A 57,671-nucleotide genomic window follows, 5' to 3' on the forward strand; every position below is an offset into this window, starting at 1 on the left:
GCGAATCGGCAAGTGTGCGTTGGGAAGTCGCTGCGGATGAGGGGTTCGGTTCGGTTGCGGCTGCTGGGAACGTCACGGCGACAGCGGATTCCGATCACACGGTGAAGGTGGATGTGTCGGGGCTCGCGCCGGGCACGGTCTACTTCTATCGGTTCTCCGCGCTCGGGGAGACGTCCGCGACTGCCCGGACCCGGACCGCGCCGGCGATCTCCGATTCACCGGAGCGCCTGCGCTTGGGCATCGTGTCCTGCGCGAACTGGGAAGCCGGCTACTTCGGCGCCTACCGGCATCTGGCCGCGCGCACCGATCTCGATGCCATCGTGCACCTGGGCGACTACATCTACGAGTACGGCCGCGGCAAGTACGGCGGGCGCAATGGCACGGTGCGGCCGCACGAGCCGGCGAACGAAACGGTAAGTCTGGCCGACTACCGAATTCGCCACGCGCAGTACAAGACCGACCCGGATCTGCTGAATCTGCATGCCCGCCAACCGTTCATCTGCACCTGGGACGACCACGAGTCCGCCGACAACTCCTGGTCCGGCGGCGCGAACAATCACGATCCGGCCACCGAGGGCGACTGGCAGGATCGCCGCGCCGCGTCCGCGCAGGCGTACCTGGAGTGGATGCCGGTGCGCGCGAAGGGCTCTGGCGCGGATGTGCAGATCTATCGCCGACTCCGCTTCGGCACCCTCGCCGAACTGTCCATGCTGGACCTGCGCAGCTACCGCGACCAAGAGGCGAAGCCTGGCGCGGGCTGGCGCGAGGCGGACAACCCGGCGCGCACCATCACCGGCAAGGCTCAAATGGATTGGCTCACTGCCGGATTGACCTCCGCGCCGGTGCGCTGGAAGCTGGTCGGCAACTCGGTGATGATCGCGCCGCTGGTCTTCCCGCCGCTCGAACCGGCCACCACCGCGGCGATCACCGCCGCCCTCGGCGTGCCGCAATCCGGCCTCACGGTCAACGGCGATCAGTGGGACGGCTACACCGCCGACCGCCAGCGCCTGTTCCGCGCGATCACCGAGCAGCAGGTCTCCGACGTGGTGTTCCTGACCGGCGACATCCACTCCTCCTGGGCCGCCGACCTGCCCGTCGACGCCGCGAACTACCCGGCAGGCGTCACCGCCGGCGCCGAGTTCGTCGTCCCGTCCATCACCTCGACCAGCATCGGCGACCTCTTGAAGCTGAACTCGGCACCGATCGCCGAGTCGATCAAGGGCATCAACCGACACCTCCGCTACGTCGAACTCGATTCACACGGCTACGGCGTCCTCGAGGTCACCCCCGAGCAGACCCAGATGGACTGGTTCTACCTGATCGACGTGACAGACCCGAATTCCGCTGTCCGCCACGCCACTTCACTCGCCGTCCGCTCCGGCGGCCGCCTCGAACCCCGCCCGACACCGGTGAGCTGAGAAGCGACGTCCGAGCGAGCCGGCACCCTCGAGTCATGCCCAGTATCCACAACCTGATGCAGTATCCGGGCCGCCTCATACCGCCTTCGGCACCATCGAACTGACAGCGCACTCGGACGGCCGACTACCCGAGGCATCGCCCAATACCGTTGAACCGAAGCAGCATTCAAGCAGAGTGGGCACACCGAGCCATACCGGCACCGATCAATGCGCGCTGCATTCACATGAGCCGAGCCCGAGCCACGCCGGCACCGACACCGGCCAACGGACAACGGACAACGGACACAGCATTCGCCCACGCCGAGCCCACGCCGGCACCGCAATCACCCGAGCCGGGCACCCAGCGATCAGCGTTGGGCCGGAACATCTTTGACCGAACGCTCTGAGTCCGACGCGCCGACCGGCTGGCATCGGCGAGTTGCCGGTACCGATCGCGATCAGGGCGGTTGTGCCGCAGATCGGACGCTCCGGCCTTACTCCAGATGCCTGGCAAAGAACCGCCACACTGACACCGATCAACGGACACAGGATCTACGCAAGCCGAGCACCTCGAGCCACGCTGAGACCAGTTAACGGACACACGTTCACGCAAGCCAGGCACCCAAGCTCCGGTGGCACCGGCTAACGGATGCAGCGTTCACGCCAGCCGGGACCAAGCCACGCCGAAACCGATCAACGGACGCAGCGCTGACGCGGGCCGGACACCCAAGCAACGCCAAGACCGGCAAAGGACGCGACGTTCACGCGAACCGGGCACTTCGAACCACGCCCGGCCCCCGTGAACCGACGGGCCAGTTACGACCCGCCGCCCCCGCAGCCGCCACCTCCACCGCCGCAACCGCCGCCTCCGCCGCAGCCACCGCCGCCGCAGCCGTGACCTCCGTGGCCATGGCCGCCATCGCCGCCGCCGCCCATCATCCCGATGCTGCCCACGGCCCAGCCGCCGTTTCCGTGCGAGCGGCGCTTCTTGCGGCTCCGCGGACTGCTGATCTGCGCGGTCAGTACGCCGCCGGACTGCCGAGCGCGAGTCATCCGGTCGACGTCCTTACGAAGCGTCCGTCGATGGAGAACGAACGCCGCCAGCACCGCAGCGACGATAACGACCGCGATGATTACCGGTAGCACAACACTCATCGTGACCACCCCTCTCCAGCCCCGTGGTCTGAACTCTTCAGCGTACTGGCGACCATCGCCGGACCCCTGCCCCCGATTACAGGGTCCCGTTGTTTTTCCGGCGCAGCCGCACACCTTCTGACAAACGCACGCGTGTCAGTGCGGCAAGTCGGTGTGCGAGGGATCAAAAAATGTGCGGCGGCAAGGTAGTTGAACGCAGAACCATCAGCGCCAACCATCAGCCCAACTGAAATACCTTCAGCCCACCTGAAATCACGCTGCTGCATTTTCCACCCACCACGAACACCGCAGCAGACAAAAACTTTCAGGAAACGTCAAGCGAACGAATTCCACCCACCGGCGAATTCTATTCCGACCAGCGCTCTTCCAGCATCGCCGACACATCCTCGGCAAAGTCCCCGACGATGTCATCGCCGGTGCACCGAGCATCCTCGGCCAACGCCGCCCACCGATTGATCAGCGCCTCCGACCGAGGCACCGACAACCCGTGCTCCCGCGCCGCGGCGATGCGCGCGTGGTCCGCGGGCAGGAACCAGTAGGTGGACAACCAGACCCAGATCAGCCGGGCCTCGAGGATCCGCTCGGACATCACCTCGTCATCGGCCAGCGCCGGCCACACGCCCACGACCTCGGAGCGCCACGCCTCGACCATCTGCCTGGCCCGTTCCCGAGACAGCTCGAAGTCGCACAGGCAGCCGGGGAACGACACCAGCGCATACGCGATGTCCAGGGTGGCGTCACGGAACCCACCCCACTCGTAGTCGAGGAACCGCGCGCCTTCCTCGTTGAGAATGACGTTGTCGGGGCACAGATCCGACGGACTGAACGCCCGGAACCGTCCGGCAGAGAACAGCCGGTTACCGCGCACGATCCGTTCGGCGATCTCGCCGGGCACCTCGATGCCGAGCTCGCGCTGCAACAGTCCGGGCACCTCGGCGATCGCGGATTCGGCCTGCTGAGCGATGCCGTCCACCCGATGCACCACATCGACGCGCCGCAGCAGCGCAACGAAATCCGCCTCGCGGCCGACCGTCGCGGCATGCATCCGGCCGAGCGCCTGCGCGAACGCCATCATGCCGTTGCGCGTGGCGGGCTCGGCGCCGGACTGCAACATCTGGGTGAGCAGCGAGTTCTCGCCGAGGTCGCTGAGGATCAGCAAACGCTCGGGCAGGCTGTGCGCGATCAGGTACGCACCGGGCCGCTGTTCGCGGCTCAACGCGGTGGTGAACTGATACGACACCGCTTCACGAAGGAACGCGGAGTCGATGCTGGCGACTCCGGGTGCGAGACCGCCCGTGGTGCGGTCATGCGAGTGTCCGCGAACTTGTTTCACGATCAAGGTCCGCGGCAACGAGAAGGCGTTTTCCGCAACACGCACACGGAGAACCGTCGTTCTACCACTACCGCTGAGTTCGATCGGATCGCTCAGCTTTACCGGAGCACCCATTCGCTTTGTGAGCAACTGTTGCGCTGCGGACACGACTTCGGCGGCGCGTTCGGCCAATAGTGCGGTCATCGCCCTTCAAGTTACTCGCATCAGGTCACTTCTAGCGAGCGGATACACAACCTTTCCGCGTCGTTCGGCGTGTCTCCCTCGAGGTTACGGGATGCGCGGCCGTTGCTTGACACGATTGCACCCGTCAGGTTTTCTCATCGTCAACTGCTCTGCGCCACACCGCAAACCAGTTGAGTGGAAAGGTCTATGGCATGACCGGCACACCGCCTCCCCCGCCCCACGAATCAGCTGGCGACGCTCCCGACCGCGGAGACGACGAACGCCACCCGGCGCGGCCAGGCCAGCACGAGAGTCACACTCCACAACCTCCGGACACGGGCGCCGGGCAGGGCCGCCACGAGATGGCCGGTTCGGCGGGATACCCGCAGTTCGAGGGTCCGGGTGCGGCGCAGTACGGCAACGAGCCGGTCGAGCCGCCGCCTCCGGTAGCACCCTCACAGCAATCGGGGCAGCCGGGTTCCGCAGCGCAGCCGGGACATTCGCCGCAGCCAGGTTCTGCGGCCCAGCCCAGCTATTCGCCGCAGCCCGGCTCCGCACCCCCGCCCGGTTACTCGCCGCAGCCCGGCTCTGCACCTCAACCTGGTTCCGCGGCCCAACCCGGCTACTCGCCGCAGCCCGGCTCCGCACCTCCGCCCGGCTACTCGCCGCAGCCTGGCTCCGCGGCCCAACCTGGTTACTCGCCTCAACCAGGTTCCACGGCACAGCCCGGTTATTCGGCGCAGCCCGGGTCGCCCGCCCAGCCCGACTACGCCGGCCAGCCAGGCTCTGCCGCCCAACCCGGGTACTCCACTCCGCCCAGTTACGGCCCACCAGGAACAGGCCCCGCCACAACCGGCGGTATGCCGCAAGGCACCATGCCCCCGGAATCGATGCCGCCACAAGGAAACATGCCGTACGGTTCGGTTCCGCCCCAAGGCTCACCGCAGTACACCGAACCTGGACAACCGACCTACGGCTACCAGCAAGCCGCCACCGCCCCCGGCACCCTCGATGTCGGTCAAGCGCTCAGTTACGGGTGGGAGAAGTTCCGCCGCAACCCCGGACCGTGGATGGGCGTGATCGCCGCCGGCCTGGTCATCTACCTCGGATTCGTGCTCGTCGTGCAACTCACCGACCCGACGACGATGCTCCCGCTGCTGCTGATCTTCCTCGCCGTACTGGCCGCCGTGTGGTTGCTCCAGGCCGCGATGGTCCGCGGCGCGCTGTACGAAACCGACGGCAACAAACCGCATTTCGGTTCGTACTTCCGTTTCGTGAACGCGGGCAATGTGCTGATCACCGCCTTGCTCGCGTTCGTCCTGACCTTCCTCGGGGCGGCCGTCTGCATCCTGCCCGGACTGGTCATCGGCATCCTGTGCATGTTCTCGCTGCACTTCGTCGTCGATCAGAACGAAGGTCCGTTCGAGGCGCTCAAATCCAGCGCGACCCTGGTGGTCACGAACGTGTGGCCGGTCCTGTTGCTCGCGCTCGCTGTCCTTTTCGTCACTTTTGTCGGAGCCCTGCTGTGCGGACTCGGCCTGCTGGTCGCCGGACCGGTCGCGGTCATGGCGGTCACCTACGCCTACCGCACCCTGACCGGAGGACCAGTCTCGTCGATCTGATTTGTCCTATTTGTCCGCGAGCGAACGCATTCCGATCCACCGCTTGAACCGCGACACCGGCCCGGCCTCGCTGCCCGCGCGAGGCCGGAGTTCGAGCACGATCACCCCGGCCACGATGATCCCGGCCAGGTTCACCGCGAGCTGACCCGCGGACATGAACGCGATATGCCACTGCCCCAAAGTGGCCGCGACAACGGCGAATCCGGCCGCGGGCACGGTCGTCACCGAGATGAACACCCCGATCAGCGCCGCCGACTTCGCCGTGACGACCGAAAGCATGCCCGCAGCCCCCGCCAGCAGGGCGACGACCAGCGAGAACGGGCCGACCTCATAGATGAAGTCGACATTCTTGACGCTCTCCACCCCGTTCAACGTGATCCAGCCGAACTGCTCCCACACCAGCGTCGCCGCCAGCGTGATCAACATGGCCACCGGGAACCCGACGGCCAGCGCGATCGCCGACCGCCGCGCGAGCCGAAAGTCCCGGCGCACCAACCCGACCGCGAACGCGGCCAGCGGACCGAACTCCGGACCGACGACCATCGCGCCGACGATGGTCACTGGCGAATCCGTGGCAACACCGACGGCGGCCAGTAGACACGCGATCGCGAGAAAGGCGAGGAAGCTGGAATTGAGCGTCGACTCCTCGTGCACCTGCTCGAGCAGTTCGTCCCACACCACCGCGTCGGTCGGGTCGCCGGGCGCCGCCTCGACCGCCCGGTCCCCCGCCTCGGACAGCACCGTCTCGACCGGTCCGAGGGTGATGCCGCCGGTCTTGCAGATGCCGAGCGCGGTCACCTGCTCGAGTATCTCGTTGGCCGCCTCACGCGCGACGTCGGCTTGGATCAGATCACCGGCGGGCGCCAGCGCGACGCCGCGAGCCAGGGTCACATGCGTGGCCCCTGGGTTCGCGGCGAGCACGGCCAGCACCGCGCCGGTCGTGTCCGGCGGGCTGATCATGCGCAGATGCAGCAACGGATCCCCTCGTGGTCAGTGCCGCCCGGCGCGGGTCGACGGATCGGAACTGTCCGAAAGGTACCGTTCGTCCGGCTATTCGGCCGGCTTCGCCTCGCCCTTGTCGTCCTTCGACGCCGGCTTCGGGTACAGGCCGGCCTCCTTGCGCTGCTGCTCGGTGATCGGCGCGGGCGCGTCGGTCAGCGGGTCGACGCCGCCGCCGGTCTTCGGGAACGCGATCACCTCGCGGATCGAGTCCAGCCCGGCCAGCAGCGCGACGATCCGGTCCCAGCCGAACGCGATGCCGCCGTGCGGCGGTGCGCCGAAAGCGAAGGCGTCCAACAGGAATCCGAACTTCTCCTGCGCCTCCTCCTGGCTGATCCCCATCACCTTGAACACGCGTTCCTGCACGTCGCGGCGGTGGATACGGATGCTGCCGCCGCCGATCTCGTTGCCGTTGCAGACGATGTCGTAGGCGTAGGCGAGCGCCGAACCCGGGTCGGTGTCGAACGTGTCGACCGACTCCGGCTTCGGTGAGGTGAACGCGTGGTGCACCGCCGTCCACGCCGAATGACCAAGCGCCACATCGCCGCTCGCGGTCGCCTCGGCGGCGGGCTCGAACATCGGCGCGTCCACGATCCACACGAACGACCACGCGTTCTCATCGATCAGGCCGACCTTGCGGGCGATCTCGGCGCGCGCGGCACCGAGCAGCCCGCGCTGCGCCTTCGCCGGACCGGCCGCGAAGAACACGCAGTCGCCCGGCACCGCGCCCACGTGCTTGGCCAGCCCGTCGCGCTCGGCGTCGCTCAGGTTCTTGGCGACCGGGCCGCCCAGCGTGCCGTCCTCTTGGATCAGCACATAGGCCAGACCCTTGGCGCCACGCTGCTTGGCCCACTCCTGCCAGGCGTCGAGCTGGCGCCGCGGCTGGCTCGCGCCGCCCGGCATAACGACCGCGCCGACGTACTCGGCCTGGAACACCCGGAACGGGGTGTCCTTGAAGTACTCCGCGCACTCGGTGATCTCGATGCCGAAGCGCAGGTCCGGCTTGTCGGAACCGAAGCGGCGCATGGCTTCCGCGTAGGTCATGTGCGGGATCGGGGTCGGGATGTCGTAGCCGATCAGCTTCCACAGCCCGGTCAGGATCTGCTCCGCGAGCAGGATCACATCGTCCTGGCGGACGAAGCTCATCTCGATGTCGAGCTGGGTGAACTCCGGCTGGCGGTCCGCGCGGAAGTCCTCGTCGCGGTAGCAGCGCGCGATCTGGTAGTAGCGCTCGATGCCGCCGACCATCAGCAGCTGCTTGAACAGCTGCGGGCTCTGCGGCAGCGCGTAGAAGCTGCCGGGCTGCAAGCGGGCGGGCACCAGGAAGTCGCGGGCGCCCTCCGGGGTCGAGCGGGTCAGCGTCGGCGTCTCCACCTCGACGAACTCATGGTTGGCCAGCACCGTGCGGGCCGCGGCGTTCGCCTTCGACCGCAGCCGGATCGCGTGCGCCGGGCCCTCGCGGCGCAGGTCCAGGTAGCGGTACTTCAGCCGGGCCTCTTCGCCGGGCTGCTCGTCCAGCTGGAACGGCAGCGGCGCGCTCTCGTTCAGCACCTCGAGCTCGGTGACGTTCACCTCGATGGTGCCGGTCGGCAGATCCGGGTTCTCGTTGCCGTCCGGTCGCAGCTCCACCACGCCGGTGACCCGCACGCAGTACTCCGCGCGCAGCCGGTGCGCCTGCTCGGCCGGCTCGCCCTCGCGGAACACCGCCTGCGACACTCCCGACGCGTCGCGCAGATCGATGAAGATCACGCCACCGTGGTCACGCCGCCTGGCCACCCATCCGGTGAGGGTCACGGTCTGACCGGCATGCTCGCTTCGCAGCGAACCAGCCAAGTGGGTGCGCAGCACAAGGTTCCTTTCGACGACTCCGGCACCGGCGCGATATGACCAGGTGCGGTCCCATCGTAGTGAGACACATCCACCGAGTGGAAACCGATGTCGCCACACCCGTGCGAAGCTGTAGCGGCGGGGTATGTCCGAGCCGTAGCGACAATCAGAAAGCGACGACGATGACCTTCAACGAGGGCATGCAGATCGACCCGGATGCGGTCAGTTCCGGTGGCGGTCCCGGCAGGGGTGGAAAGATCGCGTTGGGCGGCGGAGCGGGCGGACTCATCGTGCTCGTGCTGGCCTTACTGCTCGGCGGCGACCCCGGCTCCCTGCTCGGCGATCTCACCGGTAGCGAAGACCAGCAGCAGACCCAAGCCACCGAGGGCACCCCCACCCACTGCAAGACCGGCGCGGACGCCAACAAGTACGCCGACTGCCGTGTGGCGCTCACCACGCAGAGCCTCAACTCGGTCTGGTCGGGCGAGTTCAACAAGCAGACCGGACGCCAGTACGCCCAACCCAGCGTGCGGTTGTTCTCCGGCGCCATCTCGACCGCGTGCGGCAACGCGACCAGCGACATCGGGCCGTTCTACTGCCCGCCCGACCGAACCGGCTACTTCGACGTCACCTTCTTCCAGGAATTGGTGGACCGATTCGGTTCCAGCGGTGGCCCGCTGGCACAGGAGTACGTGGTCGCCCACGAGATCGGCCATCACATCCAGAACCTGCTCGGCGATATCGGTCGCGCACAACGTGATCCGCGCGGTCCCGAGTCCGGCGCCGTGCGCACCGAACTGCAAGCCGACTGTTACGCCGGCATCTGGGCCCACTTCGCCGACAAGACGCCCTCCCCCGGCGGCGGCCAGCCGTTCCTGAAGCCGTTGTCCGAGAACGACATCCGCGACGCCCTCTCCGCCGCCTCCGCGGTCGGCGACGACCGCATCCAGAAAGCGTCGCAAGGCCGGGTGAATCCAGAAGCCTGGACCCACGGTTCCTCCGAGCAACGACAGAAATGGTTCCTCACCGGCTACCAAACCGGCCAGGTCAAGGCCTGCGACACCTACTCCGCCCAGAACCTCGACGCCCCACCCGCCCTGCGGCGCTGAACCCCGCTGCCGCACTGCGCTAGTCGGGCACGCCAGTCCGGATCGCACCACGCTGTTCGGCGGCGACCATCGCGGTCGTCATCGAACCGCGCCATAATCGACATGACCGCGCGCCGAACCTATCCCGGGTTCGGCGCGCTGCCATGAGATTCGGCGAATCGCTGGTGCCGCAGTGGGCACGGATAGCAGGAGAGTGGATTGATGCGGCGAACGAAAACGGCACTGCTGGTTGCCATTTTGGCGGTCATGGTTAGCGGAGGTACCGCGAGCGCCGATCCGGCCGATCAACCGACCGCGCACGGGCCGGTTTCCTCGCCGATCGCGTTGCTGACGCTGACCACCATTCCGAATGGGTGGCAGACGCGGGTGGATCTGCGGCCGCAGTTGGAGGTGTCCGGGGACGGGCATGCGGTGAAGCTGCCCGATGCTGTTGCCGCGGAACGGAATCCGGAGAACCTGCCGAAGCGGATCAATGGTCATATTCCGCCCGAGGTGCTGGCCGCCGCGCTGACCGAGACCAGGGCGCTCGCCACCGTCGATTTCGGCATGCCCACCATCACCGACCAGGGCAGCCAGATCATCGACCTCATGCCGCAGTCCGCCGAGGAAGACGCCCACCTGGTCGTCTACGCCCCCGAATCCACCGAGGGCCTCGCCCCGGAACAACTGGCCGCCCGCAAACGCTTCACCGACCTCTACCGCAAACTCCTCGACGCATTCGTCCAGGACCTCTGACGCCCGCGCACCACACGCCAGAACCATCGAGTCGAGTCATATGGTGGCTGTCGAAGATCAACTAGCGACCATATGACTCGCCTCGATGAATGCTCCACTGCCGCAGCAATACTCGTCGGCTGCGGACCGCAGGTTGCCGGCAAATGCGGACGACAGCAGCCGCACGCCTCCCGGCGCCCCGCACACCGACACACCGACACACCGACACACCGACACACCGCCCTAACACGCGTGCGGATACCAAAATGGGTGCGGCTGTGGACAGCAGAAGCCCGCCGCAGCGCAGATTCGATCCACAGGGCGGGCTCGCGTGCGCAGCACAGCGGTTCGCGCGGCACCGGCGCGTGGTGGCCCAGGGTCGCGCTGAGCACCACCCCGACCGCCGCACACCTTCTGACACCCCGCACACCAACACGCCGCACCAACACGCGTGCGGATGTCAAAAGGTGTGCGGCTCCGAACAACAGACACCCTGCCCATAACTCTCGTTGCGAACCGAACCCGGCACCGAAGCGACCGCCATGCGGCGCATCTGATCGCCTGGCACGAATGAAATCGCTGACCACTTCGTGCGCAGCCCAACGATCATGCGCGGCACGGCAGGCCGAGCACGGCACCGCCCGTGGTGACGGGCCTCCTTCTGCACTAGCAGCCGCACACCTTCTGATTTCCCGCACACCGACTCGCCGCCCTAACACGCGTGCGGATGTCAAAAGGTGTGCAGCTGCACACAGCAAACATCCCGACTCATGAAACCCTCCTCGCCCGAACCGCATCCGACATCAAAGCGACCCGCATGCCGCCCACCTGACTACCCGAACGCAGAAACACGCTGACGAATTCGCAGGCAGCCCAATAATTCATGCGCAGCCCCGTAGGCCGAGCGCGCACTACCCATGGTGGCGAACTGGCTCTGCACCGACCGCCGCACACCTCCTGACACCCCGCACACCAACACGCCGCACCAACACGCGTGCGGATGTCAAAGGGTGTGCTGCTCCGAACAGCAGATGGCCCGGCCGCTGCGAACATTCGATGCACAGACCGAGCTCGTGTGCACAGCAGAGCAGTTCGCGCGCGGCGCCAGCTCGCGGTAACGCAGGGTCGCGCTGAGCACCGCACCAGCAGCCGCACACCTTCTGATTTCCCGCACACCGACTCGCCGCCCTAACACGCGTGCGGATGTCAAAAGGTGTGCAGCTGCACACAGCAAACATCCCGACTCGTGAAACCCTCCTCGCCCGAACCGCATCCGACATCGAAGCAACCCGCATGCCGCGCACCTGACTACCCGGAACGCAGAAACACGCTGACGAATTCGCAGGCAGCCCAATGATTCACACGCTCCCCGGAGGCCGAGCGCGCACTACCCATGGTGGCGAACTGGCTCCGCACCGACCGCCGCACACCTCCTGACACCCCGCACACCAACACGCCGCACCAACACGCGTGCGGATGTCAAAAGGTGTGCGGCGACAAACAGCAGAAAGCCCGGCCCGAGCGAACTTCGCTGCTCGGGCCGGGCTCGCTGAACGACCTTCTAGAACTGGTCCTGTTCGTAGTCGGAGCTGACGATCTCGTCGGAGTGCGTGGCGCCGATGACGTCCGGGGTGGACTCGCCGAGGGGGCCGGTGAGGTCGTCGTTGCCGGTGGCGCTTTGGTAGGGCTGCACGGTGCGGGAGTGCTCGTCTTCGTTGCGGCCCTGAGCGCCTGCGGCACCTGCGCCGCCGCCCATGAAGCTGTTGCCTGCGCCGGCACCCGCGGTGGTGGTGCTCGGCGTACCGGCGCCGGGGCCGAAGGCGGTGCTGCCGGGGACGCCGCTGATCGGGCGGACCGGCATGCTGGTGCCGGGCAGGGCGGTCGTCTTGGGCACCGACGGGATGCTCGGGGTGCCGGTACCGGTACGGCTCGGACTTCCCGTGCCGGTCCGGCTCGGGCTGCCGGGCACACCGACGGGACTGCCGTGGTTGGTCGTGCTCGGGCTGCCGGTGTTGTGCGCCGACGCCGTGGTGGTCGAGTTCGGCGACGCGGTGGTCGACGAGTTGAGGCCCGCGGCCTGGGTCGCGGTGTCCTGCGCGGTCGACTGGGCCTGCTCCAGGATCGGCTGGCCGACGTTCTGCGCCAGCGCCTGCGCGACCTCCTGCGGCGCGGGTCCGCCACCGGGCGCGACCAGCTGCTGCACCATGCCGCTCAGCTCGCCGGTCTTGCCGGCCAGATCACCGCGGGTGGCGTTGACGATGCCGACGGCCTGACCGAGGTGCTCGGTCGCCGAGGCCATCAGCGTGGCCTGGGCGGGCGGGGTCAGGATCACCGGCGCCATCGCGGTCGCCTGGGTGGCGAACGACGATGCGACGGTGAGCAATTGCGCGTTGCCCTGCTGCACCACCGCGGCGGCCTTCTGAGTGAGGTCGGAGATATCGATACCGCGCTTGCTGGTTTCCTGGCCTTCGACATTGTTCTGCTGGCTGGTGGCCTGCGCGTTGCGCGCGGCCTGGCTCTGCCACAGCTGCTCGACGGTGGTCATGCTGCCCTTGCCCACCTGCATGGCCATGTCGATGATCTTGGACGACGAACTCAGGATGGCCGTCGGGTCGAGCGCGCCGATGACGCCGGTGCCGAAGCTGCTGAGCAGATCGAGGATCGGCTTCATCAGCAGGTCGACGCCGGGCAGCGCGGGCACCGAAATGCCCTGCATGAGCGCCGCGACCGGATCGGCGGGCAGCGCGGGCAACGAGGTCGGGATCGCGGCCTGGGCCTGACTGACCGCGGCGGCGACCGAGCTCGGCGCCGAGCCGACGGCTCCGTTCAGCACGCCGGTCGCCTGGTCGAGCGCCTGGTTCACCGGCGCCGCGACATGTTGCAGCGCGGAGTGCGTATCGCCCAGCAGCGCCGAAACATCGGACGGAACCCCGGAGATGCTCTGCGCGTCCGGCGACGGATTGCCGTTCAGACCAGGCAGGCCCCCCGGCGCGCCCATCGCGTTGTGCTGGTCCTCGCTGAGCCGCTTGGACAGCACGAAGTCCGGCGGCTCGATCGGCGGCAGATCCTCGGGCACCTGCCCGAGCGGCACGTCGAGCACCGCCGAGTTCTGCGTCGCGTCGAGCACGGCCTGCTGGCCGATCGCCACGTTCTGATCGGCGGAGTGCGCCATCGCCATTTCCTCGGGCGCGATCACCCCGGTGTCGAGCGGCTTCATACGGCGCCGCCGATCTGGTTGCCGATGGCGTTGAGCGCGCCCGCGCTGGACCAGTCGGTCGCGTCGTACGCCGCGGCGGCGCTGAACGCCGACTCGGAAAGCTTGTTGTACTTGGCCGAAAGATCGTTGATGTCCTTGGCCTGCAGCACCTGTGCCGCGGCGAACATCGCCAGGTAATCGGCCCCGATCAAGCCGAACACCGGCACGAGTGCCGAGACGTTCTTGACCGCGTCGAAATTACCTGCCCCCGCAAGATCACCGGCGATGCCCGCGTTCGTGGCGGCGAACGCCCGGACCGCGTCGGTCTCTACCGAGAGATCACTCATCGAGTTGCCCCCCAAATCGTCGTGCACATCAGTGTCGTTGAACTTCTTCGTCGTCACCGTCTGCCCATTGCCGAACGGCATGACCGCTACGGATGGGCTCAATATAGCGGACGGTACCGGCAACTTTCGAGCCCAGCGCGACGTTCACAGAGGGAATACCGAGGTTGGCAGGGGGAATAGAAAGGAACTGGAACGTGTTGCAAATTAGAACAAGTTCTATATTCTCGATGCCATGAAGGTCGCAGTGACCGGCGCAGCCGGCTACCTTGGCACGAATCTGCTCCGCCTGCTCGTCGCGCGCGGCCACGAAGTCACCGCCATAGATCGGGTCGTGCCGCCGACGGCCGCCGAGCCGAACGTCACCTGGGTGAGCGGAAACGTGCTCGATCCGGCGTCGATGCGCGCCGCGCTCGACGGTGCCGAGATCGTGTATCACCTGGTCGCGCTGATCACCCTCGCCGAAAAGCACGACCTGGCCTGGAAGGTGAACACCGAGGGCGTCCGGGTGGTCGCCGAGGCCGCGCTCGAGGTCGGCGCGCGGCGCATGGTGCACGCCAGCTCGATCCACGCGTTCAACCAGTACACCTGCGGCGGCAATATCGATGAGAGCGCCCCGCGCTCGACCGATTCCGCGCTCCCCGTCTACGACCGCTCCAAGTGGGCGGGCGAGATCGAGCTGCGCAAGGTGATCGACCAGGGCCTGGACGCGGTGCTCTGCAACCCCACCGGCGTGTTCGGCCCCCTCGACTACAGCAGGCCGCTCTCGCGCATCAACCGCACGCTGAAAGACGCCGCGCAGGGCCGGATTCCGGCGATGATCGGCGGCGGCTTCGACCTCGTCGACGTGCGCGACGTCGCCCAGGGCCTGATCCTGGCCGCCGAACGCGGCCGCACCGGCGAGAACTACCTGCTCGGCGGCGAGATGATCTCGATGCTCGAACTCTGCCGACTCGCTGCCAATCACGGCGGCAAGCGCGGCCCGCGATTCTCCATCTCCCCCAAGCTCGTGGCCGGCGTGATCCCGGTCCTCGCGCCGATCGGCAAGCTGCTCAAGTCCGACATTGTCTCCAAAGCCGCACTGGGCGCACTGATTTCGGCCCCTGTAGTGGATCACGGCAAGGCCGAGCGCGAACTCGACTACCGCCCGCGCCCCACCGACGAAACCGTCCGCGACCTGGTCGCCTTCTTCGCCGACCCGACCCCCGCCACTCCGGACACCCGGCAGATCGCCTGACCTTCTGACCAGCACCCGACGCGGCTAGCCAAGTTTGCCTAGCCGCCTCTCGGGTGCTACTTTTTCACCAGCTAGCCAAATTTGGCTAGCCGAGAGTGAGAGGTTGGGCAAGATGGCAGGCGAAGTGATGACGCCGATACTGCCGTGCGATTCGATCGACGAGGTCGCCGAGTTCTATCGGATGCTCGGCTTCGAACAGACCTACTACCAGATGCGCCCGAACCCGTATCTGGCGATGCGCCGCGAGGACATCAACCTGCATTTCGGTGGCATCCCGGGGTTCGACCCGGCCAAATCCTATGGAACATGCCTGGTGGCCGTCCCCGATACCGGCGCGCTGTTCGCCTCGTTCGCCGAGGGAATGCGCGCGGTGCACGGCAAGCTGCTGGTCAAGGGCACGCCCCGGATCACCCGGCCGCGTAAGCGAAAGAACGCGGACAACCTGGCCGGCTTCGTGGTGGTCGATCCCGGCGGCAACTGGATTCGATTCTTCCCCCAGACGCCGGTACCGCCCGAGGCGGAATCGGACCGCGGCAGGCTCCGCAAGTCCCTCGACAACGCGGTCGTGATGGCCGATTCACACGGCGACAATGCCCAGGGTGCCAAGATTCTGGATGGCAGTCTGGCACGCGAGTCGCACAGCGCGACGACGATCGACCTCGTCGACGCGCTCACCTACCGCGCCGAACTGGCCCTACGCATGAACGACCCCGAACTCGCCCGCCGACTACTCGACCGCATCGGCGCGATCCCGCTGACCCAGGCCGACCGCGACGCGCTGACCGACGCCATGTCCAATGTCGAAGAACTACAACGCATCATCACCGACTGAAAGGACCCTATGTCCGCGGTTCGCCTACTGGTACTCGGCGCCGTCCGCCGCCACGACCGGGCGCACGGTTACCAGGTACGCGCAGACCTGGAGTCCTGGGGCGCCCACGAATGGGCAGGCGTGAAGTCCGGCTCCGTCTACCACGCGCTCAAAGCCATGGCCGGCGAAGGACTCCTGCTCGCCCACGAGACCACCCCGAGCTCCACCGGCGGACCGCCACGCATCGAATACGAGACCACCGACGACGGCGACCAAGCCTACTTCGCCCTGCTCCGCTCCGCCCTCTCGCAGCGCGACCCGCGAATGGACATCCTCGCCGCCGCCGTCGGCCTCATCGACGATCTCCCCCGCGCCGAAGCCATCGACCTGCTCCGGCAACGCGCCCACGCCATGGAGGTGTGGCGAGCAGCCGTCACCGTCGACCTCCCACCCGGCACCGACCTGGACACCTGGGGCCCGGTCGGCGAGGTCCTCGGCCTGTGGCTGCACACCGCGGATACCCGCGCCGAGTGGACCCTGCGCCTGCTACGCCGCCTCGAAGCAGGCGCCTTCGAGATGGCCGACGACAAACCCTGACCGTCAAAATTTATCCGTTACCTTCGGTAGCATTAACTGCCGCGATGTGACACGCTGCAAGAGCAATGTCGCATAGCACGGGAGGTGCATGGTCAATGACGACCGATATCTCTGCTCACCAGGCCGGCGAGCCGGGTCGAATCACCGAATTCCGCCGGGCCGGACTGACTTTCCCGGTTCGTGATGCCGGGCCGATCACCGGTGAGCCGGTGCTGCTGCTGCACGGCTGGCCGCAGGATTCACGCAGCTGGACCCAGGTGGCGGACCTGTTGAATCAGGCCGGATACCGAACCTTCGCACCGGATCTGCGCGGCGCGAGCACCACCGCCGCACCCCGCTGGCGCTGGTCGTACCGGCTCGATGCGCTGGCCGCCGACGTGCTGTCGATGATCGACCAGATCGGGCGGCCGACGCATCTGGTCGGCCACGACTGGGGCGCGGTCGCCGCATGGACCGCGGCGATCACCGGACACGACCGGGTGCGGTCGCTGTCGGCGCTGTCCGTGCCGCATCCCGGCGCCTTCGCCCGATCGATGGTGACGAGCAGGCAGGCACTGGCGTCTTGGTACATGTACTTCTTCCAACTCCCCGTGATCCCCGAACTGGTGGTGCGCACCGGCCTGTTTCCCCGCCTGCTGCGGCACACCGGCCAGTCCGCCGAAGTCGCCCAACGCGACAGCGCTCGGGTACACGACCGAGTGATCGCCCGCGGCGGCCTGAACTGGTATCGCGGGATGCTGTTCTCCTCGTCCCGGATGTTGCGCGGCCGGGTCACCGCGCCGGTACTCCAGGTGTGGAGTGACGGCGATACCGCGGTTCTCGCCAAGGCACACACACTCACCCGCCGCTATGCCGACGGCCCGTTCCGGCTCGAGGTACTGCCCGGCGTGTCGCACTGGATCCCCGAGGAAGCACCCGAACCGGTGAGCCGGCTCCTCGTCGAGCATTTCGCGGCCGGCGGCAGCGGCGCACGAGCGTCTTGACGATCGGCAAACTTACTTTGCCGCGCCCGCAAACCCCGGGCACAGTGACCGTATGAGCAATGAGTTCGACACCGTGCTGGCCGCCGTGGGGCCACGACTACGCCGGTTGAGACGCAGCAGCGGAACCACACTGACCGCCCTGTCACAGACCACCGCCATTCCGATCAGCACGCTGTCGCGGCTCGAATCCGGGCAGCGCAACCCCGGCCTCGGCCTGCTACTGCGGCTGGCGAAGGCCTATCGGATGCCGCTCGACGAACTTGTCGGCGCCCCGGCCAGCGGCGATCCCCGGGTCTACCCACAACCGTTCAGCCGCAACGGAATGACCGTCATCCCGCTGGCCCGCAACCCCGGCGGACTCCAGGTGTTCAAGCAGGTCCTGCCTGCCGGGCCGAACGATCTCGAGCCCGAACCCCGCTCCCACGACGGATACCACTGGCTCTACGTCCTCAACGGCCGGCTCCGTGCGGTACTCGGCGACCAAGACCTGATCCTCAACGCGGGTGAAGTCGCCGAATTCGACACCGAACTGCCGCACTGGTTCGGCAACGCCGACACCAAGCCGGTCGAATTCCTCAGCATCCTCGGCCCTCAGGGAAAGCGCCTGCGCACCCGCGCCCGCTACCGAACCACCTGACGTGCCTGGGGCAGCCATCCCCCGACCGCGTGGCGTTTTCTTGTCAGCAGGCGTCGTTTTCGCCACTGGTGCCGCCCACGGTGATTGCCGAAGAATCGCTGATGTCCCGAGAATGAGGAGATCAGCATGACCGAGCCGGAAACCACTGCCGCAATCGAAGAAATGCTCCAGGACTATTTCGACGTGCTCTACACGCAGAACATGGATTTGTTCGACCGGGTATTCCACCCGTCGGCCGTGCTCTACTCCGCCCAGGACGGCGCGGTCGTGGTCCGTCCGCGCGAGGAGTACCGCGAGCTGATGCGGGCTCGCCGATCACCGGAACAGAACCGCGCGCCGCGCAACGATGTCGTACTCGCCATCGATACGCTTTCGCCGGAAATGGCCATGGCCAAGGTGCGGCTGCGGCTCAACGACAACATCATGGTCGATTACCTGAACCTGCTCCTGGTCGAAGCGCATTGGATGATCGTGGCCAAGCTCTATCACCGCGAGGAAACCGTCCTGGACGTGCGGTAACGCAAGGAGATTAGCCTTGACCCATGCTGCGCACGATCGCCGCCATTCTGGTCGAGGATTTCACCCCGTTCGAACTGGGTGTGGTCTGCGAGGTTTTCGGCGTGGACCGGACGGGTGACGGCGGTCCGGCATTCGATTTCCGGGTGTGCGGCGAACGCCCCGGTGAACCCTTGTACTGCGCACAAGGTTTCGCGGTCGTTCCGTCGGTCGGATTGACCGGCCTGGTCGACGCCGATCTGGTGATCGTCCCGGCGGCCGCGGTGCGCGGCGACTATTCACCGGCCGTCCTCGACGCACTGCGGGCCGCGGCGAATCGAAAGACGACGCTGCTGTCGGTGTGCAGCGGCGCCTACCTGCTCGGTGCTGCTGGTTTGCTGGACGGCCGCCGATGCACCACGCACTGGCGCTACATCGAGGATTTCCAGCGGCGGTTCCCGCAGGCCGACATCGATCCGGACGTCCTGTTCGTCGATGACGGATCGATCGTGACCAGCGCGGGAACCGCGGCAGGCATCGATGCCTGCCTGCATCTCGTCCGTCGCGAAATAGGTTCCGCCGCAGCGAATCTGATCGCCCGGCGAATGGTCGTCGCACCGCATCGCGAGGGCGGACAGCGCCAGTTCGTCGAGCAGCCGGTACCGGTCACCGCGGGCACCAGCCTGCAGCCGGTGCTCGACGACATCCTCGACGACCTGACCGTCGAACACACCGTCCCCGAACTCGCCCGCCGGGCCAGCATGTCCACCCGCACGCTGTTACGCCGTTTCACCGCCGAAACCGGCACCACCCCGCACCGCTGGCTCACCCTGCAACGCATCCGCCACGCCCAGCACCTGCTCGAGGACACCACCCTGGACGTCGAACAGATCGCCCGCGCGACCGGAATGAGCACCGGCCCGCTGCTACGCCACCATTTCCGCCGCATCGTCGGCGTGACACCCACGGAATACCGCGCCACCTTCGCCGCCCGAACCGCCGCACCCGCACCTGATCGTGACGACAGGCCGGACGACATGACAGGGGTTCGGGCCAGGCCGCTTACCGCTCAACCGGCAAGTGACTCAACGCAATCGGGAGTGTCGTAGGCACGCTGTGCCTGCTGATTCAGACCCTCCGCAACGGAACGAGCAGGTGACTGTCGTACTGGCCGCCGACATGCACGATGTGGGTGCCGATGTTCCGGTTTTCCGCCGCCGACGGTTCCTGCTCGCCGATCCACTCGGGGATGTCCGCGCTGGACGATCCCAGCGTCACCATCTCGACAGTGTCGCCCGGGCGGAGGGTGATGCCCTCCTTCGGCACAGTCATCGAGGCGGTGCCGAACGGGAGGTCGATCACGCGTGAGTAGTGCGGCCCTACGGACAGGAGCAACGTCGCACCGGCGTTGAATTTCATGGCGGTCGGCCAGATGGCGAGCTCCACAGGAACGATCTCACCGGGTGTCAGTCGCTTCTCCCTTCATCAGCAGAACAGGTTCGGATTCCGTCGACCTCTCGGTGTCGAGTTCGCGACGTGAGACGCGGAGCTTTCCGGTCGCCATGAGCGGCTTGACAATGCCAGACGTATCATCGCGCATCACCAGGTTCGCCGCGGAGTCGAGCTTCAGCACGCTCACGGTCAGATCCATGTCGTCGGAGCCGTCGGCTTCGACCCACAGCTTGAGCTTCAGGTAGCCGATGAGTTCGCTGTCCTCTTCGATCTTCAGGGCGAAGACGGTTCCTGTGTTCCCGGGCGACGCGTCGTAGCGAACGCTGGTCGTAGCGATGATCTCGAATCCGCCGTCGCGGAGGGCCAACTCGATGTCGCCCTGATCGGCGCCCTCAGGAACCGCGAGCCGCGCGGAGTCGCGTCACGACTGCTGGACTCCGACCGCCACGTTGCCGTGGTGAGCAGGGAGCATCCGCTCTCGTCCCGACGCGAAGTTCGGCTGCTGGATCTGGCCGATGAGATCTTCGCGGATTTCCCCGCTGGAACGCCCGGCCGGCAGCAGAGCGATCAGGCCTTCACCCGCGCCTGCATCCATCGCGACGTGTCTTTTGAAGTCGCCTCGATAGATTTCATGATCGGCTTGGTACGCCAGAATCTGGCCATCACGCTCCTCCCGTCCAAGTTCGCCTTTTCCCACCACGAACTCTCGGTCATCCAGATCACCGATGGACCGACGCGAACGGAACACATCCTGTGGAGCCGCCTGAACCCGAGCCCCGCTACGAAGGCGTTCCTCGCCATCGTGGACAGGCTGGGGGGCCGCTTCGGCCACACCGGAATTCTGACCCACAAGATTGCCAACCAGGCGAACATATGTTCGACTGATTGGGTGCGGTGGCAAAGCCAGACCCTGGACGCCGACGACGGCGCGCTGCCCGGGCTCACCCGGGCGGGTTTGACGCGCACCGTGCAGACCCCCGAGTTCGAGGGCATCACCTTCCACGAGGTGCTGTGCAAGAGCGCGCTGAACAAGCTGCCGGAGAGCTCCGGCCTGCCGTTCGGCTGGACGATCAATCCGATGCGCGGCTGCTCGCACGCCTGCCGCTATTGCTTCGCCCGCCCGACCCACGAATACCTGGATCTGGACGCGGGCAAGGACTTCGATTCGCAGATCGTGGTGAAGACGAACATCGCCGCCGTGCTGCGCAAGGAACTGCACCGGCGCTCCTGGCATCGGGAACCGGTCGCGCTCGGCACCAACACCGACCCCTACCAGCGCGCCGAGGGGCGATACCGGTTGATGCCCGGCATCATTCGCGCGCTGGCCGATTCGGGCACCCCGTTCTCCATCCTGACCAAAGGCACCCTGCTGCGCCGGGACCTGCCACTGCTCACCCTCGCCGCGCGTGAAGTACGGGTGAGCGTCGCGGTGTCGATCGCGATCTTCGATGTAGATCTGCACCGCAGCCTCGAAACCGGCACCCCCTCGCCGAAGGCTCGGTTGGACATGGTGCGCGCGCTCACCGACGCGGGCTTCGACGTGAATGTCATGGTGGCGCCGGTGATTCCGTATCTCACCGACGGTAAAGCCCACCTGGACGAACTGTTCGGCGCGATCGCCGAGGCCGGCGCGCACTCGGCCGTCGCCTTCCCGATGCACCTGCGCGGCAGCACCCGCGGCTGGTTCCTGGGCTGGCTGGCCGAGCAGCATCCGGCGCTGGTCCGGCGTTATCGGCAGTTGTACGGCCGTGGCGCTTATGTGACGCCGGAGTACTCCACCTGGCTGCGCGGCCGCCTCGATCCGCTGCTCGAGCGACACGCCCTGAAGCGGGAAATACCGGCCGAACCGGAGACACCACCGGAAAGTCCACACGCGGCCGACCCACAGCTGGCATTGTTCGGCTGACGCCTAGAGCCCTGGTTGAAACTGCATGCAGTACCGGTAAACCTCGCATATCGGGCGGACGCACCGCGCGGTGCGGAGTAGGTTGGCGAATGGCACCCCTCTCATCGACGAGGAAGTGAAGCAGGCAGATGGTTTCGCACCACAACGATGTCGGTTCGGCCCAAAACGGTACCGACGCAGCGAAATTGGAAAAGGTAGTCATTCGGTTCGCCGGAGACTCCGGCGACGGCATGCAGCTGACGGGTGATCGGTTCACCCACGAGGCCGCCGCGTTCGGCAACGACCTGGCCACCCAACCCAACTTCCCCGCCGAGATCCGCGCGCCACAGGGCACCCTGCCTGGTGTTTCGTCGTTCCAGATCCAAATCGCCGACTACGACATCCTCACCGCGGGCGATCAGCCCGACGTGCTGGTCGCGATGAATCCGGCCGCGCTCAAGGCGAATCTGGAGGACCTGCCGCGCGGCGCCACGATCATCGTGAACACCGACGAGTTCACCAAGCGCAATCTGACCAAGGTCGGCTACTCCGCCGACCCGCTCGACGACGGCACGCTGTCGGATTTCGTGCTGCACCGCGTCCAGATGACCTCGCTCACCATGGGCGCGACCGAATCCACCGGCGTCGGCAAGAAGGACGGCCAGCGGGCGAAGAACATGTTCGCGCTGGGCCTGCTGTCCTGGATGTACGGGCGGCCGATCGGCGGCACCGAGAAGTTCATGCGGGAGAAGTTCGCGGCCAAGCCGGACATCGCCGAGGCCAACGTGCTGGCGTTCCGGGCCGGCTGGAACTACGGCGAGACCACCGAAAGTTTCGCCACCACTTACGAAATCGCGCCGGCAAAGCTGCCGCCGGGCACCTACCGGCAGATCACCGGGAACAGCGCGCTCGCCTACGGGCTGGTCACGGCGGGTCAGCTCGCCGACCTGCCGGTGTTCCTCGGCACCTACCCGATCACCCCGGCCTCGGACATCCTGCACGAGCTGAGCAAGCACAAGAACTTCGGCGTCACCACCTTCCAGGCCGAGGACGAGATCGCGGGAATCGGTGCGGCACTGGGCGCTTCGCTCGGCGGGGCGCTCGGCGTCACCAGCACGTCCGGGCCCGGTCTCGCGCTGAAGAGCGAAACCATCGGCCTCGCGGTGATGACCGAGCTGCCGCTGCTGGTGATCGACGTGCAACGCGGCGGTCCGTCCACCGGTCTGCCCACCAAGACCGAGCAGGCCGATCTGTTGCAGGCGCTGTACGGGCGCAACGGCGAATCGCCGGTCGCCGTGCTCGCGCCGCGCTCCCCCGCCGACTGCTTCGCCACCGCGGTCGAGGCGGCCCGGATCGCGCTCACCTATCGCACGCCGGTGCTGCTGCTATCCGACGGTTCGATCGCGAATGGTTCGGAGCCGTGGTCGATTCCGCAGGTCGCCGACCTCGCGCCGATCGAGCCCGCGTTCGAACCCGGCGGCGACGACGCGGACCCGTTCCAGCCGTACGCCCGCGATCCGGAGACCCTGGCCAGGCCGCTCGCCGTGCCGGGCACCAAGGGGCGCGCGCACCGGATCGGCGGGCTGGAGAAAGCCGACGGCAGCGGCAACATCTCCTACGAACCGGCCAATCATGAACTGATGGTCCGGTTGCGGCAGGCCAAGATCGACGGGATCAGCGTGCCCGACCTCGAGGTCGACGATCCGGACGGGCGGGCCGAGCTGCTGATCATCGGCTGGGGCAGTTCGTACGGCCCGATCGGTGAGGCGTGCCGGCGGGCGCGCCGCCGCGGGGTGCCGGTCGCGCAGGCGCATCTGCGGCATCTGAATCCGTTGCCCGCCAACCTCGGTGCGGTGTTGCGCCGCTATCGCACGGTGGTCGCGCCGGAGATGAACGGCGGCCAGCTCGCGCTGCTGTTGCGCGGGAAGTACCTGGTCGATGTGCGGCCGTGGACGAAGATCGCGGGCACCGCGTTCTCCGCGCAGGAACTCGTCGGGGTGATCGACGCCGCGTTGGACGGCTCGATCGAGGAGCTGGAACAGGACAAGGCCTTCGCCGCCCGAGCGCGGGCCACATACGTCACCACTGGGGGTACCGAATGACCATCGTGGAAACCTCGCTCGTCGGCACCGATCTCGGCCTGACCGGACTGTCCGGGGTGCCGGCCGCGGACGGGCCGCAGAAGGTGAAGGACTTCACCACCGATCAGGAGGTGCGCTGGTGCCCCGGCTGCGGTGACTACGTGATCCTGGCGACCGTGCGCGGGTTCCTCGCCGAGCTCGGATTGCGCAGGGAGAACCTGATGTTCGTCTCCGGGATCGGCTGCTCGAGCCGCTTCCCGTATTACCTCGAGGCGTACGGCATCCACTCCATCCACGGCCGCGCGCCCGCCATCGCCACCGGGCTCGCGGTGACCCGGCCCGACCTGTCGGTCTGGGTGGTGACCGGGGACGGCGACGCGCTGTCCATCGGCGGCAACCATCTGATCCACGCGCTGCGCCGCAATGTGAATATGACGATCCTGCTGTTCAACAACCGGATCTACGGGCTGACCAAGGGGCAGTACTCGCCGACCTCCGAGGAAGGCAAGGTCACCAAGTCGACCCCGATGGGTTCGGTGGACCACCCGTTCAACACGCTGTCCATCGCGCTCGGCGCCGAAGCCACCTTCGCCGCACGGGCTTTGGACTCCGACCGGGCCGGCTTGACCGAGGTCTTGCGCGCCGCCGCCGAACACCGCGGCACCTCGTTCGTCGAAATCCTGCAGGACTGCCCGATCTTCAACGACGGCTCCTTCGACGCCCTGCGCCGCGACAACGCCGCCGCCCACCTCGTACCCCTGCACCACGGCCAACCCATCCGCTTCGGAGCCGACAACGAATTCGCCGTCGTCCAAAGCGGTTTCGGCCTGGAGGTGGTCCCCGCCGACACCGTCCCCGAGTCCGACATAGTCACCCACGACGCCCACACCGACAACCCCGAATACGCCTACGCCCTCTCCCGCCTCTCCGACCAGGCTCTGAACCACGTAGTAACCGGCATCTTCCGCAGCGTCACCCGCCCGACGTACGACGACGGAGTACGAGCCCAGACAACGACCGCCCTGGAACGCAAGCCAGTCGACCAGAACTCCCTCCAGTCCCTACTCACCGGCCAAGAAACCTGGACCATCAGCCAGGACTGAATCCCCCAGCCACTGTGGGCATGTCCCGTTCGGTGGGAGCTCAGGCGCGCTTGGCGAAGCCGAGATCGATTACGGCGTCGCGTTCTTGGGTCAGTTCGGTGACGGTGGCGTCTATGCGGGTGCGGGCGAAGTCGTCGATCGAGAGGTCGGGGACGATGGTGTAGGTGCCGTTGGCGCAGGTTACGGGGAAGGAGCTGATCAGGCCCTTGGGGACGCCGTAGGAGCCGTCGGAGGGGACAGCCATGGAGACCCAGTCGCCGGGGGCGGTGCCGCGGACCCAGTCGTGGATGTGGTCGAGGGCGGCGCTGGCCGCGCTGGCGGCGGAGGAGGCGCCGCGGGCCTGGATGATAGCGGTGCCGCGCTGTTGGACGGTGGGGATGAAGTCGTCGGTCAGCCAGGCGGGGTCGTCGATGCGGTCGAGGGCCGGTCGGCCGGCGATGGTCGCGTGCGCGAGGTCCGGGAATTGGGTCGCGGAGTGGTTGCCCCAGATGGCAACTCGGGCGATGTCGGCGGCGGGCGCGCCGGTCTTCTTCGCCAGCTGCGCGATCGCGCGATTGTGGTCGAGGCGGGTCATCGCGGTGAACCGTTCGGCCGGGACGTCGGGCGCGTTGTTCATCGCGATGAACGCGTTCGTATTGGCCGGATTGCCGACCACGAGCACCTTCACATCATCGGCGGCACTCGCGTTGATCGCGGCGCCCTGCTCGGTGAAGATCGTGCCGTTGGCGGCCAGCAGATCCGACCGCTCCATCCCCGCCGTGCGCGGGCGCGCGCCGACCAGCACCGCGACATTCGCGCCGGAAAACCCCACCCACGGATCGTCACTGATGTCGATGGACTCCAGCAGCGGAAACGCCCCGTCCTCCAACTCCATCGCCACGCCCTCCAGCGACGCCACCGCCGCCGGAATCTCCAGCAACCGCAACCGCACCGGCGTGTCCGCACCGAGCATCGCCCCGGACGCGATCCGGAACAGCAGCCCATAGGCGATCTGCCCCGCCCCTCCGGTCACGGCAACGGTCACAGGCGCGGTCCGAGCGGTGCTCACGACTAACTCCTCAGCAGTAGACGGGCTCTCGACTTTCACCCTAACGACTCACGCCGCACCCGAAACCACACGGTGAGCAACACGACAGTCACCGCCGCGCACACCCTTCCACGCGCGCAAATGCGCGGGCGAATTCACCAGAGGCGACCGACAACGGGCACTCAGGTGAGGGCGGCTACTTCTCGGTCGGTGAGGACTACCGGGGAGATGGCGTCTTTGGTGCGGGCCATTTGGACGGCACGGTAGAGGGGGCTGTCGGGCAGGCCGGCGTCGCGGGCTTCGGCGCGGAGTTGGTGGACGAGGAGGGCGGAGACCGACACCGCGGCGGCCAGTTGGCTGGTGGCGAGGGCGTCGGCCAGGCGGCGAAGACCGAGTAGGTGCATTTCGCGGCCGCTGCCCGCGTCGGTGTACATGGCGAGCGGGATGATCTGGGAGATCTCACCCGCGGTGACGCGCAGGACGATCCGGCTGAGCCGGGCGGGGAAGATGAGGACCTCGACACCGGTCGCCGCGGACACCTCCACCTGCCGCTCGCCGAACACGCGGCGCGCGTGGATCATGTTGCCCGCCATCCACATTCGCCGCCGGCGCAGGGCAAACGCGTAACCGACGGTCGGCGCGCCGACCACCACGCCGATGGCCACCGCGATCGGCCAGCTGACCACGGTCGCGGCGAGCAACGCGGAGCCGATCCCGATCCCGGCCGCGGCCAGCGCCAGCCGACGCAGCATCGGCGCGTACATCTCGGGCGCGACCAGGTCCAGTCCTACGGGCGGATCCGTGTGCTGCTCACCGGAATTCGACACAGGCCCACCTCTCCGCGACTCCCGCGCCACCTAGTGCGCGCAGTCACGTTACCCCCACACCCGGACTCCGGTACCCCCTTCGGAGACGTTGCCGCCGTTCCGTATTGCCGCCGCAACAAACGGCCCTTAAACGCCGAGCGCCGCGCGAATCGCGGCAACCGCGTCACCGATCGGGATCTGGCGCTGTTCCCCGGTTGCCATTTCCTTCAAACCTATTGTCTCCTCGGTAAGATCGCGATCCCCGAGCACCAGGGTGAACTTCGCACCGGACCGGTCGGCCGCCTTCATCGCGCCCTTCACCCCGCGTCCGCCGTAGGCCAGATCGACGCTGATCCCCGCCGCCCGCAACTGCGCCGCGAGCACCACGAGCCGCTGCTTGGCCGCATCGCCGAGCGGCACCCCGAACACCGCACAGCGCGCGGCCTCGCCCGCCGTCTTTCCTTCGGCCTGCAACGCGAGCACCGTCCGGTCGACCCCGAGCCCGAATCCGATGCCGGACAACGGTTGTCCGCCCAGCTGCGCCATCAGCCCGTCGTAGCGCCCACCGCCACCGATGCCGGACTGCGCGCCGAGCCCGTCGTGCACGAACTCGAACGTGGTCTTGGTGTAATAGTCGAGCCCGCGCACCATCCGCGGATTCACCACGTACGGCACGCCCAGCGCGTCCAGGTATCCGAGCACCTGCTCGAAGTGCGTCTTCGCCGATTCGGAGAGGTGATCGATCATCAGCGGCGCGTCCGCGGTCAGCTCGCGCACCTCGGCCCGCTTGTCGTCGAGCACGCGCAGCGGATTGATCTCGGCCCGCCGCTTGGTGTCCTCGTCGAGCGGCAGCTTGAACAGGAACTCCTGCAACAGTTCCCGATACTGCGGCCGGCAGGTGTCGTCGCCGAGCGAGGTCAGCTCCAACCGGAACCCCTCCAGCCCGAGCCCGCGGAACCCGGCGTCGGCGATCGCGATCACCTCGGCGTCCAGCGCGGGGTCGTCCACGCCGATCGCCTCGATGCCGACCTGCTGTAGCTGCCGGTACCGACCGGCCTGAGGCCGCTCGTAACGGAAGAACGGCCCGTTGTAGACCAACTTCACCGGAAGCTGCCCGCGATCGAGCCCGTGCTCGATGACGGCCCGCATCACCCCGGCGGTCCCCTCGGGGCGCAGCGTGACGCTGCGGTCGCCGCGATCGGGGAAGGTGTACATCTCCTTGCTGACCACGTCGGTCGACTCGCCGACGCCGCGGGCGAACAGCCCGGTGTCCTCGAAAACCGGCAGCTCGATATGTCCGTATCCGGCCAGTCGGGCGGCGCGGATCAGTCCGTCACGCACCGCGACGAATTCGGCCGAGCCGGGCGGGACGTAGTCCGGAACCCCCTTCGGGGCGGAAAAGCTGCTGGTCTTGGTCACGGTGGTCCAGTTTTCACCACCACGCCCCCGCAAGTCCAACCGGTTACGCCGACCTCCCGTCCTGGGCCGGTTCCTGCCCGTTATGCGCGATTCCGGTCACCTGTGAGGCGCACCGCTCTCAGGAAGTGCAGGGCAGTCTCAGGAATAAATGGCAGACTCTCATGCCGTAACAACCGGACACGGGAGGAACGTGGTAGTGCCGAGCAACGAACAGCGGCGAGCAGCGGCGAAACGCAAGTTGGAGCGCCAGCTCGCCAACCGGGCCGAGCGCGCACGCAGGCGCAAGCAACTCACGATCGCCGGGTCGGTGCTCGGTGTTGTCGTTTTGGTCGCGGCCATATCCGGGGTCTACTTCCTGACCAAGGGCGACGACAGCGGCTCCGATGCCAAGGACGCGACGAATTCGAGCAGCGCACCGTCGGCGGCGGCCCCGCCCGCGGCGGCGGCCAAGCCCGCGCTGGTCAACTGCGTCTACAAGGACAGCCAGAAGCCGGCCGACAAGCCGGCGACCAAGCCGGCCAAGGCCGACGGCATCCCGACCACCGGGAACGACGCGAAGGTCAGCGTCAGCATGGAAACCAATCAGGGCCCGATCGGCTTGACCCTGAACAACGCCGAATCACCGTGCACGGTGAACAGTTTCGTCAGCCTCGCCGCGCAGAAGTTCTTCGACGGCACCAGCTGCCACCGGATGACCGCCAGCGAGGGACTGAAGGTGCTGCAGTGCGGTGACCCGACCGCGAGCGGCATGGGCGGGCCGGGCTACGAGTTCGACAACGAGTACCCGACCGACCAGCTCGACGCCAACGATCCGATGGCGGCGCAGAAGCCGATCGCGTACAAGCGCGGCACGCTGGCCATGGCGAACGCGGGACCGGGCACCAACGGCAGCCAGTTCTTCGTCGTCTACGGCGATTCGCAGCTGCCGCCGAACTACACCATCTTCGGCACGGTCGACGACAACAGCATGAGCACCCTGGACAAGATCGCGAAGAACGGCCAGGACAACGCGAACGGCCCCGGCGACGGCAAGCCGAGCCAGCCGGTCGACATCCAGTCGGTCCGGATCGACTGAGACCGCGAAAACCGTTCGGGCCCCGCATCGATCGCCGGTGCGGGGCCCGACACGTGTCGCGCCGAGGAAGGGAACCCTAATCCTCCGGTTAGGGTTGGCTCAGACCGGAGATCCTCCGGCGAGTTACCGAGACTGTCGGAATTGTGCGATATATGCTGATAAGCGGCACAGCCGTACGGTTGCGGCGATGCTTTCTCGGGTAACCTCGAAACACGGAGTTCGCGTAGCGTGGCAACCCCTCTGACGGGCGACCCCCGAGCAAGGGAATTGCGACGACACGAGTTCTCCCGGTGTCCACGTTTGCAGCCGGGGCATCGTCGGACGGACTACAGTCCCCTGGCGATGTCCAGACGAAGCACCACAACATCCATAGTGATCACTGCAGCATCGGGGAGCAGCCATGTCCGAGGAACTGGACGACATCGGCCGCGAGACAGCGGCCATGATGAGGACTATGTTGCAGCTTGCGACGCTGGTCGCACTGCGGACCCGCGAGCGTGGTCAAAAAGAAGCCGAGGCGCGCGTCAAGGTCACCGAGGCCCGGATGAAAGAGGCCCGCGAGATGCAAATCCGCGAGGCCCGCGACTCCAAGGCGAAGGACCCGCGCAACACCGAGCTGGCCCGGATGATCGAGAAGCCGATCCCGGAACGCGGTGTGTCGCTGGAGAAGGACCGCTTCACCGCCCAGGCCGAGGCGACCCGCATGGCAGGCATCGCCGCCGCGGCACACGCCAAGCCGCCGGTGCTGCAATACGACTCTCCCGAACGTCGCATGGCGATCGCCGCGCACCTGGCGAAGATGGGTGTCGCGCCCGAACTCGCCGCGGTACGCATGTTGATCGAAGTAGGTCAGGCCCAGCCCCCGATCGAGGCGGTTCGCACCCGTCCCGAGGAGGCGCCCGCGGTCACCAGGGCTCGCGAACAAGAGTCACGCGGACTCGAACGCACCCGCTAGCCGACGAACGAAAGAAACGCCCGCTTATCAAGCGGGCGTTTACTTTTCGGGCCGGAAGCTACATCCGGAAGTCGCCGATGGTCGGGTCGCCGAACATCCCGTGCTGCGGCGACTTCAACGGCAGCGGGCTGAGCATGTCCTTGTGCCCGTTGCGCACGCTGCAGTACTTGAACGGCCCCTTGGGATCGAACAGCTTGGCCATGTGCGGATCCGCGTGATCGAGGAACCACACGCTCAATCCCGTTGCCCCGTCGAGCCGGAAGTGCTCCCAGGCCCGCCACATCGCGTCCAGCCGGGCGATCGCCTCGGCGTGCTGCCACCACTCCGGGCACCACACGGTGTCGCTGAGATCGGTCACCTGACGCCGATACACCAGGCTCAGGTAGTTCTCGACGAACTCCACCACACTCGCGTAGATCATCGGTTGCTGCTGTTGCTCAGTCATGACCGAACCCCGCTCAGCTCCGCAACGACCAAAAGTGTTGCGTCCGAGGCTCGCTCGCTGCGCCCACTCACAGTGGCCTGACCTCCTCGATCTTCCCGTACTCCGGCGGCGGGGTGCCCTTGCTCAGCGAGGGCGTGCCCGGCATCAGGTCACCGATCTCCGTCTTGCGCTGCGGATCATGGTGCGAGATGGACTTCGTCACCTCGGCAGCGTACTCGCCCTCCCACCAGGGAACCGTGCGAACCAGCACCGGCGGCGCGCCGGACGGGAAGACGATCACCCGCCCGCGCGGCAACTGGGCCAGCGCCTGCACGCTGAACGTCTTCGACGACCCGAGCGAACGCGAATAGCTCTTGCCGCCTGAGGATTCCGACACCGAGGCGGACACGACCTCGTAGTCGCCGATCGCCTCGGACCGCTCCCGCAGGAAGTTCGTATCGTCCACGCCGCTGCCGAGCACCTTGATGTTCGCGGCGGCCCACAGCGCGTTCATGCCCGGCTCGCCCCAGCAGCGCACGCCCTGCGCCCAGGACTGCAACACGGTCATCACCACGATGCCGCGCGAGCCGAAGTGGCTGTACTGCTTGGGCAGATCCTTCCAGCGCACCACGTTCGCGGCCTCGTCCAGCACGGCGAGCAGCGGAATGGGCAACCGGCCGCCGAGCGACTGCGAGGCCTTGCGCATGGCCACGTCGATCACGGCCTCGGTGAGCGCGCTGACCAGCGGCGCGGCCGATCCGCGGCCCTCCAGCGAAAGGCTGTACAGGGTGCCGTTGCGTTCGATGAACTCCAGCTCGTCGAACTCCCGGCGATCCCCACCGCGGGTGATCCACGGGTGCACGTTGGACAGCTTGAGGCAGCGGATCATCTTCTTGGCGGTGCCGAAAATGCCACTGCGGGTACGCAAGTCGGCGTTGTACTGGGACGCCAGGCCGGAGGCCGTGTAGTGGTGGCGCGCCGCGCGCAGCAGCTCGATCGGCTCGGTGTCACCGGGGTTGGTCACCCATTCCCACACCTGAACGATCGGCCGGCTGCCGTTGCGGTCGCCGACGGCCGCGGCCAGGAACAGCCCGGCGAGCAGATCCTCGGCTTCCGGATCGAAGAACGCGTCGGTCTTGGCATCGGAACCGTCGTCGCCGTCGGCGAAGTGCCCGGCCAACCGGGCGGCGCGCATCTCACAGCCCTCGACCCTGGCGTTGACCCAGGCCAGCGGATCCCAGAACCAGGTCGCCTCCTCGCCCGCGACGCCCTGCGGGTCGAAGACGAAGGTGGGACTGCCCTTGGCCTCACGCACATCCCGGGTCGCGTCCACCACGTCGCGCTTGTTCGAGGTGGCCAGCACCGGGCCGATCGCGGTGAGGATCGCCGGGATCACCCGCGAGGTCGACTTGCCCTGCCGCGGACCCCAAATGTCCAGGTGCAGATCCTCGTAGGAGCCGTAGAGCATCTCGCCGTCGGCGATCCCGATGCCGATCGGCACGCCGGGCACATCCTCGCTGCCGAGTCGCACCCCGAGCTGAGTGGCCTTCGCCCGCACACCCTTCGCGGTGAGATGCGCGATGGCGCCGCCCTGGCCCATGACATCGGCCTTGTCGTCGACCGGCAGCCTGCCCACCGTCTTGCGCTTGGCCAGCCGCTTGCGCACGACCACCCAGGCCACCACCGCGACGACCACGAGCAGCACGATCACCGTGGACGCGCGCGGCCAATGCAGCTTGCCCTTGATCAGATCCGCGACGATGGCGATCGGGTTGATCGGGATCGACTGCGGGGTCACCGCCAGCATGTTGCCGAGATGCAGGGAAATCCACAGCGTGGCCACGACCGCGATGCCGGCGTACAGCATGATCATGGTCGTATCCGGCCCGACCGCGGCCGGATCCTTCACCGGCTTCTTCGCCATGGCTGCCTCCTACGTTCGGTACGGGAAATGTCTTGGTGTTCAGCGGAACGCGTCGAGCCGCCAGCCGTCGGGCGTGCGCACCACGGTGGCGATGACCGTCGCCGGCGGCAGCGGTTCCTTGCGGCCGTTCGGGTAGACCACGGTCTGCTCGATCCCGACCTTGAACTGCTGCAGGTTCGGATCGCCGCCGCTGGGCGCCTTCTCGCCGGAGGCGAAGGTGAACGCCTGGACGTTCGCCTTGGCGGTGGCCCAATCCGACCACTGCAACGTCGTCTTCGGCGTCTCCAGCCCGGTCGGTGAACCGTCCAGCATGCGAATCAGGCTGGGGCCCAGCCATTTCCGAGCGCGCGCCAGCGAAGCGCCCTGATTTTCGGTGGCCGGCTGCCAGGTGTAGATCTCCTTCAGCGCGGCCACCGCGACGCCGTCGGGCGTGACCGGATCGGGTGCCGGCACACCTTCGAGCAACCGGGTCGTTGACGTGGCCGGGTGCCCCCCACCGGATCCCGCGTCCTCGCGGTCTCCGCGACCGCAGGCCGCGCCCAGCATCGCGACGCTCACCACCAGCACCACCACCAGTTTCGCGCGTACTTTCGCTTTGTCTTTCCAGGCTAGCCGCACCGACCGACACTTCGGGAGTCTCTGTGTCGCGTGTTCGGAACAGGTACTCACAGAACCCTCCTCGCGCGCGCGTCGCCCGGCACCTGCACCTCACCGACACCACCGCCACCACGGGTGCCGGGCACCGCCTGGATCATCCGTCCGTTGCCGGAGTAAATGCCGACCTGCGCGGGGCCGCGCGGCCCGAAGGCGCTGAACACCAGATCCCCCTCCTGAATCTTGCCCATCGGCACCTCGACGCCGGCTTCCCACTGCTGTTCGGCGGTGCGCGGCAACGTCACCGAGCCGGACGAGGCGGCGAAGACCGCGGCGGAGGTCAAACCAGGACCATCCATGCCGCCGCCGCTCGGACCCTGTGGTCCGCCGCCACCCCACACGTACGGCTGCCCGAGCCAGTCGTGCGCGGCCTCCACGATCTGGCTTCCGCCGCCGCCCTCCTTCGGGTCGAACCGGCCGAGCGCGCCGGGCGCGCGGTACTGCGCCTCCATCGCGAGGATGTTCGCCACGTACGGCCGCGTCTCGGACAGGTGCGCGGCAACCTGATTCGGCATGCCGCCGGACGCGAGCACCGCGCCCTCGCCGGCGTTGTAGGCGGCCAGAGTCAACGCGGTGACGTCGCCCTGCACCTTGCCCTCGGACTCCCACTGCATGATCTTGTGCGCGATGGCGCACATGTAGCGGCCCTGACCGATGATCGCGTCGCCGTCGTCCCACAGGCTCGCGGTGCCGTTGCCGTCGGCGTCGATCACGTAGGGCTGCCCGTCATCCGGGTTCACACTCACCGCGGTACTCGGCAGGAACTGCGCCAGACCCTGCGCGCCGGCCGGCGAGGTGGCGCCGCGGCGGAAGCCGGACTCCTGCTTGCCCTGCGCGGCCAGCAGCGAGGGGGTGATCTGCGGGCAGAGGGAACCCGCACGGCGATACCAGATTTCGAGTTCCGGCGGCACCTTGCCCGCGGCCAGCGCGCCACCCGCGCTGCCGAACCCACGGCTGCATCGGGGATCGTTGGAGAAGGCTTGCGCGCCACCGACATCCGGGGTCGGCGCGCCGTCCAGCCAAGGCACCGGGTCGATCTGGCGGCCACCGGTGAACCGGCCGCCGGGCACGATCTCGAAATGCAGGTGCGGGCCGCTGGATTCGCCCGCGGAGCCGACCTGGGCGATCGGCTGGCCCGCGGTCACCGCGTCGCCGACGCGCACGTGCACCCCGGAGTCCCACATGTGGCCGTAGACGGCGGAGTAGGCGCGGCCGTTGGTGTCCACCGAGTCGACCACCACCCAGTTGCCGAAACCCGATGCGGGACCGGCGGCGACGACGCGGCCGTCGGAGACCGAGTAGATGGTGGTGCCGTCGGTGGCGGCGAGGTCGACGCCGAGGTGGGTGCCGCCGCGCGCGCCGAAAACGTCGGACACCGTGAAGGTTCCGGCGGCCAGCGGCAGCGTACGCCGGATCGGTCCGGCGCCCGCGGCCAAGGACGGCGCACCGGCGCTGGTCGGATTCGCCTGCGGCCCAGACGGTGCCGCGCCTGCCGCCGGACTCGCCTTGGTGCCGAACGGGAACTCGGTCGGCGGCGGCACCGACGTCCCGGACGGATTCGCGCGCGGATCCCCCGGCGGATAGCCGCCCAGCGGCGGCAGGTTCGACTGCGTGCCGAGCAGCCCGGAACCCTCACACGGGTCGTCGACCGAGGGCAGCACGATGACCACCACGAGGGTCATCAGCGCGAGTACCGCGCCGAGCGCTCCCCACAGCAGCGCCTTGCCGGTCACCGCAGCCTCGCCGGGCCCGGCCCTCCGCGCCCGGGCAGGACAGGATTCACTGGCCGCGCCGGGACTCGTTGAGGGTGTCGGCCAGGGTGCGGTTCATCTCCGCGGCGGCCGCCAATTGTTGTTGCAGCAGCGCCACTTTGCGGCGCAGCGCGGACGCGTCCATCCGCTCCAGGCTCGGGCCCTCGGCCGCGCGCACCCAGTTGCGCACCGAGTTCGTGTGCACGCCGATCTGTTCGGCGACCACCCGGCAGGCCTCCGATTCGCTGCTCATCTGCGCGGTGAGCGCGACGACCTGCTGCACGGCGGCCTGGCGCACCTCCGGCGACACCCGGCGGTAGGAGCGGTGCGGCATCATCCGACGCACCTCCCCGCGCGGCGGTGCATCGATAACCCGCTTCTCGGCTGATCTCTCATGCGGCGCTCCCGCTCGGCGAATCCGTCCCTCGGGCAGTCGATTCGGTGAACTCGCTGAACCGCTGGTTGGTGTCGTGAATGCCGCTCTCCTTCTCCGAGAGCGTGAACTCCATGTGGAACGGAATGCCCGGCCGGCGATCCTCACCGATCTTCAGCAGGAACTTGCCGGTGCCCGGTGGGGATGGTCGTAGCTGGCCCGGTTTGAGCGCCTCACCGGTCAGCGCCTGCGGCGCGGACCAGCCGGTGACCATCTGTTCCTCGGCGGAGGTGAACGGCACGATGCTGTCCAGCCGCTTGACCTCCTCGCCGGGCAGCGCGCCGAAGATCTTGGCGCGCGCGCGTTCCAGGAAGCCGAGCGCCTTGGCGATGGCGGCCTCGGAACCGAGGGCCTGCAAGTCCTTGATGGTGTGGCTGATCATGATCAGCGAGGTGGCGATGCCACGCTGCAATCGGGTCAGCTCGTCCACCCGGTCGACCATGAAGTCGCCCAGGCCGAGCACCTGCCACAGCTCGTCCATCACGACCTGGAAGTAGCGCTGCGGGCCGAGGTCGGCGTCCGACAGCACGTGCGCGGCCTCCACCGAGGCGAACCCGTCGGCCCAACAGGCCAGCATCACCGCGGCTTTGAGCTTCTTGTCCCCGGTCGGGATGTGCGAGACATCGATGCAGACCGCGACCGCGCCAGTGTCGATCGGCACCGAGGTCTGCCCGTTGAAGATCGCGCCGAACGGGCCCTGGGTGAGCGCGCGCAGCGAACGCCGCAGGTTCTTGATCGCGTTGTTGTATTCCTCGGGGTCGTCGGCGCCCGCGTCGAGCATCAGTTCCTCACCGCCGGCCACGATCACCTCCAGCAGGTGCTCCATGATCGGCGGCTGGTCCGGCGTGTAGCCGCTGCCCGGCTGGTAGAGGATGCGCAACGCGGTCGCGATGAGCGTCTCTTCGTAGTCGCGCACCCGCGCGCCGCGAACCAGTTCGACCAGACCGGCGATCAGCGTCACCTGACGTGCCCGCAGGTCCTGCAACACCTGAATCTGTAGCGCCGGATGATCATCCAGCCGCGGCACCACCGCGCCCAGCACACCCGCGGCGAGCGGATTGAGCTTGCCGTGGCCGTAGCCGAGGTCGATCACCTGGCCGCCGACCAGCTCGACCATCTTGCGGTAGTCCGGCTTCACGTCGGCCAGGATCAGCGGCGTGATGCCCTGCGCGATGCCGCCGAGCACGATCCGGCGCACCAGCGACGACTTGCCGAAACCGTTGAGGCCCAGCACGAACAGGCTCGGCGCGGTGATGAAGCTGCCGCGCATGAACCAGTTCATCGGGTCGAAGCAGACCGGCGCGCCGGTGTGCAGATGCGAGCCGAGCGGGGTGCCGATCAGCGGCGCGCCGGCGCCGACCGACCACGGCCACAGGCCGGCGACCTGCGCTGTGGTGGCGCGGTATTCGACCGGGCGGCCGACCACGTTCATCCGGCCGCCGCCCTCCCCCGCGTAACCACGATCGGTGAGCTGGGCTGTGCTGCGGTCGAATCCGTCCTCGAAGACCTGTTCGGCGCGCGCGGCGTAGTTGCGCCGGCGGATGTCGTCGGTGCGAATCCGGAACTGCGCGAACGCCGCCCGCAGGCCGGTCTGCTCGCGGACGATCATCTCCAGCTTGGCCCGGGTCGCCTCGTCGAGCAGCGCCGGGCCGGAGGTCTTGCGCCGGTCGGCCTTCGCCTTTGCGCGCAGCGCCGCCTTGTCCATCACCGGCGTGCCCATGGCCCGGTCGGCGGTGTAGTCGGTCTTGGTGGGGCGCTGCGGATTACGGCCGGCCCGCGAACCGTTGCGGTCCTGCACGCCGCGTTCCGGCCTGCCGTTGCGGGTGCCCTTTCCGCTGCGCGGATCCGGCTGCTGACCCGACCGGGACCGTTCGCCGCGCGCCGGACGCTCGCCGTCGCGCGCCCGCGCGGTCCGGGCCGCGTCACCGCGCGCCCGGTCCGAACTGCGTTCGCCCCGGCCGTTTTCGGTGCGCGACCGATCAGGACGCGACCCGTCGGCGGCCCGGGCGCTCTCCGCCCGAGCCCGGCGTTCGGCCGCCGCCCGCGCGCGTTCCCGCTCGGACGTCTCGTCCAGTCCCGACCGATCGTCGCCGGTCACGCGCGCCGCGCCCCGGCCGGATCGCCGTGCGCGGTCCGGCATCTCCTCGAGGCCGGAGCGTTCGCGCACGCCGCGGCGACCGCGCTCGGGGCGCTCGCCCCACTCGTCCTCGTCGCGCCGCCGGTCGTGCCGGGCCGCGGGCTCGTCGCGGTCGCGTACGGGTGGCTCGTAGTCACGTGCCATGTATTACTCACCCCGCCAGTGCCTTCGGAATTGTCGCGTGCTCCGGCAGGATCACCCCGCAACCGAGCGAGGCCGCGAAGGCCGCCGCCTGGTAGCGGTAGCACCGCCGGATCTTCAACCGCGCCTGCGTGGACAGGTCGCGCGTGATGGCTTCGATCCGCGGCAGGTCGCCGCGCAGGGGCTCGGTGATGGTCACCAACGCCCCGAAGCGGGTCACACCGTGACCCCGGGCTTGCTCCTCGCGGGCCTGCTGGGTGGCGCCCACCCGCAGGGTCGCCGCCGCGGACACCACACCGCGTTCGCTCTGCTGGGCCACCAGCGCGTTCTTGAAGTCGTCGTCGACGATCTCGGCGGCGTCGGCGGCCGAGTGCGGCCGGTACACGATGGCGATGCGCTTGCGCGGCACTTCGGGATTGGGCGCGAGCAGCCGTTGCAGCACCCGCTCGTCCACCGCGCCCTCGGGGGCGGCGTCCATCTCCCAGGTGACCGAGCGGCCACCGTCGTGCACGAAGTGGTCCCACTTCTCGTCGTGCGAAACCGGGCCCGCGTCCGCCCAATCCAGGCCGTGGCCCTCGGGCTCGCTCGACGCGACCTCCAGGTCCGCCTGCGAGGCCGGGTCGTAGCTGCGCCGGATGAACGAGATGACCTCGTCCGCCGACATCGGCTGGGCGCGCACGCCCGCCTCGGCCAGCGCCGCGCAGATGCCGGGCAGCCGGCGGCCGATCTCGACCGCCTCCTCGGCCGGGTTCTTCCGCCGCTCGGCCGTGGTGGCCTTGAACGTGATCGCCACGCGCGGCAGCAGCTGCACCCGCTCCTGCGGCAACTCGGTCGCGAGCTCGTACATCACCTGCTGCGCCAGCTCCGGCGCCTCCGGCCGGGTGATCGTGGAAACCTCGGTGAGCAAACGGTTTCCGGTCTCCGGCACCGTGTCGATCACCGGCACGACCGCGACGATGTCGCTGGTCTGGCCGACCGAGGCGAGGAACGTGCCCCACGCCGACACCCAGCGATCGATCACCGGCTGATCCACGGCCTCGTGGCCTTGCGGCCAGGCCCGCAGCACGACCGTGTACTGGGCGAACTGCGGCAGATGGATCATGCCGAAGCTGTACCCGCCCGCGTCGATGCCCTCGTAGAGCTTCGACGGCGCGAGCAGTCCCGGCAGCCGGGTGACGCCGCCCGGGATCCGGGAGAACCGGCCACCCCGGTACACGTGCTCGCCGTTCTTGCGCGAGCGCATCCAGTTGAACATCATCAATCCCGTCTCGTAGCCCGAGCGGCCCCCGGTCCGCCACACCAGTGGAACCATGATCACCACGCCGGTGACTCCGACGATCAAACCCCATTTGAAGCCGCCGACCATCGCGGTGATCAACGCCGTGATCACCACCACGAAGCCGATCACGGTCTCTTCCCAGCGCAGGCCGAAAAGTCCTGCGCTGCGGGGCTTCTGCCACAGCCCGTACGAGCGACGCTCGTAGGTATCGTTCGTCGTCATCGTCATCGCGGAATGGTGCTCCTCCCGAGGTCGGGCGAGCGATTCGCCCAACGGTCACCGGCCACATCACCCATTGCCTGGTCGGCACGGTTCAGGCTGCTCGTCGCGGCACGCGCCGCACCGATCCGCCCCGCCGCCCGGGTCGCACCGGACGGTACTCCCGCCGCGCCCTGGGGTCCGGAGGCGCGCGGTGCCGCACCACCGGCAGGACCGCCGCCACCGCGCGGCGGTGTCGGCCGTGGGGCGCCGCTGCCGCGTCCGCCCGCGCCGCCCGGCGGACGCGGACCCGCGCCGCTGCCGCCGACATATCCCGGAGCGCCCGAGGCCGCGGTGCCTTTGACGCCAACGGCTTTGGTGCCCATGGCACCCAGGCCCGCGACGGCGAGCAAGGTGCCGCCGGTCGCGGTCAAACCGGAACCACCACTACCGACGATCGCGACCGCAGGCGTGACCAACCGCATCAGCGCGGGCAGCACGAACGCGACGCTGCACAGCAGCACGATCGCGACCAGCATGCGTTGCGCCTGCTCACCATCCGGCAAACCGTTGGTGCTGGTCAGCGAATCCACATGCCCCGCAGTGGTGAACGCGATCATGTAGACGATCGCGGCCACCGGCTTCCACAGCATGAACGCGATGATCCAGCCGATCAGCTTCTGGTAGGACTGCTTTCCGACGTTCATCCCGGACGCGGCCGCCGCCAGCGGCAGCACCCCGGCCGCGATGATCAGCAACCCCTGCCGGACGATGGCCAGCACGATCTGCGCGAGCGCGCCGAGCAACCCGACGATCGCGATGATCAACACCAGGCCCGGCGAAAACGCTTGCAGCTTACTGGTTTTCACCATCAGCTCGGCCAAGTCCTTGGCGTTGCCGTTGGTCGAGTCGTTGATGATCCACTCGGAGAACCGATCCGAGGCCTGGGTGCCCGCGACGATCACCGCGCCGAGCATCCAGGAACTGAACACCACCCTGGCGAACATCCGGAACGATTCGGCGGCCTCGTTCATCGTTGCCCCGCGTCTGGCCTCGGCCAAGCGCGCGCCGGAAAGTATCACCGAGGCTATCAAGAGCAATATCTGTGCCTGATAGGTGTATTCGTTGATCTTCGTGAACAGCGAACCCGAGTCGCTGGCCGCCTCGTTGGGCACCTTCATCCAGAAGGTCAGCGCCAGGATGATGGCCTCGCCGAGGCCGTTCATCAGCGAGTCGACCACCTTGCCGAAGGTCGAGTCCCACGCCTTGTCCTTGACCGCGGTGGCCGCCTGACCCGGATGCGAGGCGGCGTTGCCCGCCTTGCACGCGGCCGACGCGGCGTCGCCGAGGGAGATGCCGGGCAGGCCGACATTGTCGAGCGTGTCGTGGATCTCGTTGCACGTCTCGTCGAAGCCGTACTGCTGTCCGTAGGCCACGGTCGGCGTCGCCATCATCACCGTGAAGATGACCGCGAAGATCGTGAGTAGTCGCCTCACCATTGTCTGCACCCCTCGCTGCTCCGCAGGTCGGCCATCAAGGTCTCGTCGTGCCCTGCTCATCGTGCTCACCATTTCGTCCACCCGCCCAGCGATTCGACGTACTCGGTTTGTGCGGTATTGGACGTCGAGGGCTTGAGTCGCCAGTCGCCGGCATCCCAGACCATGACCAGGCGGATCGCCGCCCATAACTGTTTGCCGTCGACCACCGGGCCGCGCGAGGCGAGCCGGACGATGGCCAGGTCGTCGGCATAGTCGTCGACCTTGAACGCGTCCGAGGCGACGAAGTATTTGGTGACCCGCTCCGGCTGCTGCTCGGGCAGCTTGTTGCTGCCGAGCGCCTTGTCGTAGGCGGCGATCTGCTGCGCCGAGACGCGCACCTGCGTCACGTACAGATCGCGGTCGGCCGGGCGGGCGTTGAGCCGGTAGGTGATCTGCGCCGCGGCCAGCACCGCGCCCTGCGGCGTGTGCGAATAGCCAACGGCCAGACCGTCTTCGATGCGCGTCGGCCCGTCCGAGGTGGAGAACGGCACGGACGCGCCGTAGACCCGCTGCCAGCCGTGCGTCGCGGTGGTGCCCTCCGGCGCCGCGGTCAGCCAGTCCCCGTCGGACGGCTTGCGCTGCCGCGTCGGATCCTGCGGAAGCGGTTGTCCGGCAGCGTTGTTCGGCACGTCGACGCGCCGGCCGAGGATGTCCACCTCGGGGGCGGCGAAGCCGGTGCCGCCGGCCGACTCGGCGGGCGCGGGCGCACCGGCCGTCGGACTGCTGTCGTCGCGGCTGATGTAGACGACGATTCCCACGATCACGATGAGCGCCAGCACGGCTGCGGACGCGACAGCACCGAAGGAGACGCGATCGCGCGCGTAGGACCCCTTCTCGCTCATGACTCCGCCTCGCTAACGCTCGGCTCCGTCACGAGCGAAGCACGCTGCGACATGGTTCGCTCGCTGCGCTCCCTCACTGCGGTGCCTCCAATTTCACTGAGTCCTCAGGTATTACGTCGATCGCGTCGATAGGTCTCGCAGTGGCGCCCGGATCGGGCAGGCGTAAGCGCCAGTCCTGGCCGAACCATTCGACGGTGGTGTGATTCACCGCCTTGGAGTTGTCCGAGTACTCGGTGTGCACGTCGACGGTGCTGCGCTGGTCGGTGTATCCGGTGACCTTGTAGCCGAGCACGCGCGGCGCGTAGTCGGGGCTCGCCGGTCCGCTGATCGAGAGCTGGATCCGATTCACCGCCCACTCGTCCTTCGCGGCGCCCGGAACCACTTCCTGCGCGGCCACTTTCGCCCATTGGCTGTCCGCGGCCACCGCCAGGCGCACCGCATGGGTGATCGCCGCGACGCCGGCTCCGCGCGGGGAATGCTCGAAACCCGTTGCGGCGCCGTCGGCTACCGACTTCGGCCCCTGGTCGGTCTGCGGCAGCGGCACGCCTTGGAACGGCTGCCACCGCACCCCGGTCGGCGCCGCCGACAGGTCGGGTCCGGAGCGGCCGTCGCCGCCGCCGCAACCGACCGCCGCGATCAGCATCACCGCGCCGAACGCGCCCACGGTCCCCCTGCGTTCGCTCATGTCGGCAGGAAAGCCAGCGCGATTCCCGACGCTGTGCTCGCCACTATCGCCCCGAGCAGGCTCATCAGCACCCCGTGCGAGGCGTCGTTCATCGCCAGGTCGCTGCGGAAGGCGATCCACAGCTTGCCCGCGGAGAGAATCATCCAGGCCAGACACACCAGCAGGACGAACCACAGCAACCAGTTCAGCAGCTGCATCAGCGGTTGCAGTACCTCGGCGGGCATCTGTTTGTAGGCCAGCAGCTCGGCTGCCGACGCGCGCACGGTAGATATGTCGGACATCAGGTTCCAATAACGGCGTTCATGATGGTGCCGGCGCTGGTCGCGACGACGCCGCCGATCATGGCGCCGGCCACCATCTTCGGCGATTCGAGCCCGCCACCCGTCCACTTCTCCCAGGCGAACTTGCCGCCCGCGTAGGTGATTCCGCAGATGCCGGACAGCAGCACGAACCAGGTCAGGTAGCGCACCAGCTGCAGGATCTTCTCCGAACCTGGAGGCGCCTCGGGCGTCGGATTACCGACCTGCGCGAGTACGGTGCCGTACGTGTCCTGCACGGCGAGGAGAATCATGCTCATCGGGTGCCTTTCTCGAAAGTAGTTGAGTCGTCGCCGATTCGATGCGGACGTTCACTGATCGGGTGGCTTTCTACTTGCCCGGTCCTGCGCCGGATCGCCGAGTTGCGCCTCCTCCAGTGCCGTTCGAGCCGCCGCGACGATGTCGGCGCCGAGCTCCCGGACATCGAGCGGTACCTCTTCCAAGGGGTCGATCTTGCGTTTCTTCGGTGGCAGCGGGTCACCGGGCGCCCATACCGGCAGCTTCTCCGGTTCTACCAGCGTCCATTCCTCATACCACGGGACCTGCCACAGCTGCCCGGCCAGCGAGCCGACCACGTCGCGGTAGCGGCGGATCTCCGGGGGCAGCCGGCCGGGGCGCGCGGCGACGGTGATCAGCCCGAGCACCTCGCAGGATCCGGCGAATCCCGAATGATGTTGGCGCAGTAGGTCATGCGCGCGGGTGAGGCCCGCGATGGTCTCCCGCGCCACCAGCACGACGAACGGGGATTCGCGGTCGTAGACGCCGGGCCAGCGGCGGCTCGAATCCGCCGCCGGCGCAAGCACATGCGCGAGGCTACTGGCTCCGGCGCCGCCGTGCACACCCATCACCCACACCAGCGGGGCGCGGCCGACCCCGGGCACCGGACGGTCCCAGATCGGTGCGCGGCGCGACTCCGGCGGGGCGACGACGCCCGCGGGCGCGGATTCGGTCTGACGGCGAAACTTCATGGCGGCCGTCATGATGCCACCCCGGCCAGCAGGCGCCCATACGCCCGGCGCGTATCGAGCGACAGCGACGCGTGCCGGACCAGCTCACCCCTGGCCAGGTGCGGGTCGTAGGGAATTTCGCGGATGTCGCGGACCCAGCCGGACAGGTGCTCGCGCAAATGGTCGGCTACACCCGACTCGGTGCCCGGATGCTGGTGCGAGACAACGATTGTCGTGTCGCCGACGATGCCGCCGCCCTGCCCCTCGGTGGAGTCGCCGAACTGGTCGTCGAGCCATTCCAGGGTGACCCGGAGCCGGTTCGCGGCATCCGCGCGAGCCGGAATGGCAAGCACCAGAGCAACATCCGCGTCGTCGAGTAGCGGGCGCAGCTGCCGTCCGGCAATCGGGTTGCCGCCGTCGTAGACCGCGGTGAAGCCGGAGTCGTACACCGCGCGCGCCACGGTGAGGTAGGTCGCCCGACGGCGCAGCGGCGCGGAATCGCGCCACAGTAAACCGATTCCGGAGGTGGCCCGGGACAGGCACTCCTTCAGCGGCGCCGGTTCGTCGTCACCGCGTCCGTACAGCCACGATTGCAGGCTGATCGGGTGCAGGTGTTCGTCCGCGCCGCGCAGCGCGAGATCGCTGCCCGCGGCCGTCGCGTCCACCGCGACGGTCGGGGTACCCGCCATGCCGAGCTCGCCCGCGATCCCCAGCGCCGTCGTGGTGGTGCCCGCACCACCGCAGCCGCCGACCACCAGGATGGGCCGCTGTAAGGGTTGCTCCGCACCGGAACCGCTGCCCTTGCCGCGCCGCAATCGCACCACCGGAGCCTTGGAGCGCACAGGCCGGCCCGACGATTCACCCTGTTCGGGCGCCTCGTCGAGCCAGCGGCTCCAGTCCTCTCCCATCGCTTCCTGCTCTCCTCTATCCGGCCGCGATACCCGTGATCAGGGTGCGGCCGTCGACCACCGCGGTGGTGACCGTCTGCTTGTTGTACGTGGCGGGCACGCCGCCGGGGCGGTACTCGGTGACCTCCACCGAGTACCGGTTGTCCGAGATGGTGACGATGCGCACGCAATGCGTGGTGCCGACCGGGATCGTATCGATGCCACGCTGAATCGTCTGTGCGGGTGAGACATTGGCGTCCGGGGCGACGACCTGGCGGACCTGCTCGCCGGAGCGCTCGACGTAGTACGCGTACTGGAACGCCAGGATAGCGTCGGGACCCGTTGCGGTGCCGCCGGTTTCGGCGCCGCGCACGGTGGTCGCGGTGCGCTCGGTCGGGCACGGCCCGGTCGTACGGTAGGTGGTCACGCCGGCCTGTGACTTGCCGCGCAGGCTGTCGGTGCTCACGCCCGCCTGGGCATTGCTCGCGGGCAACTGCATCGAGGCCCAGCTGACCGGCGGTCGCGGGGCCGCGGCGCGCGAATTCGAGGTGTGCAGCAGGAACAGCACACCCGCGGCGGCGGCGCCGAGCAGCAGCACGGCGATGACCAGGACCACGAACACCCGGCCGCGCCGCGAACCACGCGCGCGCGCCTCCAGACGCAAGGCGCTGGACGAGCGCGGTCGCGGCTCGTCCAGCGGGTCGTCGTAGTCCTCGTCGTCGGGCCAGGGGAAACGCACCAGGTCCGCGTCTCGCGGGGTGTAGTCGTCGTCGGGGCCTGGCGCCCGGCCTACCCAGTCCGACCAGCCGCCGGTGAATTCGCTGCGCTGCGGTAGGTCCGCGGGGACCTCCGGCTGCGGCTCATCGCGGATGTAGTGCGGATACCGAGCCGGTCCGTCATCGTCCAGCTGCACCGGGCCCGCGGCGCTCGGCGGCACCGGCGCGGTCTCCGGCTCCAACGCGGCATACCAACGGGACAGTTCTTTGTACGACTTCAACATTCCCCCATTCCCGCTGCGCGAGGCACATAGCTCATCGTCGGACCCTCTCGGCGATCAGTTCGTGGAGAACGGGTAGGTGTTGGGTGTGCCGGGTCGATCGGTGGGCGGAATCGACGTCGCGCCGCCGGATGAGGCGCCTTCGGCTCCTGTCCCGAACGGAAATTGTCCCGTACCGGAAGAATTCGGCGTAGTCGACGCGCCGGATTGCTCGCCGAAGAATCCCGTCGGCGGCTTGTCCGCGCCACCCACCGGCCTGCTGTTCGCGCCGAACTTACCGGCGATGTCGTGGGCGATCGCGGCGAACCAGTCGGCCACGAAGGCGGTCGGCGTGTCGCCGTTGGCGGCGACCGTCGCGGTGTTGTACGCGCCGTGCCGCTGGATGGTGTCCCAGTACCGCACCCAGGTGGCGGTATTCAGCAATTCGCGGTTGTCGGTGATGTTCTGCACCACCGCGTCGAACGCCTGGGTGACCAGGCGGACGCCGGTGGTCGGCGGAACGAGCTGGGCGACCGCGCCGACCAACTTGGTACCCAGCGACAGCAGCGCGGCGGGCGGGTTCGACAGGCCCGCGGTGGCCAGCTCGGCGATAGTCGCCGGGTTGATCACGGCCTTGACGACGGTGACGACCGCGTTCAGGCCGATCATGCCGACCTTCAGCAGCGCCTGTAGCGCAGCGGGAAGGTCGAGTGGCGTACGCGGGTCGGCGGCGTCGGCGAGGCGCTGGGAGATCGACTTCTTGGGCGAGATGGCCAGCGTCGCGAGCGAGCTGCCCTGGATGTCCTCGTTGGCGACCTTGGTCGCGGTCTTGATCGAGGTGTACGCCAAGGCTTGCGCGATGGAGACCAGCGAGGCGATCGGGTCGCCGCCGCTCAGCTTGGACTGGCCGACGACATTGGTAACCGCCTTGAGGATCGGCGCGCCCGACGGTGCGTCACAGGCGAGATCGCCGGCCGCACAGAAACTGGCCACCCGGCCGGTGAGCGCGCCGAAGTTGGCCGCCCGGTCCCGATCCGGGCCGATGCCGCCGCCGTCCGCCGGCACCTGCGGCAGCGCGGCGATCGCGGCGAGCTGGTCGCCCGCGGTGCCGGGCGCCGGATCCGGCGACTCCTTGCCGGGCGAGCCGGGGAACAGCGGCGCGCCCGGGTTGCGGGTCGGATCGGCGAACAACGCGACCGCGGCGACCTTTTCGGCAGGCAGCACACCCTGCCCCTGCCCGACCTCCTGCGCGAACATCGAAGCGACGTGCGCGCCCTGCGAATAGCCGACCACCGCGAACCGGGTGTCCGCGCAGCGGTCGGCGACGGCCCTGGCCATCGTGCGCAGCCGGGACAGCCCGCCGGTCACCGATTCGGAGTACGGCGCCGCGCCGCCGGCGGTCGCCCCGCCGAAGCCGGATTCGTAAGGCACGTAGGCGCGATCGACCAGTCCGGGATCGGTGGCCTTGGCCAGCATCGGCCGGAAAACGGTGGACAGCATGCCGGTGTCGGTGGACGGCGCGGCATCCGGTGACGATTCGCCGGTGCCCTGAATCCCCAAGGCGTACAATGCCGGACACGCGCTGAGCGCGATATTGGTCGAGGGGCCTGCGGGATTCGACGGACCGGCCACGGCGGCGCCCGCCGTAGCCACCGTCACGGCGAGTGCTGTCAGCACCCCCGTGACTCTTGCCGCATAATCAGTCATAGCGATCCGCAATCAATCCGTGTTGCCGCAGTTACCCTCAACGCCATGAAACGCAATAGACCGTAACAGATTCCGACTATTGCCGGGGCTTCGCCGAAAACTTTCCAGGAACTGCCGAAACGGGTTTCACACATTCCCGCGTGCCGAGCAACCCAGCCCGGCAACTTTCCGACGGTCCGAAAACGAGAGCAACCGACCGGCGACCCACCGGTCACGCGAATTCCCTACCGGGACTCCACCTTCCGTTCGCCCGAAGGCGTCGGCATTCATGCAGATATCTCGGCCTTCGCGGACAGTTCGCCGAGAGGTTGCTGCGCGCACGACAATTGACACGTCAAGGGGAGATGACCGTGCCGGACTAATCCAGGTAAGTCCGGACATTCATCGGTTATGCCGCCGAAGTGACGCGATAGACGTCGTAGACGCCTTCCACATTCCGGACCACATTCAGCAGATGCCCGAGGTGCTTCGGGTCGCCCATCTCGAAGGTGAACTTGCTGATCGCAACCCGGTCGCCGTGCGTGGCGACGGACGCGGACAGGATGTTCACCTTCTCGTCGGCCAGCACCTTCGTCACGTCGGAGAGCAGGCGGGTGCGATCGAGCGCCTCGATCTGGATGGCCACCAGGAACACCGAGGACGGGGACGGCGCCCAGGACACCTCGATGATGCGTTCGGCCTGATCGCGCAGCGAGCCGGCGTTGGTGCAGTCGGTGCGGTGCACGCTGACCGCGCCGCCGCGGGTCACGAAGCCCATGATCTCGTCACCGGGCACCGGGGTGCAGCACTTGGCCAGCTTGGCCACGGTGCCGGACGCCCCGGGGATCAGCACGCCGGCGTCGCCGGTGGTGCGCTGCCGGTTCGGCGTGGTGGACGGCGTCGACCGCTCGGCCAGCTCGTTCTCCACGTCACCGATGCCGCCGAGCTGCGCCATCAGGCGCTGCACCACGTGGTGCGCGGAGACCTGGTGCTCGCCGACCGCGGTGTAGAGGGTGGAGATGTCGGTGTAGTGCAGTTCGTGCGCGACCGCGGTCATCGCGTCGACGCTCATCAACCGCTGCAACGGCAGCCCGACCCGGCGGACCTCCTTGGAGATCTGCTCCTTGCCGTTTTCGAGGGCCTCCTCGCGGCGCTCCTTGGCGAACCACTGCCGGATCTTGGCCTTGGCGCGCGGCGAGACGACGAAGTTCTGCCAGTCCCGGCTCGGTCCGGCATTCTGCGCCTTCGAGGTGAACACCTCGACGACCTCACCGTTCTCCAGCTGCCGTTCCAGCGCGACCAGACGACCGTTCACCCGGGCGCCGATGCACTTGTGCCCGACCTCGGTGTGCACCGCGTAGGCGAAGTCGACCGGGGTCGACTTCTGCGGCAACGTGATCACGTCACCCTTCGGGGTGAACACGAAGATCTCCGGCGACTTCAGATCGAAGCGCAGCGACTCCAGGAACTCGGCCGGGTCGGCCGCCTCCCGCTGCCAGTCGAGCAGCTGGCGCATCCACGCCATGTCGTCGACCTCGGTGGAGTCGTTCGAGTGCTTGCCGCGGGTCTCCTTGTAGCGCCAGTGCGCGGCGATGCCGAACTCGGCGGTGCGGTGCATGTCCTGGGTGCGGATCTGCACCTCCAGCGGCTTGCCGTCCGGACCGACGACGGTCGTGTGCAGCGACTGGTAGACGCCGTAGCGCGGCTGCGCGATGTAGTCCTTGAACCGGCCCGCCATCGGCTGCCACAGCGAGTGCACGACGCCGACCGCCGCGTAGCAGTCGCGCACCTCGTCGCAGAGGATGCGGATGCCGACCAGGTCGTGGATGTCGTCGAAGTCTTTGCCCTTGACGATCATCTTCTGGTAGATCGACCAGTAGTGCTTCGGCCGACCCTCGACGATCGCGTTGATCCGTGACGCCGCAAGGGTATTCACGATTTCCGCGCGCACCTTCGCCAGGTACGTGTCGCGCGACGGCGCTCGATCGGCGACCAGGCGCACGATCTCGTCGTACTTCTTCGGGTGCAGGATGGCGAACGCGAGGTCTTCGAGTTCCCACTTGACCGTCGCCATGCCGAGCCGATGGGCAAGCGGCGCAATGACTTCGAGGGTTTCCTTGGCCTTCTTCGCCTGCTTCTCCGGCGGCAGGAAGCGCATGGTGCGCATGTTGTGCAGGCGGTCGGCGACCTTGATCACCAGCACCCGCGGGTCGCGCGCCATCGCGATGATCATCTTGCGGATGGTCTCGGCCTCGGCGGCCGCGCCGAGGTTGACCTTGTCCAGCTTGGTCACGCCGTCGACCAGGTGCGCGACCTCGGCGCCGAAGTCCAGGGTGAGCTGCTCGAGCGAGTAACCGGTGTCCTCGACGGTGTCGTGCAGCAGCGCCGCGACCAGCGTGGTGGTGTCCATGCCGAGCTCGGCCAGGATGTTGGCCACCGCGAGCGGGTGCGTGATGTACGGATCGCCGGACTTGCGGAACTGGTGCTTGTGCCGTTCGTCGGCCACGTCGAACGCGCGCTGCAACAGCGTCAGGTTCGCCTTCGGGTACAGCTCGCGGTGCACGCTGGCCAGCGGCTCGAGCACCGGCTTGACCGCGGCGATGCCGCGCTGGCCGGTCATTCGCCTGGCGAGCCGCGCGCGTACCCGGCGGGAGGCGGAGGTGGGCACGGCGGCGGAGGTCCCCGGCTGACGCGGCGGCGTGGCATTGCTCGCCGGCTTGCTCTCGTTCGACTGCTCTCCCCCGGTGGCGGCACCGTTCGACTGCGGGGCGTCGTCCGATTGCTCGACATTCGCCTCGCCCAAGTGCTGAGTCATGCCACCACCTCTCAGTGCCCGATTCCGGCACTCACGGTCCCTCCGTGGGTACGCAGGCAACCGCCTCCGGGCCTGTCGTTCGCGCCGCGTGCCTCGATCGAACCACCCTATCCGACCGCTGCAACCGCCCAGACCACCAACTTTAGTCCCGGCCGCGCACTGGCGTCCGGCACGCGGTTGCGGCGGGCGTCCTGCGGGTTCTTCGGCCGGGATGGCGCTGGGTTCGCTGGGGCTTTCCGAGGCGTAGGGGAAAGCCTGACAGATCGGGCGTCGTCGCGGAGGCGTTGCGCGGATCTAGCGGATGGTGGACGGCGAGGCCGGCTCCCGGTTGAGCATCGACCGGCCGTCGAAGTCCGGGCTGGCCGGGACGTGCAGCAGGTCGACGATGGTCGGGGTGAGGTCGACCAGGGTGTAGCGGGAGGTGGTGTCGCCTGCGGTGAAGTCGGGTCCGCGGGCGATGACGAAATTGGTTGTCTCGTCCGGGGATTGGCCACCGTGACCACCCTTGGGCTTATGGCCGTGATCGGCGGTGACCAGGATGGTCCAGCGTTCGGCCGGGTTGGCCGCGGCCCTGGCGTCCACGGCGGCGGTGATGCGGCCGACCTGTTCGTCGATGCGGCGGACCGCGTCGAGGTATTCGGCGGAGGCCGCGCCGTCGCTGTGACCCGCGTGATCGACCTGGTCGAGGTGGGTGAAGAGGAAGTCGGGGGCGAACTTGGTGATCGCGGCGACCACGGCGGTGGCGGTGGCCGCGTCGGTCTTGGCCTCGTCCGGGTCGTCGGGGACCGGCGGGGTGGAGACGACCACGTCGGCGCGGGGATTGCCGCTGCCGGACATGGTGGCGATCTGGTCCCAGGTGGCGATGGAGTGGGTCTTGCGGGCCGGGTCGGTGCGCTCGATCTGGGTGAAGACCGTCGGATACTTGGCGAACGGAGCGGCGGTGAAGTTGTTGTCCTTGATCCCGTGCTTGCGGTCCCAGACGCCGGTCAGCGCGGTGGCCCAGGACGGGCCGGAGATGGTGATGTGCGGGGCGATCGAAGAGCGGCTGAGCATGCCCTCGGCGCTGAGCCGCAGCAGGTTCGACGCCTTGACCTGGAGCACCTTGTCGTACATCAGGCCGTCGAGGCCGATCAGGACCACCTTGTCGACGCGGGCGTCGGCCTGCGCGCCACCGGCCGCGACGGTCATGGGAAGAACGGTAACAGCCAAGACCGCAACTGCTTTCGAGAAGAACCGGAGCCGACTTCTACGCTCGCTCATAGTCCGAACCATGCGGGGCGCGGCGAGCCGGCGGAAGCCTGCCGCGGCACTGTTCATGGACGTTTCATCGGTCGAGCCATCGCGCGTTGCCTCGCTGAACGCGGGCTGAACTCTCGATAGCTAAAAGCTATGTAGGCAGCTCAAGCAGGGGTGGCGGGCGGATGAACGGCAGATTGCGGTTGACACCCCGGCGCGAATGTGGCTGGCTGACGCCATGCCAGCCGAGTCCGCGCAGCGGAGCATCCGGATCGCCGCCGTCGCCGATACGCACCTGCGCAGCGCCGTGGCGGGGCGATTTCGGCCCGAGTTCCTGCGGCTGGATGAGCAGGCCGATCTACTGCTGTTGGCGGGCGATCTCACCGAGGGCGGCCGGTTGTCCGAGGCGGACCTGCTCTGTGCCGAAATCGCCGATCTGCCAGTGCCGGTCGTCGCCGTGCTCGGGAATCACGATCATGATCACAAGCTGGGGTTCCGAATCTCCGCGCAGCTCAGCGGTATCGGGGTGCACATGCTCGAAGGTTCCGCGATCACCTTGGAGCTGAACGGGATTCGGCTCGGGATCGCCGGTGTCATGGGCGGCAGTGGCGGGTTTCCCGGCTATCCGGGAACTCCCGATGAGGGCACCGAGGAGCACAAGGCGCGGATGCGGCGGGGACCGCTCGATGCGCTGCTGCTACGTCAGGCCTTGGACGGCTTGGACACCGAGATCCGCGTCGCGTTGATGCACTTCTCCCCCGTCGTCGACACCCTGATCGGCGAGCCGCCGAAGATCTTCCCGGGACTCGGTTGCCACGCGCTCGGTGACGCCGTGGACGCGGGACGGGCGTCGCTCGCGGTGCACGGACACGCGCATGGCGGGACCGAAATCGGTTGTACGGCAGGCGGAGTGCCGGTTCGCAATGTTTCCTATCCGGTGATCGGACGGCCATACGCGGTCTACGACCTCATTCCGGTGCAGGCCCAGTCGGCCTGAAACGACACGGGTAGCGAACTGCCCCGGCCGGCCCGACCCGACACCGCGCGGCAAAGTCCGTAGGGCCGGAACCGGTCGGTATCTTCACTCCATGACCGTCGCCCGCTCCCTGCTGCTGTTCGCCCTGGCCGCCCTTGCCGAGATCGGCGGGGCGTGGCTGATGTGGCAAGGCTGGCGGGAGCATCGCGGCATCCTGTGGATCGCGGCGGGCATCGTCGCGCTCGGGGCATATGGATTCGTCGCGACGTTCCAGCCGGACCCGAACTTCGGGCGCATCCTCGCGGCCTACGGTGGTGTATTCGTCGCGGGTTCGCTGGCCTGGGGGATGCTCGTCGACAAGTTCCATCCCGACCGCTGGGATTACCTCGGCGCGGGCATCTGTCTCGTCGGGGTCGCCATCATCATGTACGCGCCGCGCCACTGACTCGACGGTGTCGCTCGCGGCACGGCCGGCCGCACAACCTGAGCGATAGCGTTCTCCCGCATCGAGATTCGGGCCGGAAATCGGGATGCCCCAGCCGGTCTCCGGCGTTACCTTCATCGCGACCGGTCATCGAAACAATCTCGCGAGGAGCCACCGTGGCACAGGACAGCCAGCCCATCACCGACACCCAGCGCGCCGCGGCAGCCGCCTTCCGGGCGCTGCACGAACAAGGCATCTTCGTGTTGCCGAACGCGTGGGACGCGGTCAGTGCGGCGGTGATCGCGGCGGCGGGCGCACCGGCGATCGCGACGACCAGCGCGGCCGTGGCCTGGTCGCTCGGTACCGGGGATGGCGAGCAGCTCACCAGGGAGGACGCGATCGGCGTCATCCGCCGCGTCGCCGCCTCCGTCGACGTGCCGGTGACGGCGGACATCGAAGGCGGCTACGGGGCCACGCCGGACGATGTCGCCACCACCGTCATCGCCGCGATCGCCGCCGGCGCCGTCGGCGTGAACCTCGAGGACTCGACCGCCCCGGGTGGTCCGCTGTTCGACGTCACCGCCCAGGCCGATCGGCTGCGCGCGGCGCGTGCCGCCGCACAGCAGGCCGGTCTGCCGGAACTGGTCATCAACGCCCGAACCGACGTCTATCTGTTCGGTATCGGCGCACCGGAAGATCGTTTCGACGACGTCCTCACCCGAGCCGCCGCCTACGCCGAGAGCGGCGCCGACAGCCTCTTCGTCCCCGGCCTGCTCGACCTCCCCACCCTGACCGACCTTGTCGGCAAATCCGCGCTGCCGATCAACGTCATGGCCGGGGCCGGAGCGCCTTCCGTCGCCGAACTCGCGACGACCGGCGTCCGCCGGGTCAGCGTCGGCTCCGCGGTAGCCCAAGCGGCCTACAAACTCGCCGAGACCGCCACCGCCGAGCTCCTCGAACACGGCACCTACACGTCGCTGGAGAACGCCCTCGACTTCGGCACCGTCCAATCCCTGCTCACCCGCTGACGCCAACGCTTTTCGGTTAGTCGCCCGCGGCGAAGGACCATACCGCGGCGGGGCGGCCGGTGGCTTTGACGCGGCGGCGTTCGGTGGTGCGGGTCAGGCCGGGGAAGGCGGCCAGGGTGCGGTTGAGGTTGGCGGGGTCGGGGCGGGTGCCTGCGAGAGTCGTCGTGGCGGCGACCGCTCTGGTGGCGGGGAATTCGTCGCCGAGTAGGGCCTGGGTGAAGTCGAGGTCCTTCCAGAGCAGTCCGGCGAGCAGGCCGCGGGACGCGTCGAGGATGCGGTTGTGATCGAACGCCAGCTCGGGGACCTCGTCGAAGCCGACCCAGTGCGCGGGTCCCGCGTGCGGCCCGACCACCGCCCACATCGCGATCGACAGCGTCGGGCCGCGCGGATCGCGATTGGGTTCGTCGAACGTCACCAGCTGCCCCACCGCGCCGATCGCCGCCTCCGGCACCCCGAGTTTCGTATGCACCGCCCGCCGCGCCGCCCCGATCAGCCGCTCCCCGCGCCCGAGCAGCACACCCGGCAGCGCCAACTGCCCGGTGAACGGCGCCAGCGCGCGCGGCGCGATCCCCACACTCACTCCGGCGTCCTCGCCCCAGAACCGCAACGCCACCACATCCACCGAGACAACGGATTGCTCCACGCGAACCAATCCTGCCGCACCCGGCCGGTCCGGTCGCGCACCGGTGCCCTCGACGAGGTGCCGGTCGGAGAGAGGTAGCCGCAGCAGACGCGTCACGCGGCGACGGCGGTGCTGGTCGGCGTGCGGTGGGTTCGGGTGGGGCCGTTCGAGGTCAGGACCACCGGCACGTCGAGTGTCTCGGCCAGCCAAGGGGCCACGTCGTCCGGTATTTCGGCGAGGATCGGGCGGGCCGTGGTCAGCAGGTCGGTGAGGCGTTGCTGGTGGTCGAGGTCCTGCCAGGCACCCGGCGCCAGACGGTCGATCACGCCGTCATCGGTGGTGTATCCCGTTGCCGCGTACCGAGTTCCGGGGGTGTCCAGGTGGGTCAGGGCGAGACCGTCGATGCCGCCGGATGCCGCGATGGCGTAATTCAGGAGAATCGGGTCCAGATGGCCGAGCCGGAACTCGCCTTGGTAGCGGCCGGTGGTGTTGTGCGGCTCCGGGTAGGCGAGGCCGAGATCCTCGGTGGGCAGCGGGCCGGCGCCGTGCCGGGTCATGTAGGTCCGGGTGACGCCGAGAACGTAACCAGCCGAGCCGATTTCGGCGAGCATGGCGCGGGCGTTGCGCGGTTCCACGGTGGACCAGGTGGTGTGCGGATGAAAGCCGCGCCATTCGTCGAGCAGGACGCCCTGGGCTCCTTCGAAGACCAGACGACCGCGCCGGGCGAACCGGGCGAGCTGTTCGCCGCCGACGATGCGAACGGCGGCGGCGAACTCCCTATACATGTCGACCAAGATCTCGATCGGCTCGTACCGATGCTCGCTCGGGGCGATCAGCGCACCGTAGTGGGCGGCGAGCGCCAGGAGCTTGTCCCGAAGCACCTTGGGGCGCAAGCAATCCGCCACGGTCGGCGCGTCGTGCTCCAGCGCGTACCACGCCGTCTCGCCGATCCCCCGTCCGCAGGAACCGTGCCGCGAGGAACCCCTCGCGTCCTCGCGGGCACGGTTGGCGGCGATATGGATCGGCGTGGTGAGCAGCGCCCGGCCGTCGATGTGCAACAGCGCCAACGGATCCGGCACCCCGAGCACGGCCAATTGCCGCGCCTCCCCCGCCAGTGCGATCGGCTCGACCAGCACGTGTCGCGAATGCAGCGTCGGCACACCGGAAAAGGTCCCCGACCCGAACTGCGCGAACGTGTGATGCCGGCCGTCGGCGACCACGTTGTGCGCCGCCTGCGCACCCCCGTTGAACCGCACCACGGCCGAAACGTCCAGCCCTGCTTCCGCGGAGCACAGCCAATCGACCGTCGCGCCCTTCCCGGCATCCCCGAAGCCGAGGTCGACTACCACAATGTGCGACCGAAACACGGTGCGCTCCTTTCTCATCCAGGCAAACGGCCCGGTGCAGTACGTCAGCTGCGACCGCTGGGCAGCGCGCGCATCCGCGGGCTCTTGACCCCCAGCGCCTTGCCGACGGACTTCGCCTCGGCCGCCGACCCCACATCGCGCAGATCCGCGAGCCCGGCGTCCACGTCCACCCGCCCCTCCTCCAAACCGATTGTCAGCGCGATGAGTTCGCAGACAGCCGCGGGATCGTCGAGCTTCAGGAAGCTCTGCCCCAGCAGCTCGCGCCAGTGATCGGCGATCTCCGGATCGTCGTAGTAGCTCGACTGGTTCGGCAGGATGTAGTAGATGTGCCAGCGTTCGGCGAGTTCGCGGTAGATGGATTCGACCGAGACATCGCGGCGCACCGGGTCACCGATGACGCTGCGGATGTGCCGCGACGCCAGCTTCGGCTTGTTCAGCTCGTCGCCGATCAGGAACAGATAGCCCTTCTTGTTCCGCTTCTCCCACGCGTCGGTGACGATGTGGGTGGCCATGAAATAGGCGGCCAGTTCATAACTTTCGGACTTCTGCCCGCCCCCGCCGCCCTCCAGCAGGATGGCGCGCAGCTGCTCGTCCATCCGGTTGTCCGACTCGAACTGCCCGACCTGCAACGGAACTCGGTCGGTATCGGCATCGCCGACGGCGCCGAACAGGATCTGCGGATCGTCCGCGTAGCCCTTGCGCTGCAACAGTCCGTGCAGCTTGCCCAGCTTCTGCTGCATGATCCGCGGTACCCGGCCCATCGAGCCGGTAACGTCGAACAACACCGCGATGGGCAGCGAGTTGCCGTGGTCGGCCGAATCCCGGCATTCCCGCACGTCGACGCCCAATGGGTCGAGGGTCGGGTGCGCCTGCCAGTCCGCATACGGCACGGCCCGCAGCTCGGCGGTATAGCCGAAGTCGTCGAGGCCACGGCTGGCCCGGAAGGTCTTCGCCGCCCGGTAGGCCGTGTCGTCCCAATTTCCGTATCCCATGTGATCACTTCCTCTCGTGAATCTAGTTTTAGTGTATGCGACTAAAACTCCGACCGTCAAGGAACTCCCTCGGTGAACCCGCTTCCCTGGCAAGATCGGAGCGGTGGAGCTCCTACAGCGCAATCCGACCGAAGGCGTCTACGCCGCCACCGACGACTATGTGCACGCGATGGAGGTCCGAGGCGCCGAACGGCTGCTATTCGTCTCGGGCACAATGGGTCTCGACCCGGACGGCAAGCCGGCCGCGACCCTGACCGAACAACTCGAACTGATCTGGTCGAACCTGCGGGCCATCCTCGCGTCGGCGAATATGACCGTCGACAACATCGTCCGGCTCACCAGCTACCTGCGCGACGCCTCCGACGCCGAGGCGAACGCCGCGGCCCGGGTGGCGGCCCTGGGCGGGCGGGCCGTGCCGACCACGGCGATCGTGGTGCAGACCCTGGACAACGACTGGCTGGTCGAGATCGAGGTCGTCGCCGCGGGCTGACCTGGGAATGCCGCGCGGACCACGGGTGTTGGTTCGACTCGACAGCATCGAACGTCGAGGAGAATCCCATGCCGCCGACCGTGACCGTTTACGGCGCCTACGGCCACACCGGCCGCTTCATCGTGGCCGAGCTGGTCCGTCGCGGCTGGACGCCGATTCTGTCCGGCCGCAACGAATCTCGGCTACACGACGTCGCCGCCGACTACCCGGGCGCAACGGTCCGCCCGGCGGCCGTCGATGATCCCGACGCCCTGGATCGCGCCATCGCGGGCAGCGTTGCGGTGATCAACGCGGCCGGACCGTTCGGCGAGACCGTTTCTCCGCTCGTCGAGGCGGCACTCCGCGCGCGCATCCACTACCTCGATGTCGCCGCCGAGGTCGAGGTCGTCGCGAAAACCGTTGCCACGTACCACGATCAAGCGGCCGACGCGGGCATTGTCATCGCGCCCGCCGTCGCCTTCTACGGCGGCCTCGGCGATCT

General features: G+C 68.1%; 53 protein-coding genes and 1 pseudogene (2 of these 54 only partly in view). 22 read left to right on the plus strand and 32 right to left on the minus strand.

Features of this window, described 5'->3' with window-relative positions; genetic code table 11:
• On the plus strand, positions 1-1,418 hold the 3' portion of the coding sequence (locus tag AB0M22_RS25970) for an alkaline phosphatase D family protein (protein WP_364731741.1). The gene continues 247 nt to the left of window position 1, outside the view; only the last 1,418 of its 1,665 coding nucleotides appear in the window; its start codon lies off the left edge, out of view; its stop codon occupies positions 1,416-1,418.
• Positions 1,419-2,213: 795 nt separating this feature from the next.
• Here the strand turns inward: AB0M22_RS25970 and AB0M22_RS25975 are convergent.
• A complete protein-coding gene (locus AB0M22_RS25975; RefSeq protein WP_364731743.1) occupies positions 2,214-2,552 on the minus strand; it encodes a hypothetical protein in 339 nt (112 codons plus the stop codon).
• 346 nt (positions 2,553-2,898) lie between these two features.
• Positions 2,899-4,068, minus strand: coding sequence for a kinase (locus tag AB0M22_RS25980; RefSeq protein WP_150406144.1), 1,170 nt, complete (start codon positions 4,066-4,068; stop codon positions 2,899-2,901).
• Between the two features lie 887 nt (positions 4,069-4,955).
• On the opposite strand from AB0M22_RS25980, the gene AB0M22_RS25985 reads away from it, so the two are divergent.
• On the plus strand, positions 4,956-5,669 hold the full coding sequence (locus AB0M22_RS25985) for a hypothetical protein (RefSeq protein ID WP_364731747.1): 714 nt from the start codon (positions 4,956-4,958) through the stop codon (positions 5,667-5,669).
• Positions 5,670-5,675: 6 nt separating this feature from the next.
• Here the strand turns inward: AB0M22_RS25985 and AB0M22_RS25990 are convergent, their stop codons facing one another.
• Both AB0M22_RS25990 and aspS read right to left on the minus strand, forming a co-directional pair.
• Complete coding sequence (locus tag AB0M22_RS25990) at positions 5,676-6,644, minus strand: DUF389 domain-containing protein (RefSeq protein WP_364731750.1); 969 nt, start codon at positions 6,642-6,644, stop codon at positions 5,676-5,678.
• Positions 6,645-6,719: 75 nt separating this feature from the next.
• The gene (gene aspS / locus AB0M22_RS25995) at positions 6,720-8,516 is read right to left on the minus strand and encodes an aspartate--tRNA ligase (protein ID WP_364731753.1); all 1,797 of its coding nucleotides are present in this window, start codon (positions 8,514-8,516) and stop codon (positions 6,720-6,722) included.
• Between the two features lie 161 nt (positions 8,517-8,677).
• Here aspS and AB0M22_RS26000 point away from each other — a divergent pair, with 161 nt between their 5' ends.
• Together AB0M22_RS26000 and AB0M22_RS26005 are read left to right on the plus strand one after the other, a co-directional pair.
• Positions 8,678-9,604: a neutral zinc metallopeptidase gene (locus AB0M22_RS26000; protein WP_364731755.1), complete on the plus strand. Its 927-nt coding sequence runs from the start codon at positions 8,678-8,680 to the stop codon at positions 9,602-9,604.
• A gap of 246 nt (positions 9,605-9,850) precedes the next feature.
• Complete coding sequence (locus AB0M22_RS26005; protein ID WP_364731758.1) at positions 9,851-10,339, plus strand: hypothetical protein; 489 nt, start codon at positions 9,851-9,853, stop codon at positions 10,337-10,339.
• 1,540 nt (positions 10,340-11,879) lie between these two features.
• Here the strand turns inward: AB0M22_RS26005 and AB0M22_RS26010 are convergent.
• The gene (locus AB0M22_RS26010; protein WP_364731760.1) at positions 11,880-13,535 is read right to left on the minus strand and encodes a hypothetical protein; all 1,656 of its coding nucleotides are present in this window, start codon (positions 13,533-13,535) and stop codon (positions 11,880-11,882) included.
• On the minus strand, positions 13,532-13,963 hold the full coding sequence (locus AB0M22_RS26015) for a type VII secretion target (protein ID WP_364731762.1): 432 nt from the start codon (positions 13,961-13,963) through the stop codon (positions 13,532-13,534). Before AB0M22_RS26015 ends, AB0M22_RS26010 begins: the two co-directional genes overlap by 4 nt.
• A 130-nt stretch (positions 13,964-14,093) precedes the next feature.
• Here AB0M22_RS26015 and AB0M22_RS26020 point away from each other — a divergent pair, with 130 nt between their 5' ends.
• From AB0M22_RS26020 to AB0M22_RS26050, 7 genes are all read left to right on the plus strand, one after another.
• Positions 14,094-15,095, plus strand: a complete 1,002-nt coding sequence (locus AB0M22_RS26020) for an NAD-dependent epimerase/dehydratase family protein (protein WP_364731765.1) — start codon at positions 14,094-14,096, stop codon at positions 15,093-15,095.
• A 112-nt stretch (positions 15,096-15,207) separates the two neighbouring features.
• The gene (locus AB0M22_RS26025; protein WP_364731767.1) at positions 15,208-15,927 is read left to right on the plus strand and encodes a VOC family protein; all 720 of its coding nucleotides are present in this window, start codon (positions 15,208-15,210) and stop codon (positions 15,925-15,927) included.
• Positions 15,928-15,936: 9 nt separating this feature from the next.
• The gene (locus AB0M22_RS26030) at positions 15,937-16,503 is read left to right on the plus strand and encodes a PadR family transcriptional regulator (protein ID WP_364731769.1); all 567 of its coding nucleotides are present in this window, start codon (positions 15,937-15,939) and stop codon (positions 16,501-16,503) included.
• 95 nt (positions 16,504-16,598) lie between these two features.
• Positions 16,599-17,486 carry an alpha/beta fold hydrolase gene (locus AB0M22_RS26035; protein WP_364731772.1) on the plus strand — a complete coding sequence of 296 codons (888 nt, stop codon included), beginning with the start codon at positions 16,599-16,601 and terminating at the stop codon, positions 17,484-17,486.
• 52 nt (positions 17,487-17,538) lie between these two features.
• Entirely contained in the window at positions 17,539-18,123 is a 585-nt protein-coding gene (locus tag AB0M22_RS26040; RefSeq protein ID WP_364731774.1) for an XRE family transcriptional regulator, read from the plus strand.
• A gap of 126 nt (positions 18,124-18,249) precedes the next feature.
• Positions 18,250-18,642: a nuclear transport factor 2 family protein gene (locus AB0M22_RS26045; RefSeq protein WP_364731777.1), complete on the plus strand. Its 393-nt coding sequence runs from the start codon at positions 18,250-18,252 to the stop codon at positions 18,640-18,642.
• Positions 18,643-18,665: 23 nt separating this feature from the next.
• Positions 18,666-19,727 (plus strand): helix-turn-helix domain-containing protein, encoded by a 1,062-nt coding sequence (locus AB0M22_RS26050; protein ID WP_364731780.1) that lies wholly within the window; start codon positions 18,666-18,668, stop codon positions 19,725-19,727.
• Positions 19,728-19,746: 19 nt separating this feature from the next.
• On the opposite strand, the gene AB0M22_RS26055 is transcribed toward AB0M22_RS26050, so the two are convergent.
• Both AB0M22_RS26055 and AB0M22_RS26060 read right to left on the minus strand, forming a co-directional pair.
• Positions 19,747-20,064, minus strand: coding sequence for a hypothetical protein (locus AB0M22_RS26055; RefSeq protein WP_364731783.1), 318 nt, complete (start codon positions 20,062-20,064; stop codon positions 19,747-19,749).
• A 10-nt stretch (positions 20,065-20,074) separates the two neighbouring features.
• The gene (locus AB0M22_RS26060) at positions 20,075-20,437 is read right to left on the minus strand and encodes a CocE/NonD family hydrolase C-terminal non-catalytic domain-containing protein (protein WP_364731785.1); all 363 of its coding nucleotides are present in this window, start codon (positions 20,435-20,437) and stop codon (positions 20,075-20,077) included.
• A 12-nt stretch (positions 20,438-20,449) separates the two neighbouring features.
• Here AB0M22_RS26060 and AB0M22_RS26065 point away from each other — a divergent pair.
• The 4 genes and pseudogenes from AB0M22_RS26065 to AB0M22_RS26080 all read left to right on the plus strand — a co-directional run.
• A pseudogene (locus tag AB0M22_RS26065) lies at positions 20,450-20,815 on the plus strand (LysR substrate-binding domain-containing protein); the annotation flags it as partial.
• 144 nt (positions 20,816-20,959) lie between these two features.
• Positions 20,960-21,976, plus strand: coding sequence for an Rv2578c family radical SAM protein (locus AB0M22_RS26070; RefSeq protein WP_364731788.1), 1,017 nt, complete (start codon positions 20,960-20,962; stop codon positions 21,974-21,976).
• 128 nt (positions 21,977-22,104) lie between these two features.
• Positions 22,105-24,057 carry a 2-oxoacid:acceptor oxidoreductase subunit alpha gene (locus tag AB0M22_RS26075; protein WP_364731791.1) on the plus strand — a complete coding sequence of 651 codons (1,953 nt, stop codon included), beginning with the start codon at positions 22,105-22,107 and terminating at the stop codon, positions 24,055-24,057.
• On the plus strand, positions 24,054-25,139 hold the full coding sequence (locus AB0M22_RS26080; RefSeq protein ID WP_364731794.1) for a 2-oxoacid:ferredoxin oxidoreductase subunit beta: 1,086 nt from the start codon (positions 24,054-24,056) through the stop codon (positions 25,137-25,139). The genes AB0M22_RS26075 and AB0M22_RS26080 overlap by 4 nt, the downstream gene beginning before the upstream one ends.
• A 40-nt stretch (positions 25,140-25,179) precedes the next feature.
• Here the strand turns inward: AB0M22_RS26080 and AB0M22_RS26085 are convergent, their stop codons facing one another.
• The 3 genes from AB0M22_RS26085 to hisS all read right to left on the minus strand — a co-directional run bounded on the left by AB0M22_RS26085 (position 25,180) and on the right by hisS (position 28,391).
• On the minus strand, positions 25,180-26,187 hold the full coding sequence (locus tag AB0M22_RS26085) for a malate dehydrogenase (protein ID WP_364731796.1): 1,008 nt from the start codon (positions 26,185-26,187) through the stop codon (positions 25,180-25,182).
• Positions 26,188-26,348: 161 nt separating this feature from the next.
• Complete coding sequence (locus tag AB0M22_RS26090) at positions 26,349-26,993, minus strand: hypothetical protein (RefSeq protein WP_364731798.1); 645 nt, start codon at positions 26,991-26,993, stop codon at positions 26,349-26,351.
• A gap of 126 nt (positions 26,994-27,119) precedes the next feature.
• Entirely contained in the window at positions 27,120-28,391 is a 1,272-nt protein-coding gene (gene hisS, locus AB0M22_RS26095; RefSeq protein WP_364731800.1) for a histidine--tRNA ligase, read from the minus strand.
• A 196-nt stretch (positions 28,392-28,587) separates the two neighbouring features.
• Between hisS and AB0M22_RS26100 the strand changes: the two genes are divergently transcribed.
• Positions 28,588-29,466 (plus strand): peptidylprolyl isomerase, encoded by an 879-nt coding sequence (locus tag AB0M22_RS26100; protein WP_364731803.1) that lies wholly within the window; start codon positions 28,588-28,590, stop codon positions 29,464-29,466.
• A 400-nt stretch (positions 29,467-29,866) separates the two neighbouring features.
• A complete protein-coding gene (locus AB0M22_RS26105; RefSeq protein WP_364731806.1) occupies positions 29,867-30,421 on the plus strand; it encodes a hypothetical protein in 555 nt (184 codons plus the stop codon).
• A gap of 58 nt (positions 30,422-30,479) precedes the next feature.
• On the opposite strand, the gene AB0M22_RS26110 is transcribed toward AB0M22_RS26105, so the two are convergent.
• The 18 genes from AB0M22_RS26110 to AB0M22_RS26195 form a co-directional block, all read right to left on the minus strand.
• Entirely contained in the window at positions 30,480-30,866 is a 387-nt protein-coding gene (locus tag AB0M22_RS26110; RefSeq protein ID WP_223885542.1) for a DUF4913 domain-containing protein, read from the minus strand.
• Between the two features lie 67 nt (positions 30,867-30,933).
• Positions 30,934-32,769 carry a TraM recognition domain-containing protein gene (locus AB0M22_RS26115; RefSeq protein ID WP_364731809.1) on the minus strand — a complete coding sequence of 612 codons (1,836 nt, stop codon included), beginning with the start codon at positions 32,767-32,769 and terminating at the stop codon, positions 30,934-30,936.
• A 39-nt stretch (positions 32,770-32,808) separates the two neighbouring features.
• Positions 32,809-33,387 (minus strand): hypothetical protein, encoded by a 579-nt coding sequence (locus AB0M22_RS26120; RefSeq protein ID WP_364731812.1) that lies wholly within the window; start codon positions 33,385-33,387, stop codon positions 32,809-32,811.
• A 47-nt stretch (positions 33,388-33,434) separates the two neighbouring features.
• Entirely contained in the window at positions 33,435-35,156 is a 1,722-nt protein-coding gene (locus tag AB0M22_RS26125; RefSeq protein ID WP_364731815.1) for a peptidoglycan DD-metalloendopeptidase family protein, read from the minus strand.
• A 46-nt stretch (positions 35,157-35,202) separates the two neighbouring features.
• The gene (locus AB0M22_RS26130; protein ID WP_150406119.1) at positions 35,203-35,511 is read right to left on the minus strand and encodes a transposase; all 309 of its coding nucleotides are present in this window, start codon (positions 35,509-35,511) and stop codon (positions 35,203-35,205) included.
• 55 nt (positions 35,512-35,566) lie between these two features.
• Entirely contained in the window at positions 35,567-37,888 is a 2,322-nt protein-coding gene (locus AB0M22_RS26135; RefSeq protein WP_364731818.1) for a hypothetical protein, read from the minus strand.
• Positions 37,889-37,895: 7 nt separating this feature from the next.
• Positions 37,896-39,386 carry an SCO6880 family protein gene (locus AB0M22_RS26140; protein WP_191094272.1) on the minus strand — a complete coding sequence of 497 codons (1,491 nt, stop codon included), beginning with the start codon at positions 39,384-39,386 and terminating at the stop codon, positions 37,896-37,898.
• Positions 39,387-39,388: 2 nt separating this feature from the next.
• On the minus strand, positions 39,389-40,861 hold the full coding sequence (locus tag AB0M22_RS26145; RefSeq protein ID WP_364732007.1) for a hypothetical protein: 1,473 nt from the start codon (positions 40,859-40,861) through the stop codon (positions 39,389-39,391).
• Between the two features lie 65 nt (positions 40,862-40,926).
• Positions 40,927-41,742, minus strand: coding sequence for a hypothetical protein (locus tag AB0M22_RS26150; RefSeq protein ID WP_364731820.1), 816 nt, complete (start codon positions 41,740-41,742; stop codon positions 40,927-40,929).
• 73 nt (positions 41,743-41,815) lie between these two features.
• Positions 41,816-42,427 carry a hypothetical protein gene (locus tag AB0M22_RS26155; protein WP_364731823.1) on the minus strand — a complete coding sequence of 204 codons (612 nt, stop codon included), beginning with the start codon at positions 42,425-42,427 and terminating at the stop codon, positions 41,816-41,818.
• Positions 42,424-42,708, minus strand: a complete 285-nt coding sequence (locus AB0M22_RS26160) for a hypothetical protein (RefSeq protein WP_364731826.1) — start codon at positions 42,706-42,708, stop codon at positions 42,424-42,426. Before AB0M22_RS26160 ends, AB0M22_RS26155 begins: the two co-directional genes overlap by 4 nt.
• Entirely contained in the window at positions 42,708-43,004 is a 297-nt protein-coding gene (locus tag AB0M22_RS26165; protein ID WP_040692318.1) for a hypothetical protein, read from the minus strand. Before AB0M22_RS26165 ends, AB0M22_RS26160 begins: the two co-directional genes overlap by 1 nt.
• A gap of 51 nt (positions 43,005-43,055) precedes the next feature.
• Positions 43,056-43,724: a hypothetical protein gene (locus AB0M22_RS26170; RefSeq protein WP_364731828.1), complete on the minus strand. Its 669-nt coding sequence runs from the start codon at positions 43,722-43,724 to the stop codon at positions 43,056-43,058.
• On the minus strand, positions 43,721-44,599 hold the full coding sequence (locus tag AB0M22_RS26175) for a hypothetical protein (RefSeq protein ID WP_364731831.1): 879 nt from the start codon (positions 44,597-44,599) through the stop codon (positions 43,721-43,723). Before AB0M22_RS26175 ends, AB0M22_RS26170 begins: the two co-directional genes overlap by 4 nt.
• A 16-nt stretch (positions 44,600-44,615) precedes the next feature.
• Positions 44,616-45,578 carry a hypothetical protein gene (locus tag AB0M22_RS26180; RefSeq protein WP_364731833.1) on the minus strand — a complete coding sequence of 321 codons (963 nt, stop codon included), beginning with the start codon at positions 45,576-45,578 and terminating at the stop codon, positions 44,616-44,618.
• A 54-nt stretch (positions 45,579-45,632) separates the two neighbouring features.
• Entirely contained in the window at positions 45,633-47,261 is a 1,629-nt protein-coding gene (locus AB0M22_RS26185) for a cutinase family protein (protein WP_364731836.1), read from the minus strand.
• Positions 47,262-47,649: 388 nt separating this feature from the next.
• Positions 47,650-50,055, minus strand: a complete 2,406-nt coding sequence (locus tag AB0M22_RS26190; protein ID WP_364731839.1) for a RelA/SpoT family protein — start codon at positions 50,053-50,055, stop codon at positions 47,650-47,652.
• A gap of 294 nt (positions 50,056-50,349) precedes the next feature.
• Positions 50,350-51,243: an alkaline phosphatase family protein gene (locus tag AB0M22_RS26195; RefSeq protein ID WP_364731842.1), complete on the minus strand. Its 894-nt coding sequence runs from the start codon at positions 51,241-51,243 to the stop codon at positions 50,350-50,352.
• A gap of 286 nt (positions 51,244-51,529) precedes the next feature.
• Between AB0M22_RS26195 and AB0M22_RS26200 the strand changes: the two genes are divergently transcribed.
• The 3 genes from AB0M22_RS26200 to AB0M22_RS26210 all read left to right on the plus strand — a co-directional run bounded on the left by AB0M22_RS26200 (position 51,530) and on the right by AB0M22_RS26210 (position 53,719).
• A complete protein-coding gene (locus AB0M22_RS26200; protein WP_364731844.1) occupies positions 51,530-52,288 on the plus strand; it encodes a metallophosphoesterase in 759 nt (252 codons plus the stop codon).
• A 91-nt stretch (positions 52,289-52,379) separates the two neighbouring features.
• Positions 52,380-52,712, plus strand: a complete 333-nt coding sequence (locus tag AB0M22_RS26205; RefSeq protein ID WP_364731847.1) for a YnfA family protein — start codon at positions 52,380-52,382, stop codon at positions 52,710-52,712.
• A 155-nt stretch (positions 52,713-52,867) separates the two neighbouring features.
• Complete coding sequence (locus AB0M22_RS26210) at positions 52,868-53,719, plus strand: isocitrate lyase/phosphoenolpyruvate mutase family protein (RefSeq protein WP_364731850.1); 852 nt, start codon at positions 52,868-52,870, stop codon at positions 53,717-53,719.
• 16 nt (positions 53,720-53,735) lie between these two features.
• Here AB0M22_RS26210 and AB0M22_RS26215 read toward each other — a convergent pair whose 3' ends face one another.
• The 3 genes from AB0M22_RS26215 to AB0M22_RS26225 form a co-directional block, all read right to left on the minus strand.
• Positions 53,736-54,362 carry an NUDIX hydrolase gene (locus AB0M22_RS26215; protein ID WP_364732008.1) on the minus strand — a complete coding sequence of 209 codons (627 nt, stop codon included), beginning with the start codon at positions 54,360-54,362 and terminating at the stop codon, positions 53,736-53,738.
• 92 nt (positions 54,363-54,454) lie between these two features.
• Positions 54,455-55,708: an adenylosuccinate synthetase gene (locus AB0M22_RS26220; RefSeq protein WP_364731852.1), complete on the minus strand. Its 1,254-nt coding sequence runs from the start codon at positions 55,706-55,708 to the stop codon at positions 54,455-54,457.
• A gap of 44 nt (positions 55,709-55,752) precedes the next feature.
• Positions 55,753-56,700 carry a hypothetical protein gene (locus AB0M22_RS26225; protein WP_364731854.1) on the minus strand — a complete coding sequence of 316 codons (948 nt, stop codon included), beginning with the start codon at positions 56,698-56,700 and terminating at the stop codon, positions 55,753-55,755.
• Between the two features lie 103 nt (positions 56,701-56,803).
• Here AB0M22_RS26225 and AB0M22_RS26230 point away from each other — a divergent pair, with 103 nt between their 5' ends.
• Both AB0M22_RS26230 and AB0M22_RS26235 read left to right on the plus strand, forming a co-directional pair.
• Positions 56,804-57,190 (plus strand): RidA family protein, encoded by a 387-nt coding sequence (locus AB0M22_RS26230; RefSeq protein ID WP_364731856.1) that lies wholly within the window; start codon positions 56,804-56,806, stop codon positions 57,188-57,190.
• A 68-nt stretch (positions 57,191-57,258) separates the two neighbouring features.
• Positions 57,259-57,671 carry the 5' portion of a saccharopine dehydrogenase NADP-binding domain-containing protein gene (locus AB0M22_RS26235; protein WP_364731858.1) on the plus strand. The gene runs 616 nt beyond the window's last position, so the window shows 413 of its 1,029 coding nt (coding positions 1-413); it begins with the start codon at positions 57,259-57,261; the stop codon falls past the right edge of the window.

This window comes from Nocardia sp. NPDC051756 (assembly GCF_040681495.1).
Taxonomy (GTDB): Bacteria; Actinomycetota; Actinomycetes; order Mycobacteriales; family Mycobacteriaceae; genus Nocardia.

Coding starts and splice junctions, on each gene's coding strand:
- AB0M22_RS26040 (WP_364731774.1), top strand. CDS start 17,539: ATGAGCAATGAGTTCGACACCGTGCTGGCCGCCGTGGGGCCACGACTA.
- AB0M22_RS26105 (WP_364731806.1), top strand. CDS start 29,867: ATGTCCGAGGAACTGGACGACATCGGCCGCGAGACAGCGGCCATGATG.
- AB0M22_RS26080 (WP_364731794.1), top strand. CDS start 24,054: ATGACCATCGTGGAAACCTCGCTCGTCGGCACCGATCTCGGCCTGACC.
- AB0M22_RS26130 (WP_150406119.1), bottom strand. CDS start 35,511: ATGATGCCGCACCGCTCCTACCGCCGGGTGTCGCCGGAGGTGCGCCAG.
- AB0M22_RS25985 (WP_364731747.1), top strand. CDS start 4,956: ATGCCGTACGGTTCGGTTCCGCCCCAAGGCTCACCGCAGTACACCGAA.
- AB0M22_RS26140 (WP_191094272.1), bottom strand. CDS start 39,386: ATGACGACGAACGATACCTACGAGCGTCGCTCGTACGGGCTGTGGCAG.
- AB0M22_RS25975 (WP_364731743.1), bottom strand. CDS start 2,552: ATGAGTGTTGTGCTACCGGTAATCATCGCGGTCGTTATCGTCGCTGCG.
- AB0M22_RS26050 (WP_364731780.1), top strand. CDS start 18,666: ATGCTGCGCACGATCGCCGCCATTCTGGTCGAGGATTTCACCCCGTTC.
- AB0M22_RS26035 (WP_364731772.1), top strand. CDS start 16,599: ATGACGACCGATATCTCTGCTCACCAGGCCGGCGAGCCGGGTCGAATC.
- AB0M22_RS26030 (WP_364731769.1), top strand. CDS start 15,937: ATGTCCGCGGTTCGCCTACTGGTACTCGGCGCCGTCCGCCGCCACGAC.
- AB0M22_RS25980 (WP_150406144.1), bottom strand. CDS start 4,068: ATGACCGCACTATTGGCCGAACGCGCCGCCGAAGTCGTGTCCGCAGCG.
- AB0M22_RS26000 (WP_364731755.1), top strand. CDS start 8,678: ATGACCTTCAACGAGGGCATGCAGATCGACCCGGATGCGGTCAGTTCC.
- AB0M22_RS26160 (WP_364731826.1), bottom strand. CDS start 42,708: ATGTCCGACATATCTACCGTGCGCGCGTCGGCAGCCGAGCTGCTGGCC.
- AB0M22_RS26155 (WP_364731823.1), bottom strand. CDS start 42,427: ATGAGCGAACGCAGGGGGACCGTGGGCGCGTTCGGCGCGGTGATGCTG.
- AB0M22_RS26145 (WP_364732007.1), bottom strand. CDS start 40,861: ATGGTGAGGCGACTACTCACGATCTTCGCGGTCATCTTCACGGTGATG.
- AB0M22_RS26170 (WP_364731828.1), bottom strand. CDS start 43,724: ATGACGGCCGCCATGAAGTTTCGCCGTCAGACCGAATCCGCGCCCGCG.
- AB0M22_RS26200 (WP_364731844.1), top strand. CDS start 51,530: ATGCCAGCCGAGTCCGCGCAGCGGAGCATCCGGATCGCCGCCGTCGCC.
- AB0M22_RS26165 (WP_040692318.1), bottom strand. CDS start 43,004: ATGAGCATGATTCTCCTCGCCGTGCAGGACACGTACGGCACCGTACTC.
- AB0M22_RS26025 (WP_364731767.1), top strand. CDS start 15,208: ATGGCAGGCGAAGTGATGACGCCGATACTGCCGTGCGATTCGATCGAC.
- AB0M22_RS26110 (WP_223885542.1), bottom strand. CDS start 30,866: ATGACTGAGCAACAGCAGCAACCGATGATCTACGCGAGTGTGGTGGAG.
- AB0M22_RS26020 (WP_364731765.1), top strand. CDS start 14,094: ATGAAGGTCGCAGTGACCGGCGCAGCCGGCTACCTTGGCACGAATCTG.
- AB0M22_RS26135 (WP_364731818.1), bottom strand. CDS start 37,888: ATGGCACGTGACTACGAGCCACCCGTACGCGACCGCGACGAGCCCGCG.
- AB0M22_RS26175 (WP_364731831.1), bottom strand. CDS start 44,599: ATGGGAGAGGACTGGAGCCGCTGGCTCGACGAGGCGCCCGAACAGGGT.
- AB0M22_RS26205 (WP_364731847.1), top strand. CDS start 52,380: ATGACCGTCGCCCGCTCCCTGCTGCTGTTCGCCCTGGCCGCCCTTGCC.
- AB0M22_RS26180 (WP_364731833.1), bottom strand. CDS start 45,578: ATGTTGAAGTCGTACAAAGAACTGTCCCGTTGGTATGCCGCGTTGGAG.
- AB0M22_RS26190 (WP_364731839.1), bottom strand. CDS start 50,055: ATGACTCAGCACTTGGGCGAGGCGAATGTCGAGCAATCGGACGACGCC.
- AB0M22_RS26115 (WP_364731809.1), bottom strand. CDS start 32,769: ATGGCGAAGAAGCCGGTGAAGGATCCGGCCGCGGTCGGGCCGGATACG.
- AB0M22_RS26075 (WP_364731791.1), top strand. CDS start 22,105: ATGGTTTCGCACCACAACGATGTCGGTTCGGCCCAAAACGGTACCGAC.
- AB0M22_RS26045 (WP_364731777.1), top strand. CDS start 18,250: ATGACCGAGCCGGAAACCACTGCCGCAATCGAAGAAATGCTCCAGGAC.
- AB0M22_RS26005 (WP_364731758.1), top strand. CDS start 9,851: ATGGTTAGCGGAGGTACCGCGAGCGCCGATCCGGCCGATCAACCGACC.
- AB0M22_RS26225 (WP_364731854.1), bottom strand. CDS start 56,700: ATGGGATACGGAAATTGGGACGACACGGCCTACCGGGCGGCGAAGACC.
- AB0M22_RS26010 (WP_364731760.1), bottom strand. CDS start 13,535: ATGAAGCCGCTCGACACCGGGGTGATCGCGCCCGAGGAAATGGCGATG.
- AB0M22_RS26185 (WP_364731836.1), bottom strand. CDS start 47,261: ATGACTGATTATGCGGCAAGAGTCACGGGGGTGCTGACAGCACTCGCC.
- AB0M22_RS26150 (WP_364731820.1), bottom strand. CDS start 41,742: ATGAGCGAGAAGGGGTCCTACGCGCGCGATCGCGTCTCCTTCGGTGCT.
- AB0M22_RS26195 (WP_364731842.1), bottom strand. CDS start 51,243: ATGACCGTCGCGGCCGGTGGCGCGCAGGCCGACGCCCGCGTCGACAAG.